The following is a 56,029-nucleotide window of genomic DNA, read 5'->3' as shown; positions in this document are numbered from 1 at the left end:
ATGGCCCCGCCGTCACATGGAGTTGCGCGCACCATCATCGTCGCCGCGGCGCTCCGCCTCACGCTGGGCACGGCGACTCCCCGGGCGGGCAGGCTTGCCGACCGCGCGGGAAGACCGGCCGCCGTCGAGCGTTTCACCTCGGCCAGAACCCACGACGGCGGCCGCAGCAGCGAGCGTACCGGTATCGTCCACATCGTCCGGATTCACGAACAGAGCCGGCGCCGGGATGGCACGCTTCACGCCCGTGGCCTTGACCACCAGGACGGCAATCAGCGTGGTAACCGGGATGGCGAGCACGAGCCCGATGGAGCCGACCAGCGTCCGGATGACTTCCTCGGACAACTCCGCAGTGGTCAGGGCCTCGGCAAGTGGGCGGTCGTAAAGCATCACGATGATGAGGATGGGAAGGGCGGCACCAGCGTAAGCGAAGGCAATGGTGTAAACGGTGGAGGCGATGTGGTCCCGGCCAATCCGCATCGCAGAGGAGAACAGCTTCCGGGCACTGGTGTTCGGGGCCAGTTCGTAAAGTTCCCACACGGCAGCGGATTGGGTAATGGTGACGTCGTTGAGGACGCCGAGGCCTGAGATGATCAGGCCGCACAAGATGATGCCGGAGATTGAAATCTTGTCCGACATATTTATCAGCGTGGCAGCGTTATGGTCACCGACGCCTGCAAGGTTGGCAGCATCGGTGGCCCACGCCGCCAAGAGCGCTGTAATGCCCAACCCGAAGATGGTTCCGAGCAGTGCCGTGGACGTCCTCGCCGAGAATCCGTGGGCGAAGTACAGGACCCCGATCATGATCACCGTGGAGCCCACCAAAGCCAGCATGAGGGGCGGCTTCCCCTCCACAAGTCCCGGCAGGATGAAGCCGACCAGCACGGCATAAGCGCCAACCAAACCAAGGAGCGCCCGGAAGCCGCGCCAGCGCGCCACAGCGATCACTACCACCGCATAGAGCACGGCCAGCAGGGCAATGGGCAGGGTCCGCACGAAGTCCACAAAAACGTACGACGGCGAGCCGTTGCCTTGAGATGCGCCCTGGACACCTGAGAGATTCAGATAGCGGATCGAGTCCCCCACATCCACCCCGTGGGATTTGGCGACGTCGGGGTTGATCACTACTTTGACGGCTTCCCCGCCCTTGTCCGGCTGGGTGAAGGCAAAAGTGCAATCTGAACCACCGGACTGGCCTGTTTGGCCGGTGTCAGTCTGGCCAGTGTCCGTCTGTCCTTGCGTGGATTGTCCGGTTTGGGTGCAGCTTTCCTGCACCACGCTCTGGATCTTGCCGGTGTCAAAGGTCACTCCCGGGGCAGCCTGGTACGGACTCGCGAAGGAGATTCCGTCCCGGCTGCCTGAGGGCCACATCACCATCATGGCGATGACAGTGAGCACACCAAGCGGAACCAGCACTGCAGCCAGGAGCCAGTTGGCGCGCTTCCGGGATGCAATTGCCTGCGGGGTTGGCTCGGAACTTTCAGAATGACCGTGACCGTGGGAGTGTCCGTGACCCATCAGCTGCAAAACCTCATGGCTTCAAGCCTAGCCGGGCAACATGCAAACCCTTCCCTCAGGCGGGTTTGATGTTCTGGTTCACATGGAAAAGGTTGCCGGGATCGTACTTGCTCTTGACCTCCACCAGACGATCCCAGTTGGGGCCATAGTTGTCAGTGATCCTGTTCTGGTCTTCAGTGTCCATGAAGTTGATGTACCCGCCCAGCGCCGAGTGCGGTGCAAGGGCCGCCGCATAGCCTCGCGCCCAGGCGATGTTGGCTTCGTTATCCGTAGGTTCCATCCATTGCGCGGCAATGACCGGCGCGAACTTCATGTCCCGGTGCGCAAAAGCTGTGTCGTGGACGCCAACGCGTGAGACGGCGCCGTCGATCGGGTAAACGTGGACGGACGTATTGACGCTGGTGACCGTCGCGCCGTGTTCAGCGTGAGCTTGGATGGCGCCATCACTGAGCTCGGGAAGGAAGTTCGCTTTCCAGTAGCCCTGCATTCCTTTCTGGTTCAGGGCGTCGAAAGCCACGTTCAGGGCTGGATAAGGCATAGGAGCTACCAGCGAGCCGGCAACAGGAGCGGCGTCCAGGAAGGGCTGCCACCGTGCTTCGCCTTCTCCCATGTCCCCTGTCCACATCCCCACCACCACACAGACAGGCTTGCCGTGCCACTCTTCGGGAAGGAACGGGACTGGCGGGCCTTGGTGGAAGCCCAGAAAGGCGCCAAACTCTTCCGGCGCATTCGCAATGTAATCGCGGTAGAAGCGGGCAACAGTGTCCGTATGCTCGGCACTGTAGAGAATGACTCCGGCATGGACCATATCAACGGGATGGAGTTTGAACTCGAAGGAGGTCACCACGCCAAAGTTGCCGCCACCACCCCGGAGCGCCCAGAACAGGTCCTCGTTTTGGTCTTCGCTGGCCACCAGGAACTTTCCATCCGCCGTGACCACATCGGCGGAAATGAGGTTGTCACAGGAGAGACCGTACTTGCGGGCCAGATAACCTATGCCGCCTCCCAGGGTAAGTCCGGCCACTCCCGTGGAACCGACGATCCCGCCAGTGGTCGCCAGTCCGAAGGCGTGGGTTGCGTGGTTGAAGTCAGCCCATGTCGTCCCGCCTTCGGCCCGCGCAGTGGCGGTCTCCGGGTCCACCCGGACCCCCGTTCGGTTGACGAAGTCCAGCACCAGGGCGTCATCCGCTGTTCCAAATCCAGGGGCACTGTGTCCGCCGCCCCGAATGGCCAGAGGCATGGAATTCTCCCGTGCGAAGTTCACCCCCGCGATCACATCCGCTACCTGGGCCACCCGGACGATTCCCGCCGGACGTTTGTCGACCATGGCGTTAAAGACTGCCCGTGCCGAATCATATTCAGGGTCTTCAGGAGTGATGAGCTGTCCACGCAGCTGATCCCGCAGCCCGTCCAAGGCCGTACCGTTCATTTGTTGTTACCGCCGATTCAGAGGAGACCGGAACTGGTCCACAGACGCCGCTTCCCTCCGAGTGTGCCGGCGCGTGGCTTACGTCGTCTTCCTACTCCTGCGCCATGGCCGCGTCAAGGCTTTTCCACCATGAATGCTGGCTGAGCTTAAAGCCAGGATCCCGCCCTGCCCATCGGCGATGGGCACAGCGGGATCCGGACGTGCGAAATACCTGGTCAGTCGCTCACGATCAGTGTGTCAGCACCGCGAACGTGGGCCTTGCCCGACTCCAGCAAGGGAGCCAGGACACCGCGCAGGGCCGTCATCGATTCGTCCACTTCCAACAGCACTGGGTGCTGGTAGGCGATGAGCGCCAGCAGGTCCCGAACAGCAGCCTCTGCGTCGTCGACGGACAGCTTCGGATCGTGACCCAGGAAGACATCCGAGGGTTCTTCGGAGTTGCCCTGGGCGTAGCTGATGGCGAAGGCCTGGATCTTGCCTTTTCGGCTGGCCGGCACTCCCCCACCAAAGGCACTTGCCTTCGGTGCACGAAGCACAATGGCCCCGTGCGCCCCGGTGAGATCGTGCAGGAAGAGCCGCTGCACCGTAGGAATGCTGAGCTCACCCGGGCTGTCCCAGTGATGGACGGCTGAGTAGTAGCTGCCCACCACTTCGCTGAGTTCCACGGAACCGGTGGCGAGGTCCTCGACGCGCTCCGACGCAGCTTCCTCGGAACCGTCGCCGAACCGCGGGAGCTTCAGCGGCTCAGGCTCCACCACTACCAACTGGGAACGCTGGATGGGTCCAAGACCTGCGGCATCGGCGAAAGCAGCGCCCGGCGTGCCCGGCTCAACTTTGCTGCGGAGTTTGGAAACGCCCGACGGCGCGTTTCCGGCTTCGCGGCGCAGCATAGTCAGCAGGGTGGCCCCAACGCCGTTCCGGCGATGGTCCTTGGCAACCTCGATGTAAGCCCAGAGACGTTCCGGGTGCAGGGACGCTTCGTGGACTACGCCGGCGGCAACGGGGATACGAACGCCGTCAACGACGTCCTCGGCGACGATGCAGCGGCGCCAAGGCTGGTTGCTTGAAGGCGCCAAAGCAGCACGGAACTGTTCTGCGGGCAGCGTCTCCGGGCCGCCCCAGATTTCCAGGAGGGCGAGGTCGTCGCCTTCCTTCCACTCGCGGTATTCCAAAGCCACGGTCAGGCGCCGATCAGTCGTGCTGCCAGGTAAGCCTCAACCTTGTCCAGGGACACGCGTTCCTGGCTCATGGTGTCGCGCTCACGGATGGTCACGGCTTGGTCTTCGAGGGTATCGAAGTCCACGGTGATGCAGAACGGAGTACCGATTTCGTCCTGGCGACGGTAACGGCGGCCGATGGCGCCGGCGTCGTCGAAGTCGATGTTCCAGTTCTTGCGCAGCTGGGTGCCCAGCGCCTTTGCCATCGGGGACAGGTCCTCGTTGCGGCTCAGCGGAAGGACGGCCGCCTTGACCGGGGCGAGCCGCGGATCCAGCTTCAGGACGGTACGGACGTCGACGCCGCCCTTGGCGTTGGGTGCCTCGTCTTCGGTGTAGGCGTCAATCAGGAAGGCCATGAAGGAGCGGGTCAAACCGGCAGCGGGCTCGATCACGTACGGGGTGTAGCGCTCGTTGGTGGCCTGGTTGAAGTAGCTCAGGTCCGTACCGGAGGCCTTGGCGTGCGTGGAGAGGTCGAAGTCCGTGCGGTTGGCGATGCCCTCGAGTTCGCCCCACTCGGAGCCTTGGAAACCGAAGCGGTACTCGATGTCCGTGGTGCCCTTGGAGTAGTGGCTCAGCTTTTCAAGCGGGTGCTCGAAGAAGCGGAGGTTTTCTTCCCGGATGCCCAGGCTGGTGTACCAGGACATGCGTTCCTTCATCCAGTACTGGTGCCATTCCTCATCGGTGCCGGGCTCGACGAAGAATTCCATCTCCATCTGTTCGAACTCGCGGGTACGGAAGATGAAGTTGCCCGGTGTGATTTCGTTGCGGAAGGACTTACCGATCTGGCCAATGCCGAACGGCGGCTTCTTCCGGGACGTGGTGAGGACGTTGTTGAAGTTCACGAAGATGCCCTGGGCCGTTTCCGGGCGCAGGTAGTGCATGCCTTCGTCGTTGGCCACCGGGCCAAGGAAGGTCTTCAGGAGGCCGGAGAATTCCTGCGGTTCGGTCCACTGGCCACGGGTGCCACAGTTGGCGCAGGCAATGTCCTTCAGGCCGTTCTCGGCGGGACGGCCCTTCTTTTCCGCGTACTCTTCCTCGAGGTGGTCAGCACGGTAGCGCTTATGGCAGGACAGGCATTCCACCAGGGGGTCCGAGAAGACCTCCACGTGGCCGGAGGCTTCCCAAACCTGGCGGGGAAGGATGACTGAGGAGTCCAGGCCAACGACGTCTTCGCGGCCGCGGACCATGCTCTGCCACCACTGGCGCTTGATGTTTTCCTTCAGTTCCGCACCAAGGGGTCCGTAATCCCACGCCGAACGGGAGCCACCATAGATTTCACCGGCCTGGAAGACAAAGCCCCTCCGCTTGGAGAGGGAAATGACCTGGTCAAGGACGGATTTTGCTGCCATGGGTACTCCATTTGTTCTACAGGGCCGCTGGGTGCGGTCCGCGGTGGTTGCCCCGGATTCCGGACGAGGTTGTCCGGCGGGGTGGGCTGGGGAATTGGTGCGGATAATAACTGTGCAGAAAGCTGCGTGTCCTAGCCTACCGGCCTTTAGCCGGGACCTTTCGTACGAATGCTCCCCGGGGCCAGGGCAACGTGGCTACGATGATCGCCGCGAGCGTCAGCACCGTACCCAACACCGTGGGCAAGGCGACCACCGCACCGGGACTGGGGATCACGACGTCGAGCACTAAGGAACCGACCAGCTGGCCGGCAATCATGCCAAGACCGGTGACCAGCACGCCAAGGCTTCGGACCAAAAGCGCTGCAAGCCCAATGAAAAGGCAGCCCATGGGGCCGCCCAGATAGAACCACCATTCACCCGGAAGTGGGTTGCCCGCGCCCGCCACGGAAAGTTTGATGAGCCAAGCGATCCAAAGGATGACGGCACCGGCGATGAAGTTGACCAGCGTGGCGGCCACAGGCGTCCCGTAGTGAACGGTGGCGGTTCCGTTCATGGCCTGCTGGAAACTCATGAGAAACCCTGCCGCCAGAGGCAGCAGGACGGGCAGCAACAGGGAGGCGATATCGGTATTGCCCCCGAAGCGAGGGGAAACAGCCCAAGCAACTGCGGCAACCGTCAGCACACTGCCCAGGATCCGCACTCCCGTAATGGACCGTTTGCCGCCGGGACCGATGCCCATGCGGTCCACGAGGAGTCCGCTGAGGGTCTGTCCCGTAACCGCAGCAACGGTGAACAGGGCCACACCCAACAGGCCAATGGTGAAGGACTGGGCGAAGACGAAGAGAGCGCCGATCCCGCCGGCCATGACGTAGAAGCGGGGAAAGCTCCGGTTGCGGACTGCCGGGACGATGCGCCGAAGACCTGCCCTGCCTTTGGGCGTGGCAACGGAAATGGCAGCGATGAGCACGAGTCCTGTGGTGAAGCTCACCACGGCGGCGGCGATGCCATCATTCAACCGGGCCCCGAGCGCCCCGTTGATCCTTCCTTGAAGCGGAATGACCAGGCCAGTTGCTACTGCAACAGGGAGGCCAATGGCGAGCGGAAGGGTTGAACGGAGAGAAGGCTGCGGCACTGACCCCACACTACTTCAGGCATCATTGCTGTATGAGCAACCCCGAAATCGAAGAGATCCCCATCCGCGACGACATGATCCGCCTCGGGCAGCTGCTGAAGCTCGCCAATCTCGTGGAGGACGGCGTTGAAGCTACGGAGCTCATCAAGAACGGCTTGGTCAAGGTCAACGACGAAATCGACGACCGCCGCGGCCGCCAACTCCACGCCGGAGATACCGTTACCGTCAACGGCCAGACCGTCCGGATCACCAGCGCCTGAAGCAACGCGGGGTCACTTTTGGCCCATTGTGAGGCTTCCAAGGGGCCACAAGTGACCCCGCGTTGCTTTTCTACGTGGTGGAGAGCACCTTGTGGGTCAGGAATTCGCCCACGTGGCCGATCTCCTGCTGGTTGATGCCATGCCACATGCCGGTGTAGAGCACCTTGGTGAGGTCCACATGGTTGCGCACCCATCCCATGGTGTATTCGATCTTGTCCGGAGTAATAACGGGGTCCTGCTGGTCGCGGCCCCAGAACATCGGCAAGGTGCCGTCCAGTTCAGCATCGCGGAAAGCGGCGTCATCGCCAGCGTCCACCACAAAACCCGAAAGCCCGACGACGGCAGCGAAGTCCGTGGGACGGTAGCGGAGCATGGTGGTCGCCATTGCCATGCCCATGGAGAAGCCAAGCAGTGTCACTGAAGAATGATTGGCTTTGACCGTGTCCAACCACTCAAGGGCGTAATCAGCGGCAAGCTTTACTGCTTCAAGGGAATACTCGATCGACGCCGTGAGCGGGAACCACGTGAAGCCGGGGCCCATGGACATTGGTGCCCGCAAGGAAGCCACTACAAATCCCTCGGGAAGCAGGCCGGCGAGGCTGAAGAGATCGTCCTCATTGGAGCCGTAGCCGTGCAACAGCAGCAGAAGCGGTTTGCCCTCCCGCTCGGCTTCGTCATGGGACCACAGGACAACGGGCGCGGGGAATGCAACGGCTTCAGTCATGGGTCTATTCTTGCAGTTACTGATGGGTAACAACCTACGGTGGCGTAGGTTTGCAGGTTCAAGGCAGGATGGAAAGCGTGAGTGACGTCAATTCATTGGTGAAGCCGGGCGACCCGGTACAAACTCACCCTTGGAGCCGTTACGTGGCACTGGGGGATTCGTTCACGGAAGGCATCGGGGATCCCGAGCCACAGAATCCCGGCGGCTTCCGTGGGTGGGCTGACCGTGTAGCGGAAGAACTGGGCCGCGGCCACGAAGATTTTGCCTACGCCAACCTTGCCATCCGTGGGCGGTTACTGCAGCAGATCGTGGATGAACAAGTTGGTCCTTGCTTGGAACTCCAGCCGGACCTCGTCTCTATTTCGGCCGGCGGCAATGACCTCATCCGGCCCGGCGGCGACCCGGACCTTTTGGCGGAGAAGCTGGATGGTGCCGTTCAGGAACTGGCCTCCAGTGGTGCCACCGTGGTGTTGTTCAACGGACCGGACACTGCGTCCTCCGTCTTGGGCCGCATCCGAGGCAAGGTGGCCATCTACAACGAAAACCTCAGGACGGTGGCTGCACGGCACGACGCCATCATCGCCGATATGTGGTCCCTGAGGCAGTTGGCCGATCCCCGGATGTGGGACGAAGACCGCCTGCACTTCTCACCGCTGGGACACCACACGATCGCGATGATGGTCCTGGAAGCGCTGAACGTCCAGCACACACTGGAGCCGCTCGCGCCGAAGCCCCTGCCGGTTCGCACCTGGCGTGAGGCCCGTTCCTCGGATCTGGTGTGGGCCCGTGAGTACTTTGTTCCCTGGGTCATCCGAAGGTTGCGTCATCGGTCCTCCGGCGATGGCATTACCCCAAAGCGCCCGACGCCGGGACCGGTCTTCGGTCCGAACGGCACCATGCTGCCGCGCGGCTAAGGTGACGGGTGCAAGGGTGACGGGCGCTTGCAGGACTGACGCGCGGAAAGAGCTCCGCGATGCACGCTGACATTTCACTGACTCCGGCTGACGTTGTGCAGTTCAGGCTTCGGCGTCAGCAGTTGCGTGATCCTTACGGTGAAAGCATTGATAACGTGCTGCGAAACCTCCTTGCCGTGCAGTCGCAGGAGTTTCCCTATGCGAGGTGGAGCCTTGCCCAGCGAACGCCCAGGACCACTGCCAATGAGGTGGAGCAGGCGGTGGCTGACGGCAGGATCCTCCGGACGCATATCCTGCGGCCAACGTGGCATTTTGTGCATCGTGAGGACCTCGGCTGGTTGATGGGATTGTCTGCGGATCGCCTTCATCAAGGCAACAAAGGCATGTACAGGCAGACGGGAGTTGATGAGCATGCCGCTGCCAGGAGCGGAGACATCCTTGCCGAAGCCGTGGCCGGTGGAGCCCACAAAACACGCGAAGAATTAGCCGGGGTACTGGAACAGGCGGGGCTCCCCGGGAAAGGACTAGGCCTCGTTTACCACCTCATGCACGCAGAGATCAGCAAAATCCTGGTGAGCGGCGCCCCGGTCCGTTCTGCAGGGGGTGCGCTCAAACAGACCTACGCCTTGTTCCACGAACGTGTGCCCGCCACTGGCAACGCGCCCTTGATCGGGGACGACCGAGAATGGGCTTTGGGCCAGCTGGCGCTGCGATACTTCACCAGCCGGGGGCCCGCCACCATCAAGGACTGTGCCGCCTGGTCCGGACTGACCATGAAGGATGTGCGGCTTGGCTTGCAGATAGCTGAAGAGTCCCTTCCAGGCGCCTTGGCGACTGTGGCGATTGACGGCCTGGACTTCTGCTTGCCAGCAGAAGACGTCGAAGCCTTTGCAGCGACTCCGCCAGCTGACGATGGGCCGCGGCTCCCCCGCGTGGATCTCATCCAGTGTTATGACGAGTACGTGATGGGCTATTCCCAATCGAGGCACTACCTCGGCGGAAGGGCTCCCTATTTCCCGGAGGGCGATGCTCCCATTCACGTCGTGTTGCTGGAGGGCAGGTTGGCCGGATGGTGGCGTCACGGATTCTCCGGTGGGATCTGCGAACTCGACGTCAGAGTAAATCGACCCTTCACAACAGCGGAACAACAAGCGTTGGAGGCCGAGGCGGAACGATACGGGAGGTTCCTGGGCATGGAGACCAAGCTGGTGTGAAACCGCAGGACTAAGCTGGGTTAAGACCTAGGAGGCCTGCACCGTGAACAATCTGATCTTCTGGATCATCGTCTGCTCGTGGCTGATTCCCATGGGGATCCGCCTGTACAACAGGTCCCGGGCGCGGCGGCTTCAGGACCGTAATTTCCAAGACCGTAGCTTCCCGGGTCAGAACTATCCTGGCCAGAACTACCCTGGCCCCGGCTATCCCCCGCAGAATCTTCCAGCACCGAATTATCCGGCGCAGGGGTATCCCACTCCGAACTACCCGGGCTATCCCGGGGAGCCCACCACCATCCGTCCTGCCGACGCGCAACCGCCGGCGGGACCGCCGTCGAACGCTTCTTCACCTACGTTTCCCAGCAACAGCGGCTCTGAGCAGCAAGGCTTCCGTGCTCGCAAGCTGGCCGAGCTGGACCTCAAGTTCAGCAACGGCGAGATCGCCATGGAGGACTACATGAAGCAGCGCGGCGAGATCATGAACGGCTGAGCCGGCTTACGCGAAGAAGGCCTGATGCAGTTGGGCTGACAGTTGCCCGATTTCGGTGAGGAAGCCGTCGTGCCCGATGGGGGCCTCGATCACGTGGACGGGGACGTTGCCTGGCAGGTTTTGTGCCAGTTCCAATGACTGGGCCGGGAAGTAGAGGCGGTCCGAGTCGACGGCTGCCACAAAGAATTCAGCAGTGGCGCCGGCCAAGGCTTCCTGCAAGGTGCCCCGGCCACGGCTGATGTCGTGGGACATGAGTGCCTCGGTGATGGCGATGTAACTGTTGGCATCGAACCGGCGCACCAGCTTGGTGCCTTGGTGGTCGAGGTAGCTTTCCACCTGGTAGCGGCCACGCTCCCCCAGGACCGGAGCAGCCAGGGGCGTCTCTTGGTGCTGGGCTTCGCGGCCGAAGCGGAAATCAAGCTCCAGGGCTGATCGGTACGTGATATGCGCTATCCGTCGGGCCAGGGCAAGGCCCGCCTCGGGAGTTGGTCCACCGTAGTAATCGCCGTTGTTGAAGTTCGGGTCCTGGCGGATGGCGAGCGTCTGCGACTGGGCGAAAGCGATTTGCTCAGCTGTGCTGTAGGCGCCGACAGAAATTACTGCGCACCTCTGAACACGCTCAGGGAAGGTCACCGCCCACTCAAGTGCCCGCGCCCCGCCCATGGAACCGCCGAGGACTGCGTGCCATGCCTTGATGCCCAATGCATCCGCGAGACGGGCTTCAGCCACGGTGCTGTCGCGCAACGTGATGAGAGGAAAGCGGGATCCCCAAGGCCGCCCGTCCGGAGCCTGGGACGATGGTCCCGTGCTGCCGTAACAGCCGCCCACAATGTTGATGGAGATAACGAAGAACCGGTTGGTGTCGATCGTCGCGCCGGGACCAACGAGTTGCTCCCACCAGCCTTCCTCGTCGGTGGCACCGCGGGCCACGTGCGTGCTGCCCGTCAGTGCGTGCTGAACGAGGACGGCGTTGGACGCATCTTCGTTCAGCTGCCCCCAGGTTTCGTAGGCCAGCACAACATCCGGGAGAAAACCGCCGGCTTCAAGTTCCAGCGAACCTACGCCGGCGTACTTGACCGTCCCGTCTTCTTTGCCCGGTTTTGGGGGTGCTGTAGCAGTAATGGTCATTCCTTTGACACCTAACCTCGCGCTTGCCTGCCGCCTTGCGTGCGACAGGCCAGGTCTTCACCCGGGGCACCCCACCGCGGAGGAGGGTTGCCGGCCAGCAAGCCGGGGCTGTCACTGGCACTCATGACCTAATACGTAGAGTCTAGGAAAAATACCGCTGTTTTGGCGAAGAATGTGACAGCTGTGTGACGGTTTGGGGTCCCTTCGTTCAGGAACACGCAGCGAGAAGGGCCGCCCGGCGAATTTTCGTCGGCGGGCGGCCGCCCCGCTAAGCGCCCTTGGCAGCCCGGAAACCAGCCTCCAAGTCAGCAATGATGTCGTCCACGTGCTCGATTCCCACCGACAGGCGGACAAGGCCGGGATACACGCCCGCAACCAGCTGCTGTTCGACCGTGAGCTGGCTGTGGGTAGTCGACGCCGGGTGGATAACCAGCGAGCGGACGTCACCGATGTTGGCAACATGGGAGTGCAGCTCCAGGCCATCGACGAATCGCTTGCCGGCCTCGACGCCACCCTTGATGTTGAATGCCACCACTGCGCCGGTACCCTTCGGCCCGTACTTACGGCCACGGTCGTACCAAGGGCTGGACGGCAGACCCGCGAAGGCAACCGATTCGACGTCGTCGTGGGCTTCCAGCCATTCAGCCACTTTGGTGGCGTTCGAGACGTGACGCTCGACGCGCAGGCTCAGGGTTTCCAGCCCTTGGGCGATGAGGAAGGCGTTGAACGGGGAAACGGCCGAACCCAGATCGCGCAGCAACTGCACGCGGGCCTTGAGAATGTAGGAGAGGTTGGCTCCGAGCGCGCCGTCCTTGCCAAGGTCCCGGGCGTAAACGAGTCCGTTGTAGCTGGGGTCCGGAGTATTGAATCCAGGGAAGCGTTCCGGGTCCTTGCCGAAATCAAAGTTTCCGGAGTCCACGATCACGCCGGCGATCGCCGCACCGTGGCCGCCCAGATACTTGGTAGCCGAGTGCACCACAATGTCCGCACCCCATTCGATGGGACGGATGAGGTATGGGGTGGAGAGCGTGTTATCCACGATCAGCGGCACGCCAGCTTCATGCGCAGTGCGTGAAATCCCTTCGATGTCCAGCACGTCCTGGCGCGGATTGGACACCACCTCGCCGAAGAACAGCTTGGTGTTGGGCTGCACGGCGTCGCGCCACTGGTCCAGGTTGTCCGGGTCTTCCACGAACGTCACGGAGATACCGAACTTCTTCAGTGTGTGTGCCAGCAGGTTGTAGGTGCCGCCGTACAGGCTGGGGCTGGCGACGACATGGTCACCGGCCTCGGCAATGTTCAGGATGGCGAAGGTTTCCGCGGCCTGTCCTGAACTGAGGAGCAATGCGCCCAGCCCGCCTTCGAGGCTGGCGATCCGCTGCTCAACGGCATCCTGAGTCGGGTTGCCGATTCGGGTGTAGATCGGGGCGAGCTCGGCCAAGGCAAAGCGGTTGGCTGCGCTCTCTGCGCTGGGGAAAACGAAGGACGTGGTCTGGTAGATCGGAAGCGACCTCGCTCCCGTGGCAGAGTCAGGCTCCTGCCCTGCGTGGATCTGGCGGGTTTCGAAAGACCATCCTTGGGACATTGAATTCTCCTCTTAGTGGCGCGCGGGTTTGCCGTTGATCGCTGTAGGCGTGGGCTGGGGCCAGTCTAGGAAGCGCCCGGGTACTTGGACAGCTTTGTGACGAAGGCAGTATTTTTCGGTCTTTGGGCGACCCGGCATGACGCAGTCGAATGGCATACAGCAAGGTCCCATGTTAGTTAGGCTTCCCTTAGCTGAGACCCCGATCACAAAGTGCCAAGATGAAGCCATGCGCATGGATCACGTCTCTTACGCTTGTGAACGAGATGGCCTTTTGGCCACTACCGAACGAATTTCCGCAGCTCTGGGAGTGGACGCAGTCCGGGGCGGAGTGCACCCGCGCTTCGGTACCCGGAACATGATCATTCCCTTGGCGGATAACAAATACCTGGAAGTCGTAGAGGTCCTGGACCATCCTGCTTCTGACAAGGCACCCTTTGGCCAGGCAGTCCGAGCACGCTCGGCGGCTGGCGGCGGTTGGATGGGCTGGTGCGTCGCCGTTGACGACCTCGCCCCCTTCGAAGAACGCCTCGGCCGTTCCGCAGTTCCGGGCAACCGCAAGTTCCCGGATGGCCGCGAACTCGTGTGGCAGCAGATCGGCATTCTCGGCTTGATCGCCGATCCCCAGGTGCCGTACCTGCTCAAGTGGGAGGGCGACCCCTCACTGCACCCGTCCAAGGTCTATGACAGTGACGTCAAGATGTCCAGCCTCACCATTGCGGGCTCGGCGGAACGCGTCACCGAATGGCTGGGCGAACCCGTTGAGAAGCCGCTCGAGGACGTCGCTGTCCAGTGGATGGCCCCGCACGGTACGCCTGGCATCATGTCCGTCACTTTCGAAACAGCCTCCGGCGCCGTCACCATCTGACGCGTCACTTCCCTTGGGGGCCTGCTCCCCTCCCCGGTCCTGTGTGTCCGGTCAAGCTTCGGCCGCCATCAGCGGGTGCCAACGACGTCACCCACCGATGGCGGCCGAATTTCTTTAATTGATGCCTAACCCAGGCCTATCGCCTTGCCGAAGAGGCTGAAGCCAACGAACGCGACGATGTCCAGCAGCGCATGCGCAATCACCAAAGGCATCACCCGCTTCGTCTTGGTATAGAGCCAGGCGAAGACCAATCCCATGGCGAAGTTGCCGATGAACGGTCCGAAACCTTGGTACAAGTGGTAGCTGCCACGAAGCGCCGCGCTTACCACAATGGCCAACGGGGTGCTCCAGCCGAATTTTCCGAAGCGGTCCAGGAGGTAGCCGACGACGATCACTTCCTCAACGATCGCATGGCGAACGGCGGAGAGAATCAGCACAGGCACAGTCCACCAGTAAGCCTCCAGGCCGCTGGGCACAATGGCGGTGGTGATTCCGAGGGCACGGCCAGCAGCGTACAAGCCAAGTGAAGGGATGCCAATTGCGGCTGCGAGGCCCAGCCCCTGCAAAAGGTCCTTGCCCGGGCGCGCGAAATTGAACCCCAATCGGGCAAAGCCTGAGCCACTTGCACCTTCCCGGCCACCCTGTGAATGCGATGACAGGAAGTAGAACACCAGGACCACCGGAACCAAAGCGAAGATAATGTCCAGCAGTTGGTACGTGAGATCGAAATACTCGCGGGTGCTTTGGGACCTGTTAAGCGTCGAAGTTGCCTCGGACAACGGCGCGCGTGTCATCTTGTCCAGAAGTTGCACCACGGAGTACACGGCTGATTGGCCCAGAGACAGGCCCAGTACGATGAGTACTTCGGCGCGCAGGCGGCGGCGGGAAGCAAGGAGCATGTACCTATCTTGCCTGCAGTTCCTGCCACTTTGCCGTGAACTGCGCACGTTCGGGTTCCACCCGCAGGCAGACCCTATGCTTGGTGGGATGAGTGCCCCAGGGAGAATCTTCATGATCCGGCACGGCCAGTCCGCCGCGAATGCCGACACGTCAATCTACAACCGTGTGCCGGACTACCGCATCCCGCTCACCGAACTAGGAGTTGAGCAGGCACGGATAGCCGGCGAGGCCCTCAGGCGGAAGCTCGACGGCGAGCAGGTCTGCGTCTACGTGTCCCCCTACTTGCGGGCATACCAGACTCTTGAGGCGTTGAACCTCGGCCCGTTGATCGAGCGCGTGATCGAAGAACCCAGGCTTCGCGAGCAGGACTGGGCCAACTTCCAGATCGCCGGGGAGATCGAGGACCAAAAGGAGCTGCGTAACCTTTACGGCCACTTCTTCTACAGGTTCCGCGAGGGCGAGTCAGGCTCGGACGTCTACGACCGCGTGTCCTCGTTCATGGAGACCCTTTACCGCCACTGGCAAAAGCCGACGTACGCCCCAAATACCCTGATGGTCACACACGGACTGACCATGAGGCTGTTCTGCATGCGCTGGTTCCACTGGACTGTTGAGTATTTCGAGTCACTGAACAACCCGGACAACGCCGAACTACGCACACTGATAAGGACCGACGACGGCCAGTACAGCCTCGACGAACCGTTCAGCCAGTGGGTGCCAAGGGATGTTGACGATTCAGTGCTTCACGCGCCGAGAATGCGTTTCTAGCAAGAAGCACTTAGTTGCCGGGGGCGACGATGACTTCCGTGCCCTTGGCTTCGAACGCAGCCTTGTCCGCGGCGCTGATCCCGGCGTCCGTGATGAGGTGCCGGAAGTCATACCCGGCCATGGCCGCAAAGGAGCGGCGGCCCACCTTGGAAGAGTCAGCCACCACGTACGACTCAGTGGCCCGGCGTGCCATGACGGTGTTCACCATGGCTTCGCCTTCATCGGTGATGGTAGGGCCGAGGTCCGGGTCAACACCATTGACCCCGATGAACGCAATGTCCAGGGCGACCTTCTGCATGATCACGTCGGTGTACGGGCCCACGAGCTCGTAGGAGCGCGGATTGAGGATTCCCCCGGTAACCATGATCTTGATATTCGGACGAACGGCGAGCTGCGAGGCAATGTTGATCGCGTTGGTCACCACCGTGAGAGTGGGCCTGTTGGACGGCGCGTTGAGGTCCTCACGGGTGGACAGCAACTGCGCCAGAGCCGTATTGGTGGTTCCCCCGCTCAGGCCGATCACCGCTCCGGGTCGGATCAGGGCGGAGGCGGCCAAGGCGATCTCCTGCTTGGCCAAGGCGTGGTCGTCACGGTTGTATCGGCCCGGGAGGTCGTAGGACACGGATCCGGTGGTGGCGCCACCCCGCGTACGGCTGAGCAGCCGTTGTTTTGCAAGGCTGTCCAGGTCCCGGCGAGCCGTGGCCGGTGACACGCCAAGCCGCGTCACGATGTCCTCGACTTCCACATGGCCGGATTCGGCCAGGAGGTCAAGGATGGCGGTCAGCCGATCGGTGCGGGTCATGACGAGCCTTTCGCGGGGTCTGGCTATTTCGCTTTGGCGAACAGCGTGAGCATACGTGCGGATTCCAGCACCAGTGCGTCCCGGCCGGCCTTGATGTACTTCCGGGAATCCACCACTGCAGGGTTGGCATCGAGGTACTCACGGACGGCGCGGGTGAAGAACCCGTTCAAATGTGTGGATACGTTGATCTTAGTCATACCTGCGCCGATCGCAGCTACGAGCATCTCGTCTGTGACGCCTGAAGAGCCATGCAGGACCAGCGGTTTTCCGACCGCCGACTTCAGCCGCGTGATCAAGTGCAGGTCCAGTGCTGCGCTGCGTTCGGTCATGGCGTGGGAGGAGCCAACGGCCACTGCGAGCGCATCCACACCCGTTGCTTCAACAAACGCCTGCGCTTCGTCGGGGTCGGTCCGGACACCGGGTGCATGGGCGCCGTCCTTGCCTCCCACTTTGCCGAGTTCGGCCTCCATGTAAACGCCTCGCTCGTGGGCGTAGCGGGCTACCCGTTGCGTGACTTCGACGTTCCACTCATAGGGCAAGTGCGCGCCGTCGAACATTACGGAGCCAAAACCGAGGTCCACGGCCGCGATGGCGAGGTCCTCGGACTCGGCATGGTCCAGGTGAACGGCAACGGGCACCGATGCGTCGCGGGCGATCGCCAAAGTCGCCACAGCAATCGGCTCAAGTCCACCGTGATACTTTGCGCAGTTCTCCGAAATCTGCAGGATCAGCGGAACACCCGCTGTCTCGGCACCCGCCACCAGCCCCTCCGCTGTTTCCACGTGGATGACGTTGAACGCGCCTTGGCCCGTAGAGCTGGCCGCGGCCTTGTCCATCAATTCCCGCGTGCTGACAAGGGTCACCGGGTCTCCTTCCATGTCACGATCAGTTGGTCTTCAAGTTCCTGGTATCTCGGCGAGATCTCGCCTGCTGCGGGCATGAGCACTGCGGCGGCGGACCAGGCAGTAGCCCGGCGGAGAATCTCGCGGGGTTCGGTAACGCCTTCGGCGAGGGCGACGGCGGCAGCCGCCACACCGGCGTCGCCCGCCCCTGTGGGGTTGCCGCTCAGGGGCTCGGGGAGGCTGGCACTCCAGTACCCGCCCGGTGCTGCGTGGTCGAAGGCGAGCATTCCGTCCGCGCCGGCGCTGACGAGGACAGTGCGGGCACCCATGGCAATCAGCGAGAGCGCAGCGGCTTCCACGCTCGACTGCCCCGTGGCTTCCGCGAGTTCGTGGTGATTGGGTTTCAGGACATCGGCACCGGCCTTGGCTGCGGTGATGATTCCTGGTCCGGAGGTGTCGATGATGGCGGGGATGCCGGCGTCGTGTGCCATCTTCACCAAGGAGGGGTAAAAATCGGCAGGTGCATCCGGTGGCAGGCTGCCGGAACCCACCAGCACGGCGGCCGGAGCTTCTCCGTCACCGCCACGGACGGCTTTAACGACGGCGGCAGTCAGCGAGCGCCAGTCGTCCGGCAGGAGTGACTGGCCTTCCTCGTTGAAAATGGAGGTCTCGCCGGCGACGGTGTCCACGAGCGCGATGCTGCGGCGGGTCTCGGCGGCGACAGACACCAGCGCGTGGGGCACGCCGCTGGTCCAAAGTTCGGCAGCCAGGGTCTGTCCAGCGGCTCCTCCGGTAGGAGCAATGGCCAGCACGGGATGGCCCACTTGATGAACCACCCTGGCAACGTTGAGCCCTTTGCCACCGGCGCGGCTGATGGGTGTGGGGACCCTGTGGCTGGCGCCTTCGGTGATTCCGTGGACGGTGTAGGTCATGTCGATGGCGGGATTGGGGGTCACGGTGACAATGCGGGTTGCGGCGTTTCGGGATGTGCCGGCCGCGGCTGGGCTGGTCATCGCGCACCGTCCAGGAGCGCACGTGCGTTCAATGCCGCGCCAAGGAGCCCGGCGTCCTGGCCAAGCTGGGCTTGGATGAGGCGTGGGCGTCGTTGGAAGTCCAGGATCTGGTCAACCCGAGCGCGGAGCGGTTCCAGGAGGTCCTCGCCTGCTTCGGCCAGGCCTCCCCCGATCACTACCGCTTCAGTGCCGATGATGTTCACGCACTGGCAGATGGTGAAGGCGAGGGCGTCCACCGCATCCGCCCACACACGGGCAGCCATGGCATCTCCATTTTGGGACCGGAGCAGGACGTCCCGGGCACCGTCCACGATGTTGCCCGACTTCCTGCTGTATCGCTTGGCGATCGCGCCTGCCGAACCGACTGCCTCGAGGATGGTGGCCCCTGGTGCTTGAGTTCCGGCTGCTTGAGTTCCGGCTGCTTCAGTTCCGGCGTCGGGGTCCGGTACCTGGGCGTGGCCGAGTTCACCGGCGAAACCACCGGCCGTGACGGCCACACCACCGGAGAAAACGGCGGCGGCGATTCCCGTGCCCACCACCATGACCACGACGTCGTTGAACTCCTTGGATCCGCCAAAGGTGTGTTCCACGGCAGCGGCCGAGCGGACGTCGTGATCGAACGCCACGGGAAGCCCCAGCCTCTTCTCCGCCTCGGCGGTGAACGGGAAATTGCGCCACCCAAGGTTCGCGGAGTAGATCCCGATTCCTCCCACGGAATCCACAATGCCAGGGACGATGACGCCCGCTGCTTTGGCCGGGATATCCGGAAACTCAGAAGCAAGCTGGCGGGCGAGCTCCGTCAGCTTGTCCAGTACGGCATCCCCTGGGTGCGATGGATCCAGGGGCGTGGGGACCCGGCGCATGCCCAGGACGTTTCCAAAGGCATCCACGAGTCCGGCCTTCACGTCTGTACCGCCAACGTCGAAGGCCAGGACTGCTGATTCTGCATGCCCGAGAACCATGATGAGTGCCTAGGCGGAGGCGTCGAGAATGACGGAGCGCGTCAGGTTCCGGGGCAGGTCCGGGTTGAGGCCACGGACGCGCGCACGTTCCAGGGTCACTTTGTGAACGCGGGCCAGTTCAGCCAGCGGGTGCTTGTCCGTGTGGATGTATAGGGCACCCGTGGCGGCCATGTCCTTATCAAGGCCCTCGGGCTGTGCGCCAAACAACCAGGTCACGCGTCCTGGCGCCGCGATGGAGATGGGACCATGGCGGTATTCCATGGCCGGGTAGGACTCGGTCCAGCCCTGAACGGCTTCGCGCATCTTAAGTCCTGCCTCGTGGGCCAGGCCGACAGTCCATCCGGTACCGAGGAACGTGAATTGCTCAGCATCCAGAAGTTCCTGTGCCACGGGACCTGTCACTGCATCCCGTGCGTCCTCGATAGCCTGCTTGACATCAATCCCAAGGCTGGTGAGCAAGTAAACCAGTGCCGAGGTCGCGAAGCGGGTCTGCACCACGGATCGCTCATCTGCATACGGGAGTCCGATCACTGCGTCGGCCAGCTGAACGATTGGCGAGGACGTATCGCCAATAATCGCAACAATGGGGACGATGCCCTTAAGCCCTGCCAGGATCTCCAGCACCTCAGTGGTGGTGCCGGACCGCGTAATGGCCACAACGGCGTCGTACTGGCGATCCGCGCTGTTGCTGTTCAGGAAAGCCTCCGACGCCGCGAAGGCATCCGTCACGCCTTTGCCCGCGGATTCACGGGCGGCAGCATAGCTTTGGGCCATGAACCAGGACGTGCCACAGCCGATGACGGCGATCCGCTGGCCGTCGGCGGGAAGCAACTTCTCAGCACGGGCCTGGTCGATGGCCCGCTGCCAGACGTCGGGCTGTGATACCAGCTCTTCTTCCATGAAGGCACCCAGTGTGTTCTCGCTCATCGTGTGTTTCGCTCCTGCTCAGCCAATGACGTTTTATGATCTATAGAAACAGTAAACGATCAGTTTCGATCTCACAAGGATCATCTGCAGGAGTGGATCCGGTAATTGGGCAGCCCAGTAGTCAGGACGATGGCGAAGTGCTGGCAGGGGAAACGGCTACGAGCAGCAGGGAAGGCTAAACCTGTTCCGGTCAGCCGATGATGGGCCGCTCTTCGGGCAGGTTGAACAGGCGCGGGCGTGAAGATAGGGCGAGTGCCGAAGCGACCGTCACGGTGCCGATGCGCCCCGTAAACATCAGAACCATGAGCACCCACTCAGCCGAAGGAGGGAGGTTGTACGTGATTCCTGTGCTCATGCCGACTGTGGCGAAAGCCGAGATGGATTCGAACAGGACTTTCTCAAGGCTGTAGTCGGTGAACATGAGCAGCAGCATGGTTCCAGTAATGACAGCACCGATGCCAAGCAGCGCTACCGAAAGGGCCTGCCGTACCGAGGCAGGGCTGATGGACCGGTGGGCTATGGTCACATCGTCCCGTCCCCGGACTTCATTCCAGATGGCGAAAGCAAGGAGGAGGAAGGTCGTGATCTTGATTCCACCGGCAGTTCCGGCGCTTCCCCCTCCGATGAACATCAGAATGTCGCTGACCATGAGCGTCTCCGGTGAAGCCACTCCGTAGTCGATGCTGTTGAATCCCGCGGTGCGCGGGAACACGCTTCCGGCCAGGGAACCGACGATCTTTCCCGGTATGGACAGCGGCCCCAGGGTTTCGGCCCGGTTCCATTCGAACGCGGCGAACAATACGAAGCCGGCTATGAGCAGGAAGACCGTACCGAAGACTGTGAGGCGCAAATGTACCGTCCAGTTCCGGACCCGTAGTCCCCCGCCGTTGAGCAAATGGATGAGTACGGGAAAGCCGAGACCACCGGAAATGATGGCCAGGCAGATGGGGACCAGGATGTAAGGGTCTTCGCGGAAACTGATGAGGTTGTCACTGTAGAGCGCGAATCCGGCATTGTTGAAGGCTGACACTGCGTGGAAGACTCCATGCCACAACGCAACGGCCGGGTTGGAGTCGTAGGCGAGCCAGAACCTCACTGCCAGGATTGCTGCCGTTATCGCTTCAAAAACGACCATGATCCGGGCAACCCGGAAGAGCACGGAGCGGACATCCCCGAGGTTGAGGGTGTGCGTTTCTGACTGCACCACAAGCTGCCCGCGCAAGCCGATGCTTTTGCGGACGAGCAGCGCCAGCAGGGTCGCGAGCGTCATGATGCCGAACCCGCCAACCTGGATGAGTGCCAGAATCACGACATGCCCGAAAGGTGTCCAGTAGGTTGCCGTGTCAACGGTAACCAGGCCCGTGACACACGTCGCGGACACGGCGGTGAACAGGGCCGTCATGAGCGTGGCAGGCTCAGTGCCGTTGCGGGAGACGGGCAGCATCAGCAGTGCTGCGCCGAGGAGGATGACTGCCAGGAAAGCAAGCGGTACTGAGCGGACTGGGTGTGAGAGGGCGCGCCTCAGGACGTTTTCACGTCGCGTCTGTGGGTCCCGGTGCTTCCACAACGTCCGTGCGTTGCCGTTCCCGGGTTGGGGTGGTCCAGGGGTGCGGGAGCGGAGATTTGGGTTAGCCGACGGCTTCGGGTTAGCCGACATGGATGCCTGGGCGAAGGTTCGGGTCGGGTTCGTTTTCGCGGATGATTTCCCGGACGACGGGGGCAGTGTCGCCGCGGCCCAGCAGCAGGTATCGCATCAGGTGTGCCAACGGGTTGCCTTCAGCCCATTCGAAGTAAGCGTGGGGACGGACGCCTGTGGCGTTGCGCAGAGCCAGGAGGATCGCTGCGATCGCGTTCGGGGCGGCGGGGCTTTGGGCCCGCAGGATCCGGTGACCGGCTACTTCGACGCCGGTGACGGTGAGTGTGTCGCTGAAACTGGAGGGGTCACTGACATCGATTTCCAGGAAGATGACGTCGGCGGAGCCAGGGACCGGGTTCAATTCGCGCTGGTCGGTTTCCTTGGCCGCGTATTCGGCAGCATCCCGTGCCTCGGGGCGGTTGGCGATGAGGTTGAGCCGGCCGTCGTAGTCGAGGGAATCTGCGATAAAACGACGCGCATTCTCGTCGAATTCGATGCGGTCCACGCGCAACTCGGTCGTCCGGCTGACCCTGGAAACGAGGGACACAACGATGATGCCCAGGATGAAGAAGCCGGAGATGGTGAGTCCATCAGGTTTCTCAATGACATTCGCTATCAGGGCGTAGAGCAGAATGAGGGTCAGCACGCTGAAACCGATGGCTGCCCGGCGTCGTTTTCGGCGGAGGGCTGAGATGGTCACCGCGGCGGCGCCAGAAACCATCATGGCAAGAATTCCCGTGGCATAGGCTCCTGCCTGGGCGTTCACGTCCGCGTTGAAGCCGATGGTAATGAGTACGCTCACGGCTGTGTAGACGAGTACAACGGGACGCACTGCCCTGGTCCAGTCCGGCGCCATGCCGTAGGAGGGGAGATAGCGCGGGACGATGTTGACCAATCCCGCCATCGCTGATGCCCCGGCGAACCAGAGGATCAGGACACTGCTGATGTCGTATATGGATCCGAATCCTTCGCCGAGCCTTTGGTGTGCCAGGTAGGCCAGGGCACGGCCGTTGGCTTCCCCGCCCTCCCGGAATGCTTCTGCCGGTATCAGGACAGTCGTGACGAAACTGCTGCCGATCAGATAGACACTCATGATGACCGCAGCGGTGGTGAGGAGTTTGCGGGTGTTCCTGATACGGGCAGCCAGCCGTTCCTCGGGAGTCGCACCCTTCGCCGAAACCAGGGGCATCATGCTGACGCCGGTCTCGAATCCTGAAAGGCCCAGGACGAGGAGGGGAAAGGCGATCAGGGCAGGCAGGATCAGTCCGCCCAGGCCACCCCCGGACGCGGCAGTCAGCGCTCCGGACCAGGAGGACAAGAGCGCCGGGGAGGCTACGATGTCAAAGATCCCGACGCCGATGATGATGGCGTTCAGTCCCAAAAACACGGCCACGAGCGGTATCGCCACGGCGACGGCCTCGCTGAAGCCCATAAGGAACACCCCGCCCAGGATCAGCAGGAGAACCACCGTCACTGCCACTGCTTGGCCTTCCAGGAACGGCGGAAGGAACGGGTTCTCCAGAAGGTGCACCGTTGCGTCGGCCGCGGACAGGGTGATGGTGATGATGATGATCCACGATGTCGCAACGAAGCCGAGAAGGACGAGGACGAAAATTTTGCCGCGCCAGAAAGGCAGGAGGTTCTCCAGCATGGCCACGGATCCCTGCCCGTGGGGGCTTTCCTTTGCCACCCTGCGGTACATCGGCAGCATGCCCAGCAAGGTCAGAGCAACGATCAACAACGTCGCCAATGGGGAAAGGGCACCGGCGGCAAGTGCTGCTATGCCGGGAAGGTAGGACAACGTTGAGAAGTAATCGACGCCCGTCAGGCACATGACCTTCCACCAGCTTTGCTGCGTGGCGTGGTCCTCAACGGATTCAGGACCGACGGGCTGGTGGACGCGGTGTTCCAACAACCATCGCACCAGCGGATTTCCTGATTGCCGTTTGCGTTCAGGGGTTGGGATGCTGTCCGGAATGTCCTTCCGGGCCGATGTTGTCACTGCCTCGTCTTCCTGTCTGCCGACATGATCCCCGGGAGCGTAGCACCGGAGATCATGTGGAAGCAGGAAAATCGGGAATCCTTTACGGTTCCTTTACGCCTCGGGGGATGCTTGCGGCAACCCTTGCCGCCTCTTCGTAGCTGGAGGGTGCTTGCTGATGGAAGGCAGAATCAGCATCTTCGCGGAGCACGTCGGAGGCCAGCACCCGGACGTGAACAAGCTCGTCGTAGGCTTCGCTGCAGCCCAGGACATCTCCACGGACCTTGGGTCCGTGAGAACCCGGGTCAGGAGATACCTGGAAAATAATCCACCATGTGTCTCCGGCTTTGTCCCTGAAGAGGTAGCCCCCCGGAGGGCAATACGCAGCGCCGTCTACACCCCGGCCTCCGTAACCCTCCACTGAGTCCGGCAGCGCAGCGAACCTCACACCGCCGTCGGTATCGTCTTGATGCGCGCCCATCCGCGAACACCTCCTTTATCAGCCGACGTGGACCCACGGGCGCTGGGTGACATCAGGCACCGCCTCCCGCAGCACTTCCCTGGTGACGGGAGCGATTTCACCTTCCCCCAGGAACAGGAAGCGCAGGAGGTTGGTGAAAGGATTTCCTTCCGTCCATCGGAAGTAGATGTGTGGCATGAGCCCCGTGACGTCACGGATGTGGATCAGGACGGACGCGATGGTGTTCGGTACGACGGGACCGTGGACCTCCAGGATCCGGTACCCGTGCCGCATCACACCGTGTACTTGCAGTTCCGTTTCGAAGTCTGAGGAATCGTCGACGATCACTTCGAGGAAGATTGCTTGTTGCTCCAGGGGCAGATGGCTGACCTCGATCGCTGAGGTGAGCTTGTCCCGGTACGCTTCGGCGGTGAGCCGGAGCGGTTCGTGGGCGATGATCGCGATGGGTCCTTCGAGGGTGTCGGACATGAATTCCAGGGCCTGACGGTCCAAGTGGACGCGGGTGGCGTGGAGTTCGAACGAGCGTCGGATGCGGGAGAGCAGGGAAATCACGATGATTCCCAGGATGAAGATTGCCGCGATCCTGATGCCTTCGGGGCGTTCGAAGATATTGGCGATGGTGGTGTAGGTGAACACCAGGGAGATGATGCCGAAGCCGATGGTGCGCTTACGCTGCCTGCGTCGGCGCGCAGAGAGCGTGACGGCAACGGCCGCCGAGGTCATCAGCACCAGAACGCCGGTAGCGTACGCGCCGCCCTGGGCGTCGACGTCGGCTTCAAAGAGGAAGGTGATGAGGAAACCGACGAGAGTGAAGACGAGCACCAGTGGGCGGACGGCCTTGGCCCACCCGGGGGCCATCCCGTAGCGCGGCAGGTACCGCGGGACGAGGTTCAGCAGTCCTGCCATGGCGGAGGCCCCGGCGAACCACAGGATGGCGATGGTGCTGATGTCGTAGATACTGCCGAAGCCGACGCCGAGATATTCGTGGGCGAGGAACGCCAGGGCGCGGCCGTTGGCTTGGCCGCCGGGTTGGAATTCCTGTTCCGGGATCAGGACGACGGTGATGAAACTGGTGGTGAAAAGGAATCCGCTCATGATGACAGCGGCGGTTGTGAGCATTCTGCGCGTTCCGCGGATGCGGCCCGCCGGGTTTTCCTCGGTGTCGGCCTCGTCTCCCCGGACCTGGGGCATGACGGCGACACCTGTTTCGAAGCCTGAGAGTCCGAGGGCAAGCTTGGGAAAGACGAGCAGAGCGATTCCCACGACCATGATCGGGTCCCCGTGCGAGGTCCAGAGCGCGTTCCACCACCCGCCCATGGCGACCGGGTGCGTGAACACCTGGGTGAGGGTCACGACCACGACTATGGCATTGAGGCCCAGGTAAAGGACGACGAGGACAACAGCGACTCCGATGGCTTCCTTGAAGCCGCGGAGGAAGACGGCAGCCAGCAGCGCCAGGAGGAAGAGCGTGACGAGGATGTTCTGGCCCTGCAACCAACCGGGGGCGACAGGGTTCTGAATGAGGTGTGCACTTGCGTCGGCGGCGGAGAGGGTCATGGTGATCATGAAGTCGGTTGCGGCGAACCCGAGCAGGATGAGGACGAAGAGCTTGCCGCCCCAGCGTGGCAGGAGCCGTTCAAGCATCGCGATGGAGCCTTCGCCACGGTGGCTTTCCCGGGCGACGCGGCGGTAGACGGGCAGGGCGCCCAACAGGGTGACGGCAATGAGCACCAGGGTCGCCAATGGTGAGATCACGCCGGCGGCCAGTGCCGCGATCGCGGGCTGGTAACCCAGGGTGGAGAAGTAATCGACGCCGGTCAGGCACATGACCTGCCACCACGGATGCTTCTTCTCGTTGGCCGCGGTTATTCCGCCGGGGCCCTGATGGGTGCCCTTGCTGTCCTGGAGCCCGAACAGCAGCCAGTTTTTCAGTGCGGCTTTTCCGGCTGGCTTGGGTGCCGATGGGTCAGCAGGGGGCCTGCTCAACGTGGTCATTATTTCCTTTCCGCGCGGCATAATGCGCCGCGGTCACAGCCGAAGCTAACACCAAGGGAAAGCATCAAACCGGGAAAGACGTTTCTATTTACGAATCATTTACACCCCTTCCGCGCTGCCGGTTACGGCTCGAAGCGATAACCCATCCCGGCTTCGGTGAGCAGATGCCTGGGCCGGGCAGGGTCGGCTTCAAGTTTGCGGCGCAGCTGTCCCATGTAGACGCGGAGGTAATGCGTTTCTCCGTCGTATCCCGGGCCCCAGATCCTGGCCAGCATCTGCTGCTGGGTGATGAGACGTCCCGGGTTACAGACCAGCAGCTGCAGGATGGCCCATTCCCGCGGGGTGAGCCGCACTGGTGCGCCGTCGCGGGTCACTTTCTTCTTTTCAAGGTCCACTGCGAAGTCCCCGACGTCGACGATCACGACTTGTTCGCCGCCGTCGGACGTCCCGAGACGGCGTTCAGCGACGCGCAACCGTGCCAGGAGTTCGTCCAGGCCAAAAGGTTTCGTGACGTAGTCATCCGCACCGGCGTCGAGGGCACGGACTTTGTCCACGGACCCTTGCCTGGCGGAGAGGACAATGATGGGCGTGCTGCTGGAACGACGGATCCTGGTGATGACGTCAACGCCGTTGATGTCCGGCAGTCCAAGATCCAAAACAATAATTTCCGGATGGTTGACCTCGGCATGCTGCAGAGCCGTGGTGCCGTCCATTGCGGTGAGCACCTCGTATCCCTCGGCGCGCAGATTTACCTGCAAAGCGCGTAGCAGTTGGGGTTCATCGTCTACGACGAGCACGGTCCTCATGCCTCACCTCGTTCCGCGCTGCCGGATGCGGGATGCGCATTCCCGTCGCCGGTGGAAAGAGGAAGGCGGATGGCAACCGTCAGTCCCCCTCCCGGCGTCGGTTCAGCCTTCAGTTGGCCGCCCATCGCTTCGGTAAAGCCTTTCGCAACAGCCAGTCCCAGTCCGATGCCCAAGCCAGCCGGCGCGTCGTCCAGCCGCTGGAACGGCTCAAACATGGCGATCACGTCCGAGGCGGCCACACCCTGGCCGTGGTCCACGATCCGCAGTTCTCCGCAGGGGCGTCCTTCAATCGTGGCCACCCCTGAACCATTGGCAGGTCCCACGATGACGATATCCGAACCTGCGGCATATTTCAGGGCATTCTCGACGATATTGGCAATGACGCGTTCCAGCATGCCCAGGTCGGCATCAATGGCTGGAATGTTCGGAGCCAGATCGATCCGGATAGCTCCTTCCGGCACTCCCCGCAGCGCGTCTTCGATGGCATCACGCCACGTCACCGAGGACGTGAGCGGGGCAGTGGATCCGCTGGAGATCCGTGACATGTCCAACAGATTGCCCACCAAGGAGTCAAGGCGGTCCGCGTAGGAGTCGATGGTATGGAGCATCTCGTCCTGTATCTCTTCGGGAAGCCGTCGCTTCTGGCGCTGCAGGGCGGTCACGGCCAGCTTGATTCCGGCCAATGGTGTCCGCAAGTCATGGCTGACAGCGTTCAGAATGGACGTCCGGATGCTGTTGCCCTCAGCCAGTTTCGTGGTCGTCTTCAGCCTGAGCTGGAGTGCATAACGTTGCCTTAGTAAAAGCAGGTGGGTCGCGTGGGCCGCCAGCAACCGCCGCTCGCCGGCACTGAGTGGCCTGCCAGAGACCACAAGGGCCGTCTCGGAATCTGCCATTTCAAAGGCCCCGGCCCCTGAATCAACCGAACCCGGAGGCTGTGGCGGCGAGTCACCTGACTGCGCCTGGAGTTCCCAGCCATCCCTTGTGCTGGAGGTTCCTGTACCGGAGTCTCTGGTGCCGGGGGTTCGGGTAAATAATCCCACCGAGCCCACTTGGAAGGTCTCACGGACCTTATCCAGAAATGTCGCAATCGTGTCGTCCTCGATCAGGGCGTTCCTGGCCAAATCCAAGAGTGTCGCCGCCTCGGCACGGGCATGAATAGCCTCCTGGGCCCGCTTGGCCGAGAGGCCTACGACCAAGGACACAGCAATCCCGGCACCCAGGAACACGAGCACGGCAAACAGAATCTGCGGGTCGCTGATTCTGAAAGTCCCGACTGGTTCGGTCTCGAAATAATTCAGCAGCAACGAGTCCAGAATCGCGGCCAGCACCGCAGGCCATAGACCGCCGATGAACGCCACCGCCATCACCCCGGTCAAATGCACCAGGACATGGGTGGCAAAGTTCAGATCCGGGGCAAAAGACATCAGTGCGGTGACCAGAACGGGGATCAGCACCGCCAGGACAAAACCCGTCGTGGTCCTGGCGCGGCCCAAGCCTCCCGACGTCATTCCCGGAAATATGCGAAGAATTCCCCTTGCCATGTCCACAGTCTGTCAGCTGTGCAAGGGGTCTTGTTACACCGCGCGCACGCCCGCCCGCCACACCGAATGCGTCAGCGGGATCCCCGGCCGGTACGCGAGGTGCGTGGCCGAGGGCGCCTTCAGCATGTGAATGTCCGCGCGATGACCGACGGCGAGCGAACCCACCGCCCGTTCGCCGTCGACGTCGTTCCCGGAATCGCGGCCTAATGCAAGGGCGCCGCCGTACGTCGCCGCCCGAACGGCCTCGTGGACACTGAGGTGCATCTGCAGGACCGCCGTGGTTACACAGAACGCGATGGAACTCGTGTACGACGTACCGGGGTTGCAGTTGGCGGCGAGGGCGATCTGCACGCCGGCATCGATCAGCTCCCGGCCCGGTGCGAGCGGCTGTCGCGTGGACAAGTCACAAGCGGGCAAGCACGTTGCGACGGTTCCACGGGCGCCACTGCCCGTAGCCGGGTCCCAGCCCTTCCAGGTTCCCGCCAGCGCGTCAACGTCCATCTGCGAAAGGTAGTTCACGTGGTCCACGCTGGCGGCCCCGAACTCCACGGCCAACGCAACGCCTGGCCCCTCGCCCAGCTGGTTGCCATGCACGCGCAGCCCCAACCCCGCGTCCCGGGCAGCCGTAAGGACCCTGCGGGACTGCTCTTCCGTGAACGCACCGCGCTCGCAGAACACATCCGCCCAGCGCACATGCGGCAGGACGGCGTCGAGCATTTCACCGCAGACCAGGTCCGTGTACTCCTCCGGATCGGACCCGGCCGGCACCAGGTGCGCGCCGAGGTAGGTGACCTCGTCCACCAGAGCCGCGGCGATGCGTGCACTGCGGGCTTCGTTCTCCACGTCCAGGCCGTAGCCGGTCTTGCTCTCAAGGTAGGTAGTCCCCTGCGAGACGGCTTCAGTGACACGGTCCCTCACCAGAGTCGTCAGTTCATCGTCACTCACGCTGCGGGTAGCCCCCGTAGTGACAGCAATGCCGCCGGCACTGTAACTCTGCCCGGCCATGCGGGCCTCAAACTCGGCTGTGCGATCACCGGCGAAAACGAGGTGGGAGTGCGAGTCGACCCAGCCAGGCAGGACGGCGCGGCCTTCGGCGTCGATCTTTGTATCCGCCACAGGAGCGTCGTTGTTGGACCCGATCCAGGCAATGCGCTCGCCTTCGAACACGATCGCGGCGTCTTTGAGGACACGATGCTCCAGGTCCTGGGTCATCAGCTCGCCGATGTTGGTGATAAGAGTGCTGTTTTGTCCTGGACTGCTGATTCCGCTCATGTCCCTATTGTTCAGCGCCGGATGGACCAGCGAACGGCCGCAAGCTGTTCGGCTGTCCGGGATTCCGGACTGTCCTCTTTTACCTCGCCCAGGATCAGGCCGGCCGCCAGCTCGGCGATGGCTGAGGACGTCTGGAATCCGTAGCCGCCCTGCCCGGCCAGCCAGAAAAAGCCCTTCGCTTCGGCGTCGAAGCCAACCACCGGGATTCCGTCCGCAGCTTCTGTCCGCAACCCCGTCCATGCACGATCCACTGAACGGATGCCCAAGGTTGTCAGTGAGTTGAGCCTGCTGATGAGTTTGTCCACATCACCGGCATAAGGTTTAGCGTCTTCGGCCCCGCTGGGCACGGTTTCCGACGGCGAGATGAGCACCTGGTTGCCCTCGGCGCGGAAGTAGAACGAGTGATCGGCTGCAGCCACCATGGGCGTTTGCGGCGTCAGCGATTGCTCGACGTTCACAATCGCCGCGGTCCGCCGATAAGGCTGCAGTCCCAACTTCTCCACGCCGCTGATGACGGCCAACTCATCCGCCCACGCACCCGCGGCATTAACCACGACGGCGGACTGGAAACCTTCCGTTCCGGCACCCACCTGCCAGCCACTTCCGAGCCGCTGGGCCGAGTGGACACGCGCACCGGTGATGATGTCAGCTCCCGCCGCCTGAGCCCTCTTCCGGTGATCTTCCAACAAGGCCGGTGCATTGCAACCAAACGAGCCGTTGTCCAACCCCGCGGCCTGGAACGAGTCCGGCTTCAGGACCGGGCAGAGCTGCATGGCTTCAGCGTGGGTGATTGTGTGCATGTTGCCGCTGGCTTCTGCCCGGACTGTTTCCTCATCGCCCACCAGCATGAACCTGCGTGGGGTAAGGACGGGCTCCGGAAGTTCGGCGTCGCGGGCCCTCATCAGCTCCAGGGTCCGGACCGTGAGTTCCTGCACTATGGGCGGCCCGTAGCTCGGAATCAGCTGGCGGGCCGAGCGCGAGGAGGTGTGGAAGGCCAACGATTGTTCGGCCTCCACCAGTGCAACCGTGCACTTCCCTGCGAGCGCGGACGCCAGGGAAAGCCCCGCAATGCCGCCGCCAACGATTACCACGTCATAGTTCGAAGCCATGGCTCCATCCTGTCAGACGGCACGAGAGGTGCCCATCCCTCTCTCACATCCAACCCCCAACGGCCGGATGTTGCTTCACATCCAACCCCCAACGCCCCGATGTTCTCTCCCTTGCGTCAAGAAAGTGATCGAACATCCGGTGGAAAGCGGCAGGATGTGAGAGAAGATCGGGCCTGACGCGGCAGGATGTGAGAGAGCATCGGGGACGGTTAGGCGACCGCTGCCCGGCTCTTGACGAACGCCTGAACGCAAGCTTCGACGTCGTCGCTGCTGTGTGCGGCGGAAAGCTGGACGCGGATGCGGGCCGCTCCCTTCGGAACCACGGGGTAGCTGAAGGCGGTGACGAACACGCCGTGACCGAGCATCTCATCGGCAACCTTTGCGGCAATCACAGCGTCACCGAACATCACGGGGATGATGGCGTGTTCGCCGTCGAGGAGCTCGAAGCCTTCCTCGCTCATGCGGCGGCGGAACAGGGCTGCGTTTTCGAACAGGCGGGTGCGGAGTTCGCCGGATTCCTGGACCAGCTCGATCGCCTTGATGGTGGCGGCCACGATGGCCGGCGCCAGGGAGTTGGAGAACAGGTACGGACGTGCCTTCTGGCGCAGCATCGCGACGATTTCGCCGCGGCCTGAAACGTAGCCGCCGGATGCCCCGCCGAGGGCCTTGCCGAACGTTCCCGTGTAAATGTCCACGCGCTGGGAAACACCCGCGTGCTCGGGAGTACCGGCACCCGTGGGTCCCATGAAGCCGACGGCGTGGGAGTCGTCCACCATCACCAGGGCGTCGTGCTTCTCGGCGAGGTCGCAGATGGCTTCGAGCGGGGCAAGGTAGCCGTCCATGGAGAACACACCATCGGTGACGATGATCTTCCGGCGGGAACCCTCGGCCTCAACGAGCTTCGCCTCAAGGTCAGCCATGTCCTGGTTGGCGTAGCGGAAGCGCTTGGCCTTGCTCAGGCGGATGCCGTCGATGATGGATGCGTGGTTGAGGGAGTCCGAGATGATGGCGTCTTCGGGGCCGAAAAGGGATTCGAAGACACCGCCGTTGGCATCGAAGCAGCTGGAGAACAGGATGGTGTCTTCGGTGCCCAAAAACGCCGAGACACGGGCCTCGAGTTCCAGGTGAAGATCCTGGGTGCCACAAATGAAGCGCACAGACGCCATGCCGAAGCCGCGCTCGTCCATGGCGGACTTGGCGGCGGCAATGATGTCCTGGTGGTCGGCAAGGCCAAGGTAGTTGTTGGCACAGAAGTTCAGCACAGTGTTGGCTGGCTGGCCGAGCTGGCCGGCGGCGATGTGGCTGGCCTGCGGGGAATCGATGTGGCGTTCGGTCTTGAAGAGGCCGGCGCCGCGGATCTCGTCGAGTTCGCCTTGGAGTTGGTCTTTGATGGCTGAGTACATGGGGTGCTCCTGAATACGTCGGGAAAGGTTCTGTGGCGGCAGCGGGGTTAGAGTTCGGTCCAGTCGAGGACTACTTTGCCGCCGGTTCCGGCGCGGGCGATGTCGAAGCCCTTCTCCCAGTCGGTCGCCGACAGCTTGTCGGTGACCACTGCGGAGATGTTCCGGTGCAGCACGGGGTTGGAAGAAAGCATGGCGCTCATCGCGTACCACGTCTCGAACATTTCGCGGCCATAGATGCCCTTGAGCGTGAGCATGTGGGTGACCACTTTGCCCCAGTCGATGTCGATGGACTGGCTGGGAAGGCCCAGCATGGCGATCCGCCCGCCGTGGTTCATGTTGTCGATCATCTCAGGCAGTGCCGTGGGGTGTCCGGACATTTCCAGGCCGATATCGAATCCTTCGCGCATACCCAGCTCCCGCTGGGCGTCGCGGACGCGCATTTTGGAAACGTCGACGGCGAGGTCAACGCCCATTTGACGGGCCAGTTCCAGTCGGGGAGCAGATACGTCAGTGATGGCGATCTTGCGGGCGCCAGCATGGCGGGCGACGGCAATGGCCATCAGCCCGATGGGTCCTGCGCCGGTAATGAGGACGTCTTCGCCCACCAAGGGGAAGCTCAGGGCTGTGTGGACAGCGTTGCCGAAGGGATCGAAGATGGCACCGAGTTCCGGCGTGACGGATTCGTCGTGGTGGACCCACACGTTGGTCTCCGGAATGACCACAAATTCGGCGAACGCACCATCGCGCTGCACTCCAACGGAGACGGTGTGGATGCACATCTGGCGGCGTCCAGCACGGCAGTTGCGGCAGATTCCGCAAACCACGTGGCCTTCACCGGACACCCGGTCTCCAACTTTGACGTCTCGGACGTCCTCGCCCACTTCCACTACTTCACCGTAGAACTCGTGGCCCGCAATGAGCGGCGTTTCGATGATGCTTTGGGCCCAGGCATCCCAGCTCTGGATGTGGAGGTCGGTACCGCAGATGCCCGTGGTCATGACCCGGATCTTGACGTCGCTGGGTCCCGCTTCGGGCTCTGGACGGTCAACGAGTTCGAACCCTGCGTGTGGTCCGGATTTGTAGAGAGCCTTCATGGGATTCCTCACTGCTGGGGCTGCTTCGCTGCTGCTGACTCCATTAGAGCGCCGCTGACGATTTAGCACAACTAGATTCTTCTCAATCAACGATTTAGGATTTGCTAATGGAAATCCATCAGTTGCAGATGCTTCGTGAACTCGGGGACCTGGGCAGTGTCAAAGCTGTGGCCGAGACTCTTATGGTCACCCCATCGGCCGTTTCGCAACAGCTCGCGCTCCTGCAGAAATCGGTGGACGTTCCGCTGACACGCAAGGAAGGCCGCGCCCTGGTCCTCACCGACGCCGGACAGGTCCTCGCCGAGGCCGGGGCCGCCGTCGTGAACGCCATGGCGGATGCGCGGGCAGCGATCGGCGCCTATCACGACGCTCCGGACGCGCCTGTCAGTGTCAGTGCCTTCCACAGTGCGGGGCAGGCGCTGTTTGCGCCGTTGGCAGCGCTGTTGGCGTCCGACGGCGGGAAGTCGCCTAGGCTCCGACTCTCGGATGAGGATGTGGCCCAGGAAGATTTCCCGGGCTTGGTTGCCCGCTACGACCTCGTCCTGGCTCACAGGATGGACAACAGCCCGCCATGGCCCGGCGACAAAGTGGCCGTGATCCCGTTGGCCGACGAACCCCTGGACGTCGCCCTGCCCGCCGATCACCCGCTGGCATCCCGGCGCGAACTGAAGCCGTCCGACGTCGTGGATGAAACCTGGGTGACAAGCCGCGACGGCTACTCCCCTGCGGACGTGCTCGCCGCCGTCGTTGCCGTGAGCGGACGGCCCGCAGAAGTGCTGCACCGGATCAACGACTACTCAACTGTTGCCGCGCTTGTGGCGGCGGGGGGCGCGATCGGACTCCTGCCAAGGTTCACGGCGCGGCGCGTCCTGGATGCCGGCGTTGTGCTGCGGCCGCTTTCCGGCGTGAACGCGGTGCGTAAGATCGACATCCTGGCCAGGCCCGAAACGCTGAAACGGAAATCAGTCATGACGGTTTGCGAGTCACTTCAAACCGTCATGACCGAACTTATCGAGCTATCCAGCCCCCGCTAGCTAGCCACGGGCCAAGGCCGGTTGTCCGGCGTCGAAGTAGGCCACAAGCCCGGCGGGCAGTGCAGGGACCTCCCGCGCGCAGCCGTCGCCGCGCAGCGATTCGGTGGCGAGTACGCCGGCCACCACTGCCTGCCGCGCAGCCACGGGACTCGTTTGCGTTTGGCCGCCTTGGGAGGCGAAGCGCAGGAACTCGTCAATGAGGCGAGGGTCTGCACCCCCATGGCCTCCGTTACCGTCCTGGATTGTATGCACCTCGTCTGGTGCCGCGTAGCCGGAAGTCCGGCTGGTCCAGACGTTGATGGTGTTCCCGGGCCCGTCGCCGAAGTTCTCGATTCTGCCCTTGGTGCCGATGATGGTGTAGTTGCGCCAGTAGTCCGGTGTGAAGTGGCACTGCTGGTAGGAGGCCAGCACGCCGTTGTCCAGGACCATGTTCATCATGGAAATGTCCTCGACGTCGATCACCTCAGCCAGGCCTTTCTGCTCCGTGGGCGGCCAATTGTCCACCGAGTACCATTCGCCCATGCGCATGCCCGCGTTGTTGCTGCGGTTGGTGACATCGCCATAGACCGCGAGATCACCGACGGCGGCAACCCGCTTGGTGTATCCGCCGGCCAGCCAGTGGATCACGTCGATGTCGTGCGCCCCTTTTTGGAGGAGCAGGGAGGTGACATTGGCGCGCTGGGCATGCCAGTCCTTGAAGTAGTAGTCCCCGCCATCGCCGACAAAGTGCCGGCACCAGATGGCCTTGACCTCGCCGATCTTGCCCTCCTGAATGATTTGGCGCATCTGTACTACAACCGGCATGTGCCGCATATTGTGTCCAACGTACAAGCGCGTTCCGGTCTCATAGGCCGTCTTCAAAATCAGGTCCGCTGCCTCCACGGTGATATCCAGGGGCTTCTCACAGAAGGTCGCAATGCCGGCCTTGAGCGTACGAACCGCGACGGCGGCATGCTGGTTATCGGGGGTCAACACCAGGACAGCGTCCAGGTCGCTGGCGAGCACTTCTTCGAGGTCGCTGGTGATGCGGGCCGAGGGGATGCTCGCCGCGGCGTCCGCCCGTCCCCTCTCGCTCACGTCACAGACGATGGTGACTTCAGAGCCGTGACCCGGTTTATGGGCGTGTCTCCACAGCCCGGAGCGCAGGCCGAAACCCACGATGCCGACCTTCAAATCCTTTTCCATGAGGTGCAATTTCCTTCTGCTGGTTCGTTTAAAAAAGTCTGGTTGCTGAGCTGCGGTGGGGTGCGGATTCGCGCACGAACAGGTGCCACGGGAAGTCCAGGACCGCCGGCTCGCCCTTGGCCTCCGGGCCAGCGGGTGCCGTCGCCCGCTGCAAGAGAAGCCGGGCCACTTTGCCGAAGAAATCCACGGGGCCCACCGTGCTGAGCGACGGCGACATCCGCTCCCCCTCCACAGTGTTGCCCACGCCAATGATGTCCACGTCAACACCAACGGCGAGCCCGAGCCGTTGAGCCGCATTGATGGCGGCGACGGCGGCGAAGTCCGTGGTGGCGTAGATGGCAGTAGGCCGCTCCGGCAGGCTGAGCAGCCGCGTTGTGGCAGCATACGCACCGGCGGACGTGCCATCGAAGAGGCCCACATAATCCTCGCTTTCCGGGATGCCGGCGTCCACCAGGCCCTCTGAGTAGGCCCGGTAGCGGGTGCCGCCAGAGGCGCCTGCAGCCGTGGCCGGGGTGACGCAAGCGATCCTCCGATGGCCGTGGAGTAGGTGCTCCACGGCCATGCGGCAGCCTGGCCCTGCAATAGACTTGATGACGTCGAAGCCCTCCGGTTCAAGCTCTTCGTCAAAAACCACGAGCGTGGTCCCATGCTCCGCGAGCTTCCGAAGGGCGCCCCGTTGCTCAGGGCGGACTGCGTCCACGAACACAGCGTCGGCATTATGAGTGCCCAGGACCTTCACCCAGTCGGCGTCGCCGAGGATCATCGGCGTAATTCCGAACGGAGCTGCCGCCCTTTGCACCGCCTCGATGACGGATAACGACCAAGGATCGGACAGCATGGTCAGGGACAGGATGACGGTGTTCGTCCGCCCTGTCCGGATAGCCCGGGCAGCCTGGTTGGGGCGGTAGCCAAGCCGCTCCGCGGCAGCCTTGACCTTCTCCGCCGTCGGGTCCGAAACTCCCGGTCCCGCATCACCCCGGCGACCGGACAACACATAGGAAACCGTGGCCGTGGAAACACCCGCAAGTTCGGCCACCATGCGAATGGTGGGCCGGACTCCCGTGTTACTCGCTTTTGCCATGATTTCCCCCTGCTTGTTGATGTTTCTTCTGGTTTTTTGAGGCTAGCTCCTGAACACGGGAGCTTCGGGATCCAACGCGGCCTGGTATTCGTCGCGCATCTTGTCGCCGCCTTCGCTCTTCCAGCGCTTGACCGCATCCTTGAGTTCGTCGATCTTGGCCCGGCCCGTGATGATGTCCACCACCTTGTCGCGGAGCTGTTTGGTGATCTTCGCCCCCACCTTGGCGTTCGTATCGGAGTAGGAACCATTGGTGGGGTTGCGCCATGCGAGTTCCAGCAGCTTCTCTTCCTGCTGGCTGACATAGCGGGTGTCGTCGTCGAATCCCGGATTGAAGATGACGTTTTCGGGGCTGGACATGATGTTCAGCGCCGATACCAAACCGGGCGCATTGGTGGTTCCAGTCTCCGTACGGACCGGGTTGCCCGAACCATCCAGGGTGTAATCCTGGCCGAGCTCGCCGAAGTTCTTCTGCATGTACTCCACCGTGCCGAACGGTGCCGACAGGTAGTTGATCAGGGCCAGCAGCTCGCGGATCTTGCCTTCCTCAGCCTTCTTGAACGGCGTGAAACCCACCGTCCCGTAGCCCATATCGTAGGTTGGCTTGACCTTTCCGTCGGCGCTGAAAGGAATGAGGATGTCGAACTTCGCGGTCTTGTTCAATGCCCGGTAGCTGCGGAGGTCATGGGGACCCACCACCACCTGTGCCGCAACACTGCCGTTGGCAACGCGGGAACGAATGTCCGTGGCCTTGGAATCCGGGTAGAAAACGCCGGCTGCGAACATCCTGGCGGTGAACTCCACGCCGGCCCTGTACTCGTCGGTTTCGTACAAATGCGTCAGCGTACGGTCCTTGTTGACGGCCCAGCTGTTCGGGGCGCCAAACCACTCGGTAACCATGTGCAGGGCATTGATATAGGCGGGCTCAAGGGCATACTTCTGATCGCCAGGACGCGTCAGTTCCTTGGCCTTGTCCAGGAACTCGTCCGCGCTGGCAGCCTCGAAACCACCTACTTGTGCCCATACGTCGTGGTTGCCCAGGTACACCTGGCCGAACGGGGTGCTCGGAATGGGTGCTCCCCAGATCTTGCCGTTCACGACGGCGGTCTTCCAGGAATCGGGCTTCAGCGCGGCAAGGTTGGGGTACTCGAGCACTGCATCACCGGAGAGGTAGGGCGTTAGGTCCTGGAACTTCGCCTCGAGCATGGGGCCAACATTGGGAATTCCCTGGTTCGGCGGCACCCACATCATGTCCGGCAGTTCATTGCTGGCCAGGACAGTGGCGAACTTGGCCGGATAACCATCGCCGATGTCCTCGGCGATCTGCAGTTCCAGGTCGCCTCCGAGTTTGGCGTTGAGGCGCTGCCAGAAGGGGTTGTCCTTCAGGCCGGGACTCATGGTCTCGAAGGTTTCCGTCAGGCCGGTCACCTTGCCCTTAAGCGGCGGGGTGTTCACGGACTGCACGGCGGTGGGCAGTTTGAAGTAGCCGGCCTGCAGGCCTTTGGCGTTACCGGCAAGATCCGGACTCACACCGGTGAATTCCTTGTAGGTGGGCAGCTTGACCGAAGCGGAGGCAGCTGCGCCTCCGTTGCTCGCAGCTCCACCACCCCCGCAAGCAGACAGGCCGACGGCGGTGACGGCCAGGCCCGCGAGGCCAAGGAAGCCGCGACGGCTGAATCCAGCCTGTCCTGAGGTAGTGCTCGTCATGGCATAACCCTTTCTGGTTATTTACTGGTAGTTGATGCTGTTCATAGTGGTCAGGGATGCCGCGTCAACGGCTAGCCCTTCACGGCGCCGGTGATGACGCCCTTGGCAAAGTGCTTTTGGAGGAATGGGTAAACCATCAGGATGGGAACCAGGGCCACCACGACTACGGCCATCTGGATGGATTGCGGCGGAGGTGTGGTGGTGATTCCCAACTGGTCTGCCGCTCCGCTGCCCTGGACTACGAAGTTGCGGAGCAGCAACTGGATGGGCCATTTGCTGTGGTCATTGATGTAGAGCAGTGCGTTGAAGAACGAGTTCCAGAAACCAACGGCATAAAACAAACCCACGACGGCGATGACGGCTTTGGACAGCGGCATGACGATCCGCCACAGGATCTGCCAATCGTTGGCACCATCGATCCGGGCGCTTTCGATCAGTTCACCCGGGATGTTCATGAAGAAGGAGCGCATCACCACGAAGTTGAAGGCGCCGAATATACCCGGGAGGATCAGCGACCATAGCGAGTCCAGCAGCCCGAGCTGACGAATCATGAGGAAGGACGGGATGAGGCCCGGCGCGAACAAGAGTGTGAACAACACGGCGAGTACCACAGGACGGCCGAAGAGGACTGATCGGCTGGTGGCGTACGCCATGGTGATCGTGACGAACAGCGCAAGAAGGGTGCCCACGGCGGTGATGACCATGCTGACCCCGAGGGACTGCAGAACCATGGGACCTTTGAAGATGGTGGCGTAGGCCTCCAAGGTGGGCCGCTCCGGCCAAAGCACGAATCCGCCTGCCTGTACGAGTTGTTCCGTGTCCGCCAGGGACGTGGACACCACGAGGAGCAGCGGCGTCAGGATGGACAGGCTGAAAAGGACGAGGACGACGGCTTTTACCGTCTGGTAGAGAGGAGAAGGGCGTTCCTTCCATACGGGTCGTTTGGGGTTATAGCTCAGTTCCCGGGGTTTCCTCGTGAAAAGTGTTGTTGCCATGGGGTTCTCCTTGTGCAGCAGCTTGTGCAGCAGCCGCGTGGGCTCAGCGTGCTTGCTTTGCAAAAATTCCGTCTTCGCCGAAGCGGTGGGCAAGTTTGTTGGCGCCGTAGATCAGCAGGGCACTGACCACCCCCTTCGCCAGGCCTGCCGCGGCACCTGAACTCCAGCCGCCACCGACAACACCGGTGTAGTAGGTAAAGGTGTCCAGCACTTCCGCCGCTCCTGCACCCACGGCGTCGCGTTGGAGGATGAACTGCTCAAAACCGACGGAAAGTATGTCGCCAATGCGCAGGATCAGGAGGAGCACGATCACGGGCCTTAGCCCAGGCAAGGTGATGTGCCACATCCGGCGCCAACGTCCCGCACCGTCAGCAGCGGCTGCTTCATAAAGCGAGGCATCGATACTTGCCAGGGCGGCGAGGAAGATGATCATGGCCCAGCCGGCGTCCTTCCAGATCATCTGGACGACCACCATGACGGGGAAGGTTTCCGGATTGGTCATGAACGGAACAGGATCCATGCCCATATCGCGAAGCAGGTTGTTGACGAAGCCCGCACCGCCCAACATCTGCTGGAAGAATGCGATCACCAGGACCCAGGACAAGAAGTGCGGCAGATAGGCGATGCTCTGGAAAATCCTCCGGACCCGTGTGCTGATCAGTGAGTCCACAATCAGTGCGAGCACCAGCGGCACCGGGAAAAGGAAAACCAGCTGCCACGCCGCAAGGTAGAGCGTGTTCCAGAATGCATGGATGAAGTCGGGGTTGCCGAACAGGTCCACGAAGTTCTGCCAGCCAACAAAGAGGCTGTCCCCGATGCCGAGGTAGGGCTGGTAGTCCTGGAACGCGATGACGTTGCCCAGGATCGGGATGTAGAAGAAGAGCAGCAGGAAAGCAACACCCGGGAGCATCATCAGGAGCATCTGCTGATCCCGCCTCAGCCTTGACCGGAAGCTTTTTTGGGGCGCCCTGTTGCCCTTGCGCCTCCCCATGCCGGATTTTCCGGGCAATGCCTCCGGGACGCGGCGCGCTTCCGGCAAAGCCGGAGCTTGTTGCGTCGTCGAGTTCATGCTGTCTCCTCAGTGCTGGGCCAGGGTCATCAATGGTGCCGGGAGAGTGTGATGCAAAACACGCTCGTTAACCGTTTAACAAACCATAAGCGACCACCTTCACGTTTGCAAGATCATGATTGAAACTGACGATAGAAATCAGCTTTGATCATTGTTGGGGGTGTGGCCGATCCCACTAAGATTGATGGAGAACCGCAGAGGAAAGGTTGAATATGGCAGACTGCTGCAGCCCTGGCGCCGGCGCCCGGGAACATTCGAAGCCAGGGCTGACGCTCCCCCTGCGTGCGGTGGGCGAACATCGGAACCCGACGGCCGGCGTCGTGCGCTCCGGCAAGGATGCCGCGACGGCGGGCAATGGAGACGTCGAGATCCCGTCCGGGACCTTCGCAATGGGCGATCCTTTCGGCGAAGGCTACGACGGCGACGGCGAGACGCCAGTCCACGAAGTGTCCGTTTCCGGATTCACCATCAGCGCTACCACGGTCACCAACGCGGAGTTCGCGGCATTCGTGGATGCCACGGGGCACCGTACGGAATCTGAAGAGTTCGGGACCTCGGCAGTGTTCCATCTGGCAGTCAAGGCCGAGCCGCACGACATCCTGAACAGGGTCAACAACGTCCCTTGGTGGCTCAATGTCCGCGGCGCAGACTGGGCCCACCCGGCCGGGCCCCTCTCCCACTGGACGGACATCCCGGACCATCCAGCGACGCACGTGTCCTTCAACGACGCCTTGGCCTACTGTGCGTGGGCGGGCCGACGACTGCCCACCGAAGCGGAATGGGAGTATGCAGCCCGTGGTGGAGCGGCCGGGCAGCGGTATCCCTGGGGCAACGAACTTCACAATGACAGCGCCGAAGGCAGCGCCCGGCACAACTGCAACATCTGGCAGGGCGAGTTTCCCGTGCGTAACGACGTCGAAGACGGCTACCTCACCACAGCGCCGGCCAGGTCATTCGCCCCGAACGGCTACGGGCTGTACCAGACCAGCGGCAACGTGTGGGAGTGGTGCAGCGATTGGTTCCTGCCCAAGTACTACAAGACGTGCCTGAACGCCGGAACCGTGGAAGACCCGCAAGGCCCAACGATTGGGCGCGGAAGGGTCATGCGGGGAGGCTCATACCTGTGCCACGACTCCTACTGCAACCGTTACCGGCTGGCGGCGCGGAGTTCCAACACGCCTGACTCGGCAAGCGCCAACCTCGGATTCAGGACCGTGGCGCTCTGAGGTTCCGGATCGTTGAGGACGTTCGTCAGTTGATGATTTCGCCGCGCTCGTCAGCAAGAATTGCCGCCAGGCGTTCCTTCCACGCTAGCAGCGCCTCGGGCTCCAGCCGTTTCCAATCGGTGACTTCGCCCAGGACCCTGAGCGGGGCCGTGCTGCGGTATGACCGCGTGGGGTTGCCGGGGAATTTCTTGTCGGTCACGTTGGGATCGTCCTCGAATGGCCCGGTCGGCTCGACGGCGTAAACCCGCGGGGCCCCCTCACCTGCCGCGAGTTCGGCAGCCAGTCCCGCGCCATCCCGCAGAGCAGTGAAGTAGATGTGGTTCATCACGACCTCGGGCCGGTAGTTCGACCTGAAGCCCGCGCTCAGGAGATCACCTTCCCGAAGGTTTGCCTTTGTGCCATGAAAGAACGGACCCTCGTCCAACGGTTGATTCACAGTTACACCCTAATCGCATGACGCCGACCGACTGGTTACGTTCTGTCGTTGGCGGCGGCCAACTGTTCCAGGGCAGCCCTTGCTTCAGTTTCCGCCTCTCCTGAGGGCACCGACTCCGGCTTCCGCGCCCACAGCCCCTTTGTGAGGAGATGGGTCTGCTCGATGTGGACCAGACCTGCGTCATATTTCCGGAGGTTATCGTAGGTCTTCCGCATCTCCCCACGGTCAGCGATCAGCCCGCGAGCAACCGCGCTGCCAAGTATCCATGCGGAGTCGATGACTTTGATACCGAACTGGGTGGCCAGCTTTTGTCCCCGATGTTCGTCAATAACTACGTACACATCCTCGCCCCGATCCTTGCGGACCATGGCGTGAGCGATGACCAGGATTTCGCCTAGGTCCTTACTGTTCGTGAGGCGTTCGGCCAGCGGTGTGCCGGATAGTTTCTTGACGGCATCCGATAGGGCTTGGGCATCATCAGAAGACACCGATGAGTCAAGGATTCCGACGTGCTCATGTTCGGTCAGTAACCGCCAGTTGCTTACTGTTCCGGGCGGGAAATCCCGTCGGTTAGAGCCGCGCTTGCCGACCTCATCATCCACAACATCCGGGACGTGGAGCTGGTTTGAGCCACGTTGCAGGACCGCGACCAGTAGGGCCTGCTTGGAAGCCGCGCAGAAAGTGATGCACGGTCCTGCGTCCAGAATCGTTATCTGTGTGGGCATGGGTCAGGCCGGTCCGAAGGCGTCCAGATCGGCCCATGCCACTTCGATAGTTTCAGGCCTGATCCCTGATTCTTCGAGCTCCTGGAGCTGACGTTCGGGATCCACCCCACTAAGTGCTGCAAGGCCCTGCACGGAGATCAGATTCCGGATGTAGGCCTCGGTGGCGTTTTCGATGAGCCGCTGCGGTGGCCGGGGTGTCTGACTTTCTGCAGCCATGGCCCGATAGTCACCGATCCACCCGAATCGCAGCGCCAGTCCTTTGGCAGTTTCACCCCACCAATCCGTCTTTTGCGCAGTTGCGATCCATCCACAGGCCTGCATTTGGATCAGGGCAATGGCAGGCGACACTTGGAAGTGGTGTACGACCGAGGAAACGTGGCGAAGGGTTAACTGGCCTGGAACGGCACGCAAGTCTTCAAGGAATGCTACAACGCCCTGAAGAGGAGCCAGTAGGTGTCTGGCAAAGGTGTCAGCGCGCATTTCTTGGGGCGTCCGCTCAGACGGGTCATGCCGCAAGCCGGCTTCGTAGTCTGCAAAAACGATGTGACCGAGTTCGTGTCCGAGTGATGATCGCTGGCGCTCGGGAACAGAAGTGGTGGCCACTCCAATCACCGTCTTTGCGCGCACAGGGTCCGTCGCCACCATGCCGCCCATCCCCTCGGGCATGTCTAGGATTGCAACGTCGGCTCCGGGTGAGACAAGGCCGATAAGCCCGTGGAGATCAGCGATTGGCCCGCTGCCCAACCCATGCTGGTCACGGATCTTCCTCGCCGCGAGATAGGCCGGCCGCTCGCTGTGGCCGACGCTTGCAGGAATGGATTCCTTTTCCGCCATTACGCGCCGATGCCGTGCATGGCTAGGTAGGCGTCCATTTCCAGGAATTGTGTCAGCCGCGCCTTGACAGCCGCAGCGTCGGCAGTGGATGTGCTGGCACGGCTTGCTACCAGCACCCGGTCCCGGACCGGCGTCTCGTCCAGAATCGCTTCCACCGGGCAGCCTAGAGCCCAGGCAATGGAGATGATCTCGTCCATGCGGGCAACACGATTACCGGACTCGATACGCTGCAGCGTGCTCTGGGAAATCCCAGTGAGACCTTCAAGATCGCGCTGACTGAGGTCCGTCTCAAGCCGCCGGCGAGCTATCCTCTCCCCGACATTTACTCTCACACTAATCCCCGACCTTGAATCAATATTTAAAAATTTGATTCAAGCATAGCTGATTTTGGTCTTGACCAACACGGCGGCGCGGGCCAGGTGGCACTGGAGGCGGTGCCCACTCCGCGGTCAAAGCCCCTTGTGTCCGTGCCCCCTGAGACCATGCCCCTTGAGGACAGCTGGAAGCTCACCGGCCACAATGCGCTGTGCCGTCACAGTGTCGCCGTCCTTTGTCCCTGCTATCCGTACGGTGTCGCCGGACTTGAGATCCGCCGCGGTCGCCGAAGGTAGCGTGGGCTTACCCTTGCCATTGCGCAGTTCTGAGAGGTCAGTGGGCATGCGTGAGATGCGGGTCCCGGAGTTGATCGCATAGCTCTGCGTGAAGCCATCCTCGCTCTTGACGGTGATGGCGGAATCGCTCACGGACTCGATCTTGCCGGCCTGTGTGACCACAGTGCGGAAGGTGCCGTCCTGCTCTTTCACAACGTGCTCGCCATGGATCCCATGGGCGCGCCCCTCAGCGCGCTTGGCGCCGTCAGATTCGGAGGGACTTGGTGAGGCAGTAGCGCTCGACGGCGATGGGCTGGGCTGGGTGCCTGCCCACACTGCGGCAGCCCCGCCGCCGGTCAGGGCGACGGCAACGCCGCTGGCGATAAGGGCCTTACGAAGGCCCGGTGTAATGGTGGCCATGCATCCATTCTGCGCCCCTTACAGAAAAAAGTAGCTCGCAGTTGTGGTTGCTCTGAGCTCTCAAAACAACCACAACTGCGAGCTACCTGGGCAATTCGCCGCCGAATTTAGCCTTCGACGCCGAGCTTCTCAAGGATGAGCTCGCGAACGCGGTTGGCGTCAGCCTGGCCACGTGTGGCCTTCATGACACCGCCCACAATCGCGCCGATGGCCTGGACCTTGCCGCCACGGATCTTCTCCGCGACGTCAGGCTGTGCCGCGAGGGCGGCGTCGATGGCTTCCAGCAGCGGACCGTCGTCCGAAACCACCGCGAGGCCGCGCTTTTCAACGATCTCGGCCGGTGTACCTTCGCCGGCAAGAACGCCGTCCAGGACCTGCGTAGCCATCTTGTTGTTGATCTTGCCGTCCTCGACCAGCTTGTTCAGCTCGACGATGACCTGCGGTGTGACACCGAGAGCGGAAGGATCGACGTCGGCAACCTTGGCGCGGCCAACGATCTCACCCATCCACCATTTCCGGGCAACATCTGCGCTGGCACCGGCTGCGATGGTTTCCTCGATGGAGTCCATGACGCCGGCGTTGACCACATCGCGGAACTCCAGATCCGAGTAGCCCCAGGCTTCCTTGAGCCGCTTGCGGCGTTCGGCCGGCGGCTCCGGAAGGGTGGCGCGAAGCTCCTCCACCCACTCACGGGAGGCGACGACGGGAACCAGGTCCGGCTCCGGGAAGTAGCGGTAATCGTCGGCGTCGGACTTGGCGCGGCCCGACGTCGTCGATCGCGTGTCTTCGTGCCAGTGGCGCGTCTCCTGGATCACCGGCTGGCCGGAGTCCAGGACCGCAGCGTGGCGCTGGATCTCGTAACGAACGGCGTGCTCGACAGCGCGCAGGGAGTTAACGTTCTTCGTCTCCGAGCGGATGCCGAAGCGTTCCTGGCCGTGCGGGCGCAGGGAAACGTTGGCGTCGCAGCGGACGTTGCCGCGTTCCATCTTGGCGTCCGAAACACCAAGGTTCTTCACGATTTCGCGGACCGCGGCAACGTAGGCCTTGGCCAGCTCCGGGGCGCGGCTTCCGGCACCCTGGATCGGCTTGGTGACGATTTCCACCAACGGAACACCCGAACGGTTGTAGTCCACCAGCGAGTAGTCGGCGCCTTGGATGCGGCCCGCGGAACCACCCATGTGGGTGAGCTTTCCGGCGTCCTCTTCCATGTGGGCACGCTCGATCTCAACGCGGAAGATCGTGCCGTCCTCAAGCTCGATGTCGAGGTAACCGTCGTAGGCGATGGGCTCGTCATACTGCGAGGTCTGGAAGTTCTTCGGGGTGTCCGGGTAGAAGTAGTTCTTCCGGGCGAAACGGCAGTACTCGGCGATCTTGCAGTTCAAGGCAAGGCCGATCTTGATGGAGGACTCCACAGCCGTCTTGTTCAGCACCGGGAGGACGCCGGGCATGCCGAGATCCACCTCGTTGACGTTGGTGTTCGGCTCGTCGCCGAAGACGTTCGGTGCGGAGGAGAACATCTTGGTCTTGGTGTTGAGCTCCACGTGGACCTCGAAACCCAGAACAGGATCGTACTTCTCCATGGCCTCTTCGAAGCTCAGGGTTGCGTCGACGGACATTAGTTTGAACCTCCGGCGGAGTTGGATGCGGCACCGAGAGCGGGTGTCTTCAATTCAGGAGCCTGGGCAAGAAGCGGGCCGCCCCACTTTTCTTCCAGGATGGCCTCCAGCACAGCACCGACGCGGTACAGGCGGGCATCCTGGCGGGCAGGGGCCAGGAGTTGCACGCCAACGGGCAAGCCGTCCTCGTCAGCCAGGCCACCGGGCAGCGACAAGCCCGGGATACCAGCCATATTGGCGGGAATGGTGGCGACGTCGTTCAGGTACATTGCCAGGGGATCGTTCGCTTTCTCCCCCAGTTTGAACGCTGTGGTGGGAGCCGTAGGCGAAATGAGGACATCCGCCTTCGAGAACGCGGCGTCGAAGTCGCGCTGAATGAGCGTGCGGACCTTCTGCGCCGAACCGTAGTAGGCGTCGTAATAGCCAGCGCTCAGGGCGTAGGTGCCCAGGATGATGCGGCGCTTGACCTCATCACCAAAGCCAGCGGCACGGGTTGCACCCATGACACGCTCGATGGTCATCGGGGCGTCCTTGGGCAGGGCGCGCAAGCCATACCGAACGCCGTCGAACTTGGCCAGGTTGCTGGACGCCTCGGACGGCATGATCAGGTAGTAAGCGCCCAGGGCGTACTTCAGGTTGGGGCAGGAAACCTCAACGATTTCCGCACCTGCATCCTTCAGCAGCTGAAGGGACTCGTTGAAACGGTTCTCGACGCCGGCTTGGTAACCCTCGCCGTGCAGCTCCTTGATGATGCCGATCTTCATGCCAGCAACATTGCCCACGCGGGCAGCCGCGGCCAGATTGTCGAACGGATCCGTCAGGGACGTGGAATCGAACGGATCATGGCCGCCGATGACTTCCTGCAACAGAGCCGCGTCCAGCACCGTGCGGGACACCGGGCCAATCTGGTCCAGCGAGGACGCCATGGCAATCGCGCCGTAGCGGGAAACTGCACCATACGTCGGCTTGACGCCGACAGTTCCCGTGACGGCACCCGGCTGGCGGATGGATCCACCGGTGTCAGTGCCCAGCGCCAGCGGCGCTTCAAAAGCAGCGACGGCGGCTGCCGAGCCACCGCCTGAACCACCAGGAATGCGGTCCAGGTCCCAGGGGTTGCGGGTGGGTCCGTACGCCGAATGCTCCGTGGAGGAACCCATGGCGAACTCGTCAAGGTTGGTCTTGCCCAAAATGGGCATCTTGGCCGCGCGCAGCTTCTTCACCACGGTGGCGTCATAGGGGCTGTGCCAGCCCTCAAGGATCTTCGAGCCGGCCGTCGTCGGCTGGCCAATCGTCACGATCAAGTCCTTCACCGCGATCGGCACACCGGCCAGGGCATGGAGTTCCCCGGCAGCGGCGCCACCAGCGGCACGCGCAGCGTCAACCTCGGCCGCAACAGCCAGGGCTTCCTCGGTATTAACGTGCAGGAACGCGTTGATCTGGCCGTCCACGTCAGCAATACGGTCAAGGTGCGCCTGCGTCACTTCAACAGCGGAGACCTCGCGGGCAGCAAGCTTCGCAGCAAGATCGGAGGCGGAGTGGCGAATGAGTTCGTTCTTAAGCTCAGTCATGGTAATTAGTCCTCATCCAGGATTGCCGGGACCTTGAAACGGTTCTCGTAAGCATCCGGAGCGCCGGACAACGCCTGCTCAGCCGTAAACGTGTGGCCCACGACGTCCTCACGGAACACGTTGGTCAACGGAATCGGGTGGGACGTGGCCGGGACATCCTCCCCGGCGGCTTCGCTGACGGACTTCACCGAATCCACGATGACGGCAAGCTCAACCGCCATCCTGTCCAACTCTTCGGCACTCATTTCAATGTGAGCCAGACGCGCAAGATGCGCGACGTCGTCACGGTTGATCGCAGCCATGGATCTCCCCTGCAAAGTTCAAATGGTTTTCCGAACCAGTCTACTTGGCCACGCACGGCCTTCAGTGCCGGTGCAGGTGCTGCGCGTTCAGCTCGTCCAGTTCCGCATCAGTAAGCTCATCGAAGCCACGCGCCTCGCGTTTGTCGCTCCGGGAAAACCTGATGAACATGAGGATGATGAGCGGCAGGTCAACGATTTCACAGACAAACCACAATGCGTCCCCAGCCAGTTGCTGGTCACGGAGCGGATCAGGGAACCAGCCAAGCATGGCCTGGGTGCTCATCACATGGTCAAGAACCTGTCCGTTGAGGCGCAGGAGGATGCCAGGCACAGCGTCGACCAGGAGTTCGATGAAAACAAATACGAACTCCAGCGTGATGTACACGCTGGAGCGCTGGAAGTCCGCTTCTTCGATAATGGGCAGCGCCATGAGGAGGCCAAGCAACGGAATGGCGATCGTCAGGAGTGTTTCAGCCAAGGGATCCGCACGCAAGGTGTAGAACGCCGGCGTGAGGAAGGTGGAGAACAGCGCCAGCCCCAGCAGCGGCGCTGCAAGTGAATTGCTGAAGAACCGTACAACACGGTGAGCGAGGACCTTGTTCAGCACATCGATACCGTCAGGAGGCAAGGCAACGCGGGCAAGTGTGATGGGCCTGCCCAGCCCCATCAGCAGCGGAACCACAAACAGGAGCAAGGCAACCTTGATGGTGAAAGCCCATCGGAGGTCCGCACTGTAGACGCCGGTGAATCCGCAAGTGAGGACCACCATGGATCCCAGGCCCAGGAGGTAGAAAGCTATTCCCCGCCATAGCGGCCACTGATGCCCGTTCTTTGCGGCAGCCTTGATACCAAGGCCATAGAGCACGCCTAAGGCGGTGATCATAGCGAGGGCTGCCCAGTCGATCCGCCAGGCACTGAGAACTAGTTCAAGGGGTGGCACCCGCCAATGATATGCCGGTCTCCTGATAAGGGACGTTCGCAGGATCGGTCAATACCTCCCAAAAGGATCAGCCTGCCGGGCAACTAACCCGGCAGGCTGATCATTCATTGTGCTGCTTCCGGTTACCCCGGGCGCTTTGTGCGATCAGCCGATGCCGATAGCTCCGGTCAGGACACCGACCGCGAGCATGACGATCGAAATGACTGCAGTGCGCCAGAGGACCTTCTTGTGGTGGTCGCCCAGGTCTACCTTTGCCAGGGACACGAGCAGCAGGATCGCGGGAACCAGGGGGCTCTGGAGGTGGAACGGCTGGCCGGTGATGGAAGCGCGGGCCATGTCCGCTGCACCGACGCCATAGTGGGCTGCGGTTTCGCTGAGGACCGGCAGTGCACCGAAGTAGAACGCGTCGTTGCTCATGAAGAAGGTCATCGGGATGCTCAACACACCGGTGATGACTGCCATGAATGGGCCCATGTCCGCGGGGATGATCTGGACGAGCCACTCGGACATTGCCTTGACCATGCCGGTGCCGTTGAGGACACCGGTGAGGACTGCAGCGGCCATGACCATGCTGACGACGGCGACGATTGACGGTGCGTGGGCGATCAGCTGGGCGCCCTGGTCCTTGACCTTGGGGAAGTTGACCAGCAGTGCGATGGCCGCGCCCACCATGAAGACGAACGGGAGCGGGACGATGTTCGCTACCAGGGTGACCATGACGGCGACCGTGAGCCCAAGGTTGAACCAGAACAGTTTGGGGCGGAGCGTGGTGCGGTTGGGATCCAACGCGGTATCAGCCATGGCGGTGTCGTGGTCGTCCACCAGCTCTTCAGTACGTTCAAGAACTGCGACGCCGGCGCCTCCACCGGTTACCGGCTTGGGTGCGGTGCGGCCAAAGCCGAAGCGGCCCTTGCTGAAGCCTGAACCACCAGCACCAGTGGCGGCCGAACCGCCGCGGCCATTGCCGCCGTCGAACGCGTCAGCAGGATTGGCGACGTCGCCCCAGATTTCGGGAGCGGTGGTGCGGAGGCGGTTACGTTCCTGCAGACCGAGCAGCCAGGAGAACACGAGCACGACGATGAGGCCAACGATGAGGGACGGGACCATGGGGACGAAGACGTCGTTGACGTCCAGCTTCAGTGCGGTAGCGGCACGGGCTGTGGGTCCACCCCACGGCAGGATGTTCATGGTGCCGTTGGCGAGACCGGCCACGCAGGTGAGGACCACGGGGCTCATCTTCAGGCGCAGGTAGACCGGCAGCATTGCGGCGGTGGTGAGGATGAAGGTGGTTGAGCCGTCACCGTCCAGAGAGACTGCCGCGGCGAGGATAGCTGTGCCCAGGACTACCTTGGCGGGATCATTGCCGAGCTTGCGCAGAATGAACTTCACCAGGGGGTCGAACAGCCCGACATCGATCATCAGGCCGAAGTAGATGATGGCGAACATGAGGAGCGCGGCCGTGGAGGTCATGGACTTCATCGAGTCCATGACCATGGGGCCTATGCCCAAGCCGGCCCCCGCGAAGAGACCAAAGATGGTGGGGACGATGATCAGCGCCAAGACGGGCGTCAACTTTTTGGTCATGATCAGGACCATGAATACCGCAATCATTGCGAATCCAAGCAAAACCAGCACGGCCGGCTCCTTACTACTGTGAATGGCACCACTTCGGTGTGATGCGCACTACAGACGTTATAGTGGCGCCCGTCACGGGCTGGGGTTTCCGGGAATTGTTGGGAATACTGATCATTGCGAGCGTTTTGCGCATTGTGCTCAGTGCTTCAATGGAGCTGGAGGAAAGGAGTAACGTGCGGCGCTTTACCAAGGTCAGTATGCGTTTCTCCACCCAGACGCTCCTTCTCCAACTAGGGGTAGTTCTGCTTGTAGTGCTCCTTAGCGGTGCCGTCCATGCGTGGCTGGTCTACGAACGGATCGGCGACGAAGCCGAAAACCAAGCACTCACCCTCGCCCGCACAGTTGCGGCGGATCCCGATATCAGGGAAGACGTCCAGGCCATCAGCAAAGAAGAAGGAACGCCGCCGGCCAGCGTCCTGGCCGCCGGCCCCTTGCAGGCAGCGGCAGAAGCAGCCCGGATCCGCACTGGGGCCCTCTTCGTGGTCATCACGGATGAAACCGGGCTCCGGTTGGCCCACCCGGAAATTGCGCGGCTAGGTGAACGCGTGAGCACGGATCCCTCCGTAGCATTGGCCGGCCAGGAAATCACCACCCGCAACACCGGCACTTTGGGTCCATCGGCGGGGGCCAAGGTGCCGGTGTACGCGCCCTCGTCCGGCGGCGTTGCAACCGCTGGCACGATCGTGGGTGAAGTCAGCGTGGGCTACTCCATGGAGTCCCTCAGCAAGAGCCTTGCACGGGACATTGTGCCCATCGCCCTGACCGCCGGAGGGGCACTCCTGGCGGGCGTCCTCGCTTCATTCCTGCTCCGGCGCCGCCTGCAACGGCTCACGTTGGGCTTGGAACCTGAGGAAATCAGCACTCTCGTCCACGACCAAGTGGCTGTGCTCCAGGGCGTGGATGAGGGCGTGATCGGTGTCGCCGCTGACGGACGCATCTCCGTGTTCAACGCCGCCGCTGCCAGGCTCCTGGACCTGCCCGACGCCACCGGCCAGGATTGGGCCACGGCCAACGTTCCTGCCCAGCTCAAGCAACTCACCCAACCGGCAGCCCGTGATGCCGAAGCCGTGGAACTCGTAGCCGGCGGAAGGGTCCTGGTGGCCAGCGCCCGAAAAGCCTGGCACCGCAAGGAAGACCTCGGCTGGGTGGTCATGCTCCGCGACCGCACCGAACTGCAGCAACTGACCCGCCAGTTGGACGCGGTGGGAACCATGTCCACCGCCCTGCGCGCCCAGCGCCACGAATTCGCCAATCAACTCCACACCATCGCGGGCTTCATGAGCATCGGCCAACACGAACAGGCCAAGGAATACCTGGCAAGGATCTCCGCCACCGGTCCCCTGAAGTTCCCTGTGGAGCAGGCGGAACTCCTTCAGGACACGTACTTGCAGGCTTTCGTCGGCGCCAAGAGCGTGGAGGCCTCAGAACGCGGAGTGGCGCTCCGAATCGGGCCGGAAACGCTGGTCCGTGGACACGTGGCCGATCCGCAGGACGTCACCACAGTGCTCGGTAACCTTATCGACAACGCCGTGAGTGCCGCCGTCGCCGGTTCCGCTACGGAGCGCTGGGTAGAACTTGAGTTACTGGACGATGCCGGCCAGGACAGTGGAACGCTGCACATCGTTGTCGGCGATTCCGGGGACGGTTTGGGTGGCCTGGAACCCGAGGAAGTCTTCGCCGAAGGATTCACGACGTCGGAACAACCGGTACGCCCGGGGGCCGGACAAGGTTTGGGCTTGGCTTTAGTGCGGCAGTTGGCCCGGCACAGAGGTGGGGACGTCCGTGTCTTGGAGACCGGCAGGAAAGGCGGCCCCGGAGCCGTCTTTATGGCGACAATACCGGGCGTGATGGGGCGAACGACCGACGGCGGCGCTGAAGCCGGTACGACAATGCGGGAGGACAGCAGTGGCTGAGGATTTGAGGGTGCTCATTGTGGATGATGATTTCCACGTTGCCAGACTGCATGCAGCCTACGTGGACTCGGTGGCCGGATTCATGGCGCTCGCTCCGGCCGGTTCTGTGTCCCAGGCGCTGCAGGCGATCCACAGCCTCCGCCCTGACTTGTTGTTGCTGGACGTTTACCTGCCGGACGGTTCAGGACTCGATTTGCTGGGCCAGCTGGACATCGATGCGATTATGCTGACAGCGGCCTCCGACGCCCCGTCCATCAGGGTTGCCATGCGGCGCGGCGCCCTGGGGTACTTGTTGAAGCCCTTCACTGCGGAATCCTTGTCACAGCAGCTGCGGTCCTATGCACGGTATCGCCGGATCCTTGGGCAGCAAACGGGTGTTGACCAGACCACCATTGAGCGTGCCAAACGGGCACTGATCCCAGGCGACGTGACGCCCACGCAAAAGCCACGCTCGGCAACCGAAGCAGCAGTCCTGGAATCGCTGCTTCCTGGCGAACAGTACTCGGCGGCGGAAGTCGCAGACCGAGTGGGCGTTTCCCGGGCGACCGCGCAGAGGTACCTGTCCTCGCTTGCCGACGACGGCGCCGTCGAAATCCAATTGCGCTACGGAAGCACGGGCCGCCCGGAACACCGCTACGGCATTCCGGGCTAGCCCAAGTAGGTCGCAGTTGGGTGAACTACGCGGACTTCTGCGCGACGAGCTCGATCTCCACCAGCATCTTGGAATCCAGGAACGGCAGGACGTGCACCAAGGCAAGGGTGGGACGAATCTCGCCGAAAACCTCGCCGTGGGCGCGGCCTGCGTCTTCCCACTTGCTGATATCCGTCAGGTACAGCTTGGACTGAACGACGTCCTCGTAGGAGAAACCGGCTTCTTCCAGGACCGCTCCGAGCTTCTCGAGGATGTATTTGGTCTGCGAGTAGAAGTCATCGCCCACAATGCCATCAGGACCACTGGCCGCAGTGGCAGAAATGAAGAGTGTGTTGTCCACCTGGACCGCGCGGGAGTATCCAAGGGTCTGTTCCCAAACGGAACCGGTGCCATATGTCTTGCGCATGCCGCGCCTTTCCTGATCGCCGTGCCCGTCCCGGTTATACGAAACGTGACGGGGTTTACGAAAAGAAACTTTATGACTGCTCGAGGTCCAGCCTGTAAACGAACAGCTTTATGTCGGTGCCAGGGACGAACCAGTCGCGGTGCGGAGCGCGGGCAAAACCGGTCCGGGCATAGAGGGCGTTGGCACTTTCCCACGTGGCTCCCGTGGTGAGGGAGACCGCGCCGATGCCGTCCATTGCTTTGGCTTGTTCGACGACGGCCTGTACCAAAGCCCGTCCGGCGCCAGAACGCTGCACTGCCGGATCTACCACAAGGGTGCGCAGTTCCAGTTCGTCGTCCAGACCGATGTCAGAGAAACCGCCGCCAGCTGGTGCTGCAGTGACGGAACCGATCACCTGGCCGTTACGTTCAGCAACGAAGATCTCGGCGTGCTCCGCGCGCGCTGCCACGTCCTGGAGTTGCTGCAGGTACGGGTGGTCCGCGCTGCCGTAGTACCCCGCGGTGACGTATGAATCCTGCGTGATGCGGGCAACGTCGTCATAGTCTTCGGGCAGGGCTGGGCGGACAGTAATCGACGAATGCACTTATCAATGGTAGTGGCGCGGTCACCGCCCCAAACGCCAAACAGCCCTTTCCGTGACCGAACTATCAGTCCGGCGCTGAATGCCCGACGGCGGATTGTTGCGTCATGTTGATGATGGCGGTGCCGCTGGGCTGCCTTTCTGTTGCCTCCTGTGGCGCTGGATTGGGTCCTATGGCGTGCTGTGAAGCCCGGTTTCCCGCTGTTGCGGGCACGTGTCGAAGAGCTGGCGAAGGGTGCTGGGACCGTGTTTGAGTTGCCACACGCAGCCCCCACCGGACCCCCAACCCCTCAGCAAAAACAAGGAGAACCTTATGTCCACGCCACCACGCCAACTCCACCTCAACGCCTTCCTGATGAGCACCGGCCACCACGAAGCCTCGTGGCGCCTGCCCGAAAGTGATCCTTTCGCCTCCACCAAGGTGGAGCACTATCAGCACCTGGCCCGCACGGCCGAACGCGGGAAGCTGGACTCCATCTTCTTCGCGGACTCCCCTGTCCTCTTCGGAGAGGTGGGCCGTCGCCCCGCCGGCAAGCTGGAACCTACGGTGCTACTCACGGCTATCGCTGCCGCAACACAGAAGATCGGCCTGATCGCCACTGCCTCCACCACCTACAACGACCCCTTCAACCTGGCACGCCGCTTCGCTTCGGTGGACTGGGTCAGCGGTGGCCGCGCCGGGTGGAACGTCGTCACGACGGCGGGGCCGGACGCTGCACGGAACTTCGGCGTCGACGACCAGCCAGCACACGCGGTCCGCTACGAGCGGGCGGCCGAGTTCATTGAGGTAGCCCAGAAACTGTGGGACAGCTGGGAGGATGACGCAGTGCTCGCCGACAAGGCCGAGGGCGTGTGGGGAGACGCACACAAGATCCGTGCCATTGAGCATGAGGGCAAGCACTTCCGCGTTCGCGGTCCGCTAAACGTCCCCCGTTCCCCCCAAGGCCACCCACTGATCGTGCAGGCCGGATCCTCGGAGGACGGCAGGAAGCTCGCCGCCCAGTACGCCGAGGCAGTCTTCACCGCCCACCAGACAGTGGAGGATGCGCAGGCCTTCTACGCCGATCTCAAGGCCCGCACCTTGGCCGCTGGACGGGACCCTGAAGGCCTCAAGATCCTTCCGGGCATCGTCCCGGTGATTGGTTCCACGGTGGCAGAAGCGCTGGAGCTCGAGCGCGAACTCGATGAGCTGATCAAGCCCGAGTATGCCCGGGAGCAGTTGGCGAAGACCCTGCGTGTGGCACCCCAGGACCTGCCCCTGGACCAGCAGCTGCCAGCAGACCTTCCCGCCGAAGACGACATCGAGGGTGCGAAGAGCCGCTACACGCTGATCGTGGAGCTTGCCCGTCGCGAGCAGCTCACAGTGCGGCAGCTGATCGGTCGCTTGGGTGGCGGGCGTGGCCACCGCACCTTCTCCGGGACACCCGAGCAGGTAGCCGACGCCATCCAGGACTGGTTTATAGCTGGCGCAGCCGACGGTTTCAACATCATGCCGCCGGTCCTCCCCTCCGGTTTGGAGATCTTCGTGGACCAGGTGGTGCCGATCCTCCAGCAGCGTGGCCTCTTCCGCACCGAATACACGGCGTCGACGCTGCGCGGGCACTACGGACTTGCACCTGACTTGGCTCACGGCTCGTGGCTTCGGGGTGGGCCGAGGCTCTGACCTGCGGTGATGTTGGCGGAATGCTGCTTTTTCACGCACTAAAGGGGTTTTGTTCTAGTGTCACCGGTGTGGTGTTCATCAGGAGGGTGCGGACGGCCTCG

General features: G+C 62.4%; 52 protein-coding genes and 1 riboswitch. Of the genes, 11 read left to right on the top strand and 41 right to left on the bottom strand.

Annotated features, from left to right (window positions below; all coding sequences use genetic code 11):
- Positions 1 to 12: 12 nt before the first annotated feature.
- The 5 genes from AB4Z15_RS08855 to AB4Z15_RS08835 form a co-directional block, all read right to left on the bottom strand.
- Entirely contained in the window at positions 13 to 1,515 is a 1,503-nt protein-coding gene (locus tag AB4Z15_RS08855) for a YibE/F family protein (protein ID WP_442006218.1), read from the bottom strand.
- A 55-nt stretch (positions 1,516 to 1,570) separates the two neighbouring features.
- The gene (locus AB4Z15_RS08850) at positions 1,571 to 2,944 is read right to left on the bottom strand and encodes an FAD-binding oxidoreductase (protein WP_442016997.1); all 1,374 of its coding nucleotides are present in this window, start codon (positions 2,942 to 2,944) and stop codon (positions 1,571 to 1,573) included.
- A gap of 215 nt (positions 2,945 to 3,159) precedes the next feature.
- Complete coding sequence (locus tag AB4Z15_RS08845) at positions 3,160 to 4,122, bottom strand: GNAT family N-acetyltransferase (RefSeq protein ID WP_442016996.1); 963 nt, start codon at positions 4,120 to 4,122, stop codon at positions 3,160 to 3,162.
- Between the two features lie 2 nt (positions 4,123 to 4,124).
- The gene (locus AB4Z15_RS08840; protein WP_442016995.1) at positions 4,125 to 5,510 is read right to left on the bottom strand and encodes a glycine--tRNA ligase; all 1,386 of its coding nucleotides are present in this window, start codon (positions 5,508 to 5,510) and stop codon (positions 4,125 to 4,127) included.
- A 136-nt stretch (positions 5,511 to 5,646) separates the two neighbouring features.
- The gene (locus tag AB4Z15_RS08835; RefSeq protein ID WP_442006214.1) at positions 5,647 to 6,651 is read right to left on the bottom strand and encodes a DMT family transporter; all 1,005 of its coding nucleotides are present in this window, start codon (positions 6,649 to 6,651) and stop codon (positions 5,647 to 5,649) included.
- A gap of 23 nt (positions 6,652 to 6,674) precedes the next feature.
- Here AB4Z15_RS08835 and AB4Z15_RS08830 point away from each other — a divergent pair, with 23 nt between their 5' ends.
- Positions 6,675 to 6,902: an RNA-binding S4 domain-containing protein gene (locus AB4Z15_RS08830; protein ID WP_442006213.1), complete on the top strand. Its 228-nt coding sequence runs from the start codon at positions 6,675 to 6,677 to the stop codon at positions 6,900 to 6,902.
- A 70-nt stretch (positions 6,903 to 6,972) separates the two neighbouring features.
- Here the strand turns inward: AB4Z15_RS08830 and AB4Z15_RS08825 are convergent, their stop codons facing one another.
- On the bottom strand, positions 6,973 to 7,626 hold the full coding sequence (locus AB4Z15_RS08825) for an alpha/beta hydrolase (RefSeq protein ID WP_442016994.1): 654 nt from the start codon (positions 7,624 to 7,626) through the stop codon (positions 6,973 to 6,975).
- A gap of 68 nt (positions 7,627 to 7,694) precedes the next feature.
- On the opposite strand from AB4Z15_RS08825, the gene AB4Z15_RS08820 reads away from it, so the two are divergent.
- The 3 genes from AB4Z15_RS08820 to AB4Z15_RS08810 are packed head-to-tail and all read left to right on the top strand — an operon-like array spanning position 7,695 to position 10,244.
- Complete coding sequence (locus AB4Z15_RS08820) at positions 7,695 to 8,540, top strand: SGNH/GDSL hydrolase family protein (protein ID WP_442016993.1); 846 nt, start codon at positions 7,695 to 7,697, stop codon at positions 8,538 to 8,540.
- Between the two features lie 59 nt (positions 8,541 to 8,599).
- On the top strand, positions 8,600 to 9,754 hold the full coding sequence (locus tag AB4Z15_RS08815; protein ID WP_442016992.1) for a winged helix DNA-binding domain-containing protein: 1,155 nt from the start codon (positions 8,600 to 8,602) through the stop codon (positions 9,752 to 9,754).
- Positions 9,755 to 9,797: 43 nt separating this feature from the next.
- Positions 9,798 to 10,244 (top strand): hypothetical protein, encoded by a 447-nt coding sequence (locus tag AB4Z15_RS08810; RefSeq protein ID WP_442016991.1) that lies wholly within the window; start codon positions 9,798 to 9,800, stop codon positions 10,242 to 10,244.
- 6 nt (positions 10,245 to 10,250) lie between these two features.
- Here AB4Z15_RS08810 and metX read toward each other — a convergent pair whose 3' ends face one another.
- Together metX and AB4Z15_RS08800 are read right to left on the bottom strand one after the other, a co-directional pair.
- Positions 10,251 to 11,372 (bottom strand): homoserine O-acetyltransferase MetX, encoded by a 1,122-nt coding sequence (gene metX, locus AB4Z15_RS08805; protein WP_442016990.1) that lies wholly within the window; start codon positions 11,370 to 11,372, stop codon positions 10,251 to 10,253.
- Between the two features lie 14 nt (positions 11,373 to 11,386).
- Positions 11,387 to 11,501: riboswitch (SAM riboswitch) on the bottom strand.
- A 139-nt stretch (positions 11,502 to 11,640) separates the two neighbouring features.
- A complete protein-coding gene (locus tag AB4Z15_RS08800) occupies positions 11,641 to 12,957 on the bottom strand; it encodes a bifunctional o-acetylhomoserine/o-acetylserine sulfhydrylase (protein ID WP_442016989.1) in 1,317 nt (438 codons plus the stop codon).
- 226 nt (positions 12,958 to 13,183) lie between these two features.
- Between AB4Z15_RS08800 and AB4Z15_RS08795 the strand changes: the two genes are divergently transcribed.
- Positions 13,184 to 13,822, top strand: a complete 639-nt coding sequence (locus AB4Z15_RS08795) for a VOC family protein (RefSeq protein WP_442016988.1) — start codon at positions 13,184 to 13,186, stop codon at positions 13,820 to 13,822.
- A gap of 125 nt (positions 13,823 to 13,947) precedes the next feature.
- Here the strand turns inward: AB4Z15_RS08795 and AB4Z15_RS08790 are convergent, their stop codons facing one another.
- Positions 13,948 to 14,721 carry a CPBP family intramembrane glutamic endopeptidase gene (locus tag AB4Z15_RS08790; RefSeq protein WP_442016987.1) on the bottom strand — a complete coding sequence of 258 codons (774 nt, stop codon included), beginning with the start codon at positions 14,719 to 14,721 and terminating at the stop codon, positions 13,948 to 13,950.
- Positions 14,722 to 14,833: 112 nt separating this feature from the next.
- Here AB4Z15_RS08790 and AB4Z15_RS08785 point away from each other — a divergent pair, with 112 nt between their 5' ends.
- Entirely contained in the window at positions 14,834 to 15,490 is a 657-nt protein-coding gene (locus tag AB4Z15_RS08785; protein WP_442016986.1) for a histidine phosphatase family protein, read from the top strand.
- 10 nt (positions 15,491 to 15,500) lie between these two features.
- On the opposite strand, the gene AB4Z15_RS08780 is transcribed toward AB4Z15_RS08785, so the two are convergent.
- The 15 genes from AB4Z15_RS08780 to tdh form a co-directional block, all read right to left on the bottom strand.
- Positions 15,501 to 16,292 (bottom strand): DeoR/GlpR family DNA-binding transcription regulator, encoded by a 792-nt coding sequence (locus tag AB4Z15_RS08780; protein ID WP_442016985.1) that lies wholly within the window; start codon positions 16,290 to 16,292, stop codon positions 15,501 to 15,503.
- A 23-nt stretch (positions 16,293 to 16,315) separates the two neighbouring features.
- Complete coding sequence (locus AB4Z15_RS08775) at positions 16,316 to 17,170, bottom strand: class II fructose-bisphosphate aldolase (RefSeq protein ID WP_442016984.1); 855 nt, start codon at positions 17,168 to 17,170, stop codon at positions 16,316 to 16,318.
- Positions 17,152 to 18,147 (bottom strand): 1-phosphofructokinase family hexose kinase, encoded by a 996-nt coding sequence (locus AB4Z15_RS08770; protein WP_442016983.1) that lies wholly within the window; start codon positions 18,145 to 18,147, stop codon positions 17,152 to 17,154. The genes AB4Z15_RS08775 and AB4Z15_RS08770 overlap by 19 nt, the downstream gene beginning before the upstream one ends.
- On the bottom strand, positions 18,144 to 19,109 hold the full coding sequence (locus AB4Z15_RS08765) for an ROK family protein (protein ID WP_442016982.1): 966 nt from the start codon (positions 19,107 to 19,109) through the stop codon (positions 18,144 to 18,146). The genes AB4Z15_RS08770 and AB4Z15_RS08765 overlap by 4 nt, the downstream gene beginning before the upstream one ends.
- 9 nt (positions 19,110 to 19,118) lie before the next feature.
- The gene (locus AB4Z15_RS08760; protein ID WP_442016981.1) at positions 19,119 to 20,036 is read right to left on the bottom strand and encodes an SIS domain-containing protein; all 918 of its coding nucleotides are present in this window, start codon (positions 20,034 to 20,036) and stop codon (positions 19,119 to 19,121) included.
- Between the two features lie 190 nt (positions 20,037 to 20,226).
- The gene (locus AB4Z15_RS08755) at positions 20,227 to 21,693 is read right to left on the bottom strand and encodes a TrkH family potassium uptake protein (protein WP_442016980.1); all 1,467 of its coding nucleotides are present in this window, start codon (positions 21,691 to 21,693) and stop codon (positions 20,227 to 20,229) included.
- A complete protein-coding gene (locus tag AB4Z15_RS08750; protein ID WP_442016979.1) occupies positions 21,683 to 23,674 on the bottom strand; it encodes an amino acid transporter in 1,992 nt (663 codons plus the stop codon). The genes AB4Z15_RS08755 and AB4Z15_RS08750 overlap by 11 nt, the downstream gene beginning before the upstream one ends.
- 82 nt (positions 23,675 to 23,756) lie before the next feature.
- Positions 23,757 to 24,134, bottom strand: a complete 378-nt coding sequence (locus tag AB4Z15_RS08745) for a hypothetical protein (protein ID WP_442016978.1) — start codon at positions 24,132 to 24,134, stop codon at positions 23,757 to 23,759.
- An 18-nt stretch (positions 24,135 to 24,152) separates the two neighbouring features.
- Positions 24,153 to 26,129 (bottom strand): amino acid transporter, encoded by a 1,977-nt coding sequence (locus tag AB4Z15_RS08740; RefSeq protein WP_442016977.1) that lies wholly within the window; start codon positions 26,127 to 26,129, stop codon positions 24,153 to 24,155.
- Positions 26,130 to 26,251: 122 nt separating this feature from the next.
- Positions 26,252 to 26,935: a response regulator gene (locus tag AB4Z15_RS08735; RefSeq protein WP_442016976.1), complete on the bottom strand. Its 684-nt coding sequence runs from the start codon at positions 26,933 to 26,935 to the stop codon at positions 26,252 to 26,254.
- Positions 26,932 to 28,476, bottom strand: coding sequence for a sensor histidine kinase (locus AB4Z15_RS08730; protein WP_442016975.1), 1,545 nt, complete (start codon positions 28,474 to 28,476; stop codon positions 26,932 to 26,934). The genes AB4Z15_RS08735 and AB4Z15_RS08730 overlap by 4 nt, the downstream gene beginning before the upstream one ends.
- 33 nt (positions 28,477 to 28,509) lie before the next feature.
- Positions 28,510 to 29,748 carry an imidazolonepropionase gene (hutI, locus tag AB4Z15_RS08725; RefSeq protein WP_442016974.1) on the bottom strand — a complete coding sequence of 413 codons (1,239 nt, stop codon included), beginning with the start codon at positions 29,746 to 29,748 and terminating at the stop codon, positions 28,510 to 28,512.
- 11 nt (positions 29,749 to 29,759) lie between these two features.
- Positions 29,760 to 30,857: an NAD(P)/FAD-dependent oxidoreductase gene (locus AB4Z15_RS08720; protein WP_442016973.1), complete on the bottom strand. Its 1,098-nt coding sequence runs from the start codon at positions 30,855 to 30,857 to the stop codon at positions 29,760 to 29,762.
- Between the two features lie 209 nt (positions 30,858 to 31,066).
- Positions 31,067 to 32,260 (bottom strand): glycine C-acetyltransferase, encoded by a 1,194-nt coding sequence (locus AB4Z15_RS08715; protein WP_442016972.1) that lies wholly within the window; start codon positions 32,258 to 32,260, stop codon positions 31,067 to 31,069.
- Between the two features lie 47 nt (positions 32,261 to 32,307).
- Positions 32,308 to 33,354 (bottom strand): L-threonine 3-dehydrogenase, encoded by a 1,047-nt coding sequence (gene tdh / locus AB4Z15_RS08710; protein WP_442016971.1) that lies wholly within the window; start codon positions 33,352 to 33,354, stop codon positions 32,308 to 32,310.
- Between the two features lie 107 nt (positions 33,355 to 33,461).
- Here tdh and AB4Z15_RS08705 point away from each other — a divergent pair, with 107 nt between their 5' ends.
- Positions 33,462 to 34,388 carry a LysR family transcriptional regulator gene (locus AB4Z15_RS08705; RefSeq protein ID WP_442016970.1) on the top strand — a complete coding sequence of 309 codons (927 nt, stop codon included), beginning with the start codon at positions 33,462 to 33,464 and terminating at the stop codon, positions 34,386 to 34,388.
- Here AB4Z15_RS08705 and AB4Z15_RS08700 read toward each other — a convergent pair whose 3' ends face one another.
- The 5 genes from AB4Z15_RS08700 to AB4Z15_RS08680 all read right to left on the bottom strand — a co-directional run bounded on the left by AB4Z15_RS08700 (position 34,389) and on the right by AB4Z15_RS08680 (position 40,422).
- A complete protein-coding gene (locus AB4Z15_RS08700) occupies positions 34,389 to 35,573 on the bottom strand; it encodes a Gfo/Idh/MocA family protein (protein ID WP_442016969.1) in 1,185 nt (394 codons plus the stop codon). It abuts the gene before it with no gap.
- A gap of 28 nt (positions 35,574 to 35,601) precedes the next feature.
- Positions 35,602 to 36,654: a LacI family DNA-binding transcriptional regulator gene (locus AB4Z15_RS08695; protein WP_442016968.1), complete on the bottom strand. Its 1,053-nt coding sequence runs from the start codon at positions 36,652 to 36,654 to the stop codon at positions 35,602 to 35,604.
- 42 nt (positions 36,655 to 36,696) lie between these two features.
- A complete protein-coding gene (locus AB4Z15_RS08690; RefSeq protein WP_442016967.1) occupies positions 36,697 to 38,358 on the bottom strand; it encodes a sugar ABC transporter substrate-binding protein in 1,662 nt (553 codons plus the stop codon).
- A gap of 71 nt (positions 38,359 to 38,429) precedes the next feature.
- On the bottom strand, positions 38,430 to 39,353 hold the full coding sequence (locus tag AB4Z15_RS08685) for a carbohydrate ABC transporter permease (protein WP_442006316.1): 924 nt from the start codon (positions 39,351 to 39,353) through the stop codon (positions 38,430 to 38,432).
- A gap of 43 nt (positions 39,354 to 39,396) precedes the next feature.
- Entirely contained in the window at positions 39,397 to 40,422 is a 1,026-nt protein-coding gene (locus AB4Z15_RS08680) for an ABC transporter permease (protein WP_442016966.1), read from the bottom strand.
- Positions 40,423 to 40,634: 212 nt separating this feature from the next.
- Between AB4Z15_RS08680 and AB4Z15_RS08675 the strand changes: the two genes are divergently transcribed.
- Complete coding sequence (locus tag AB4Z15_RS08675) at positions 40,635 to 41,648, top strand: formylglycine-generating enzyme family protein (protein ID WP_442016965.1); 1,014 nt, start codon at positions 40,635 to 40,637, stop codon at positions 41,646 to 41,648.
- A gap of 25 nt (positions 41,649 to 41,673) precedes the next feature.
- Here AB4Z15_RS08675 and arr read toward each other — a convergent pair whose 3' ends face one another.
- The 10 genes from arr to AB4Z15_RS08625 all read right to left on the bottom strand — a co-directional run bounded on the left by arr (position 41,674) and on the right by AB4Z15_RS08625 (position 50,714).
- Positions 41,674 to 42,084 carry an NAD(+)--rifampin ADP-ribosyltransferase gene (gene arr, locus AB4Z15_RS08670; RefSeq protein WP_442016964.1) on the bottom strand — a complete coding sequence of 137 codons (411 nt, stop codon included), beginning with the start codon at positions 42,082 to 42,084 and terminating at the stop codon, positions 41,674 to 41,676.
- Between the two features lie 35 nt (positions 42,085 to 42,119).
- Positions 42,120 to 42,809, bottom strand: coding sequence for a hypothetical protein (locus AB4Z15_RS08665; protein ID WP_442006320.1), 690 nt, complete (start codon positions 42,807 to 42,809; stop codon positions 42,120 to 42,122).
- A gap of 3 nt (positions 42,810 to 42,812) precedes the next feature.
- Positions 42,813 to 43,643 carry an ImmA/IrrE family metallo-endopeptidase gene (locus AB4Z15_RS08660; RefSeq protein WP_442016963.1) on the bottom strand — a complete coding sequence of 277 codons (831 nt, stop codon included), beginning with the start codon at positions 43,641 to 43,643 and terminating at the stop codon, positions 42,813 to 42,815.
- Positions 43,643 to 43,975, bottom strand: a complete 333-nt coding sequence (locus AB4Z15_RS08655; RefSeq protein WP_442006322.1) for a helix-turn-helix domain-containing protein — start codon at positions 43,973 to 43,975, stop codon at positions 43,643 to 43,645. Before AB4Z15_RS08655 ends, AB4Z15_RS08660 begins: the two co-directional genes overlap by 1 nt.
- A 117-nt stretch (positions 43,976 to 44,092) precedes the next feature.
- The gene (locus AB4Z15_RS08650; protein ID WP_442016962.1) at positions 44,093 to 44,653 is read right to left on the bottom strand and encodes a DUF5666 domain-containing protein; all 561 of its coding nucleotides are present in this window, start codon (positions 44,651 to 44,653) and stop codon (positions 44,093 to 44,095) included.
- A gap of 107 nt (positions 44,654 to 44,760) precedes the next feature.
- The gene (gene gatB / locus AB4Z15_RS08645; protein WP_442016961.1) at positions 44,761 to 46,269 is read right to left on the bottom strand and encodes an Asp-tRNA(Asn)/Glu-tRNA(Gln) amidotransferase subunit GatB; all 1,509 of its coding nucleotides are present in this window, start codon (positions 46,267 to 46,269) and stop codon (positions 44,761 to 44,763) included.
- Entirely contained in the window at positions 46,269 to 47,837 is a 1,569-nt protein-coding gene (gene gatA / locus AB4Z15_RS08640) for an Asp-tRNA(Asn)/Glu-tRNA(Gln) amidotransferase subunit GatA (protein ID WP_442016960.1), read from the bottom strand. The genes gatB and gatA overlap by 1 nt, the downstream gene beginning before the upstream one ends.
- 5 nt (positions 47,838 to 47,842) lie before the next feature.
- Positions 47,843 to 48,139 (bottom strand): Asp-tRNA(Asn)/Glu-tRNA(Gln) amidotransferase subunit GatC, encoded by a 297-nt coding sequence (gene gatC / locus AB4Z15_RS08635; RefSeq protein WP_017199363.1) that lies wholly within the window; start codon positions 48,137 to 48,139, stop codon positions 47,843 to 47,845.
- A 61-nt stretch (positions 48,140 to 48,200) separates the two neighbouring features.
- Positions 48,201 to 49,079, bottom strand: coding sequence for a cytochrome c oxidase assembly protein (locus AB4Z15_RS08630; protein WP_442016959.1), 879 nt, complete (start codon positions 49,077 to 49,079; stop codon positions 48,201 to 48,203).
- Between the two features lie 144 nt (positions 49,080 to 49,223).
- On the bottom strand, positions 49,224 to 50,714 hold the full coding sequence (locus AB4Z15_RS08625) for a CitMHS family transporter (protein WP_442016958.1): 1,491 nt from the start codon (positions 50,712 to 50,714) through the stop codon (positions 49,224 to 49,226).
- Positions 50,715 to 50,911: 197 nt separating this feature from the next.
- Here AB4Z15_RS08625 and AB4Z15_RS08620 point away from each other — a divergent pair, with 197 nt between their 5' ends.
- Complete coding sequence (locus AB4Z15_RS08620; RefSeq protein ID WP_442017068.1) at positions 50,912 to 52,627, top strand: ATP-binding protein; 1,716 nt, start codon at positions 50,912 to 50,914, stop codon at positions 52,625 to 52,627.
- Positions 52,620 to 53,279, top strand: coding sequence for a response regulator (locus AB4Z15_RS08615; protein ID WP_442016957.1), 660 nt, complete (start codon positions 52,620 to 52,622; stop codon positions 53,277 to 53,279). Before AB4Z15_RS08620 ends, AB4Z15_RS08615 begins: the two co-directional genes overlap by 8 nt.
- Positions 53,280 to 53,304: 25 nt before the next feature.
- Here AB4Z15_RS08615 and AB4Z15_RS08610 read toward each other — a convergent pair whose 3' ends face one another.
- On the bottom strand, positions 53,305 to 53,685 hold the full coding sequence (locus AB4Z15_RS08610) for a RidA family protein (protein WP_223948469.1): 381 nt from the start codon (positions 53,683 to 53,685) through the stop codon (positions 53,305 to 53,307).
- Between the two features lie 70 nt (positions 53,686 to 53,755).
- On the bottom strand, positions 53,756 to 54,268 hold the full coding sequence (locus AB4Z15_RS08605) for a GNAT family N-acetyltransferase (protein ID WP_442016956.1): 513 nt from the start codon (positions 54,266 to 54,268) through the stop codon (positions 53,756 to 53,758).
- Positions 54,269 to 54,578: 310 nt separating this feature from the next.
- On the opposite strand from AB4Z15_RS08605, the gene AB4Z15_RS08600 reads away from it, so the two are divergent.
- Positions 54,579 to 55,928 carry an LLM class flavin-dependent oxidoreductase gene (locus AB4Z15_RS08600; RefSeq protein ID WP_442016955.1) on the top strand — a complete coding sequence of 450 codons (1,350 nt, stop codon included), beginning with the start codon at positions 54,579 to 54,581 and terminating at the stop codon, positions 55,926 to 55,928.
- Positions 55,929 to 56,029 lie beyond the last annotated feature (101 nt).

This window comes from Paenarthrobacter sp. 2TAF44, from assembly GCF_052114885.1.
Lineage (GTDB): Bacteria > Actinomycetota > Actinomycetes > Actinomycetales > Micrococcaceae > Arthrobacter.
The sequence above is the reverse complement of the archived record's forward strand: the minus strand, read 5'-3'. Positions and strand labels throughout refer to the sequence as shown.

Excerpts from the sequence above, each read along its gene's own strand:
- AB4Z15_RS08680 (WP_442016966.1), bottom strand. The coding sequence starts at position 40,422 with ATGAACTCGACGACGCAACAAGCTCCGGCTTTGCCGGAAGCGCGCCGC.
- AB4Z15_RS08715 (WP_442016972.1), bottom strand. The coding sequence starts at position 32,260 with ATGTACTCAGCCATCAAAGACCAACTCCAAGGCGAACTCGACGAGATC.
- AB4Z15_RS08705 (WP_442016970.1), top strand. The coding sequence starts at position 33,462 with ATGGAAATCCATCAGTTGCAGATGCTTCGTGAACTCGGGGACCTGGGC.
- AB4Z15_RS08790 (WP_442016987.1), bottom strand. The coding sequence starts at position 14,721 with ATGCTCCTTGCTTCCCGCCGCCGCCTGCGCGCCGAAGTACTCATCGTA.
- metX (WP_442016990.1), bottom strand. The coding sequence starts at position 11,372 with ATGACCATTACTGCTACAGCACCCCCAAAACCGGGCAAAGAAGACGGG.
- AB4Z15_RS08685 (WP_442006316.1), bottom strand. The coding sequence starts at position 39,353 with ATGGCAACAACACTTTTCACGAGGAAACCCCGGGAACTGAGCTATAAC.
- AB4Z15_RS08695 (WP_442016968.1), bottom strand. The coding sequence starts at position 36,654 with ATGGCAAAAGCGAGTAACACGGGAGTCCGGCCCACCATTCGCATGGTG.
- AB4Z15_RS08745 (WP_442016978.1), bottom strand. The coding sequence starts at position 24,134 with ATGGGCGCGCATCAAGACGATACCGACGGCGGTGTGAGGTTCGCTGCG.
- AB4Z15_RS08820 (WP_442016993.1), top strand. The coding sequence starts at position 7,695 with ATGGAAAGCGTGAGTGACGTCAATTCATTGGTGAAGCCGGGCGACCCG.
- AB4Z15_RS08830 (WP_442006213.1), top strand. The coding sequence starts at position 6,675 with ATGAGCAACCCCGAAATCGAAGAGATCCCCATCCGCGACGACATGATC.
- tdh (WP_442016971.1), bottom strand. The coding sequence starts at position 33,354 with ATGAAGGCTCTCTACAAATCCGGACCACACGCAGGGTTCGAACTCGTT.
- AB4Z15_RS08775 (WP_442016984.1), bottom strand. The coding sequence starts at position 17,170 with ATGGAAGGAGACCCGGTGACCCTTGTCAGCACGCGGGAATTGATGGAC.
- AB4Z15_RS08755 (WP_442016980.1), bottom strand. The coding sequence starts at position 21,693 with ATGTCGGCTAACCCGAAGCCGTCGGCTAACCCAAATCTCCGCTCCCGC.
- AB4Z15_RS08660 (WP_442016963.1), bottom strand. The coding sequence starts at position 43,643 with ATGGCGGAAAAGGAATCCATTCCTGCAAGCGTCGGCCACAGCGAGCGG.
- AB4Z15_RS08665 (WP_442006320.1), bottom strand. The coding sequence starts at position 42,809 with ATGCCCACACAGATAACGATTCTGGACGCAGGACCGTGCATCACTTTC.
- AB4Z15_RS08765 (WP_442016982.1), bottom strand. The coding sequence starts at position 19,109 with ATGGTTCTCGGGCATGCAGAATCAGCAGTCCTGGCCTTCGACGTTGGC.
- AB4Z15_RS08850 (WP_442016997.1), bottom strand. The coding sequence starts at position 2,944 with ATGAACGGTACGGCCTTGGACGGGCTGCGGGATCAGCTGCGTGGACAG.
- AB4Z15_RS08815 (WP_442016992.1), top strand. The coding sequence starts at position 8,600 with ATGCACGCTGACATTTCACTGACTCCGGCTGACGTTGTGCAGTTCAGG.
- AB4Z15_RS08720 (WP_442016973.1), bottom strand. The coding sequence starts at position 30,857 with ATGGCTTCGAACTATGACGTGGTAATCGTTGGCGGCGGCATTGCGGGG.
- hutI (WP_442016974.1), bottom strand. The coding sequence starts at position 29,748 with ATGAGCGGAATCAGCAGTCCAGGACAAAACAGCACTCTTATCACCAAC.
- AB4Z15_RS08735 (WP_442016976.1), bottom strand. The coding sequence starts at position 26,935 with ATGAGGACCGTGCTCGTCGTAGACGATGAACCCCAACTGCTACGCGCT.
- AB4Z15_RS08600 (WP_442016955.1), top strand. The coding sequence starts at position 54,579 with ATGTCCACGCCACCACGCCAACTCCACCTCAACGCCTTCCTGATGAGC.
- AB4Z15_RS08840 (WP_442016995.1), bottom strand. The coding sequence starts at position 5,510 with ATGGCAGCAAAATCCGTCCTTGACCAGGTCATTTCCCTCTCCAAGCGG.
- AB4Z15_RS08700 (WP_442016969.1), bottom strand. The coding sequence starts at position 35,573 with ATGGAAAAGGATTTGAAGGTCGGCATCGTGGGTTTCGGCCTGCGCTCC.
- AB4Z15_RS08785 (WP_442016986.1), top strand. The coding sequence starts at position 14,834 with ATGATCCGGCACGGCCAGTCCGCCGCGAATGCCGACACGTCAATCTAC.
- AB4Z15_RS08780 (WP_442016985.1), bottom strand. The coding sequence starts at position 16,292 with ATGACCCGCACCGATCGGCTGACCGCCATCCTTGACCTCCTGGCCGAA.
- AB4Z15_RS08760 (WP_442016981.1), bottom strand. The coding sequence starts at position 20,036 with ATGAGCGAGAACACACTGGGTGCCTTCATGGAAGAAGAGCTGGTATCA.
- AB4Z15_RS08795 (WP_442016988.1), top strand. The coding sequence starts at position 13,184 with ATGCGCATGGATCACGTCTCTTACGCTTGTGAACGAGATGGCCTTTTG.
- AB4Z15_RS08650 (WP_442016962.1), bottom strand. The coding sequence starts at position 44,653 with ATGGCCACCATTACACCGGGCCTTCGTAAGGCCCTTATCGCCAGCGGC.
- AB4Z15_RS08730 (WP_442016975.1), bottom strand. The coding sequence starts at position 28,476 with ATGGCAAGGGGAATTCTTCGCATATTTCCGGGAATGACGTCGGGAGGC.
- AB4Z15_RS08610 (WP_223948469.1), bottom strand. The coding sequence starts at position 53,685 with ATGCGCAAGACATATGGCACCGGTTCCGTTTGGGAACAGACCCTTGGA.
- gatA (WP_442016960.1), bottom strand. The coding sequence starts at position 47,837 with ATGACTGAGCTTAAGAACGAACTCATTCGCCACTCCGCCTCCGATCTT.
- AB4Z15_RS08770 (WP_442016983.1), bottom strand. The coding sequence starts at position 18,147 with ATGACCAGCCCAGCCGCGGCCGGCACATCCCGAAACGCCGCAACCCGC.
- AB4Z15_RS08800 (WP_442016989.1), bottom strand. The coding sequence starts at position 12,957 with ATGTCCCAAGGATGGTCTTTCGAAACCCGCCAGATCCACGCAGGGCAG.
- AB4Z15_RS08825 (WP_442016994.1), bottom strand. The coding sequence starts at position 7,626 with ATGACTGAAGCCGTTGCATTCCCCGCGCCCGTTGTCCTGTGGTCCCAT.
- gatC (WP_017199363.1), bottom strand. The coding sequence starts at position 48,139 with ATGGCTGCGATCAACCGTGACGACGTCGCGCATCTTGCGCGTCTGGCT.
- AB4Z15_RS08675 (WP_442016965.1), top strand. The coding sequence starts at position 40,635 with ATGGCAGACTGCTGCAGCCCTGGCGCCGGCGCCCGGGAACATTCGAAG.
- gatB (WP_442016961.1), bottom strand. The coding sequence starts at position 46,269 with ATGTCCGTCGACGCAACCCTGAGCTTCGAAGAGGCCATGGAGAAGTAC.
- AB4Z15_RS08690 (WP_442016967.1), bottom strand. The coding sequence starts at position 38,358 with ATGACGAGCACTACCTCAGGACAGGCTGGATTCAGCCGTCGCGGCTTC.
- AB4Z15_RS08855 (WP_442006218.1), bottom strand. The coding sequence starts at position 1,515 with ATGGGTCACGGACACTCCCACGGTCACGGTCATTCTGAAAGTTCCGAG.
- AB4Z15_RS08620 (WP_442017068.1), top strand. The coding sequence starts at position 50,912 with ATGCGTTTCTCCACCCAGACGCTCCTTCTCCAACTAGGGGTAGTTCTG.
- AB4Z15_RS08740 (WP_442016977.1), bottom strand. The coding sequence starts at position 26,129 with ATGACCACGTTGAGCAGGCCCCCTGCTGACCCATCGGCACCCAAGCCA.